This is a genomic window from Aliiglaciecola sp. 2_MG-2023, assembly GCF_030548145.1.
Taxonomy (GTDB): Bacteria; Pseudomonadota; Gammaproteobacteria; order Enterobacterales; family Alteromonadaceae; genus Aliiglaciecola; species Aliiglaciecola lipolytica_A.
Genome location: NZ_JAUORY010000011.1, coordinates 1 through 57,671, shown reverse-complemented (window position 1 = coordinate 57,671; position 57,671 = coordinate 1). Strand labels below are relative to the sequence as shown.

General features: G+C 41.7%; 44 protein-coding genes, 1 tRNA gene and 1 pseudogene (1 of these 46 running past the window's edge). 24 read left to right on the top strand and 22 right to left on the bottom strand.

The features are described 5' to 3' along the window. Positions 1-901, bottom strand: partial view of a helix-turn-helix domain-containing protein gene (locus Q4567_RS12745; RefSeq protein ID WP_303500607.1) — the 5' portion only. Its footprint begins 41 nt before the window's first position; only the first 901 of its 942 coding nucleotides appear in the window; the start codon lies at positions 899-901; the stop codon falls past the left edge of the window. Between the two features lie 299 nt (positions 902-1,200). Between Q4567_RS12745 and Q4567_RS12740 the strand changes: the two genes are divergently transcribed. From Q4567_RS12740 to Q4567_RS12720, 5 genes are all read left to right on the top strand, one after another. Then, a complete protein-coding gene (locus Q4567_RS12740) occupies positions 1,201-3,552 on the top strand; it encodes a TonB-dependent receptor (RefSeq protein WP_303500606.1) in 2,352 nt (783 codons plus the stop codon). 199 nt (positions 3,553-3,751) lie between these two features. Beyond that, complete coding sequence (locus Q4567_RS12735) at positions 3,752-5,413, top strand: class I adenylate-forming enzyme family protein (RefSeq protein WP_303500605.1); 1,662 nt, start codon at positions 3,752-3,754, stop codon at positions 5,411-5,413. A 53-nt stretch (positions 5,414-5,466) separates the two neighbouring features. Beyond that, positions 5,467-6,954 (top strand): carotenoid oxygenase family protein, encoded by a 1,488-nt coding sequence (locus Q4567_RS12730; RefSeq protein ID WP_303500604.1) that lies wholly within the window; start codon positions 5,467-5,469, stop codon positions 6,952-6,954. Positions 6,955-6,981: 27 nt separating this feature from the next. Continuing rightward, the gene (locus tag Q4567_RS12725; protein WP_303500603.1) at positions 6,982-8,223 is read left to right on the top strand and encodes an acetyl-CoA acetyltransferase; all 1,242 of its coding nucleotides are present in this window, start codon (positions 6,982-6,984) and stop codon (positions 8,221-8,223) included. Positions 8,224-8,474: 251 nt separating this feature from the next. Beyond that, positions 8,475-9,470: a helix-turn-helix domain-containing protein gene (locus tag Q4567_RS12720; RefSeq protein WP_303500602.1), complete on the top strand. Its 996-nt coding sequence runs from the start codon at positions 8,475-8,477 to the stop codon at positions 9,468-9,470. A gap of 5 nt (positions 9,471-9,475) precedes the next feature. Here Q4567_RS12720 and Q4567_RS12715 read toward each other — a convergent pair whose 3' ends face one another. The 5 genes from Q4567_RS12715 to Q4567_RS12695 form a co-directional block, all read right to left on the bottom strand. Beyond that, complete coding sequence (locus Q4567_RS12715) at positions 9,476-10,660, bottom strand: CaiB/BaiF CoA-transferase family protein (protein ID WP_303500601.1); 1,185 nt, start codon at positions 10,658-10,660, stop codon at positions 9,476-9,478. Between the two features lie 59 nt (positions 10,661-10,719). Further along, positions 10,720-11,661: a nitronate monooxygenase family protein gene (locus Q4567_RS12710; RefSeq protein ID WP_303500600.1), complete on the bottom strand. Its 942-nt coding sequence runs from the start codon at positions 11,659-11,661 to the stop codon at positions 10,720-10,722. A gap of 112 nt (positions 11,662-11,773) precedes the next feature. Beyond that, the gene (locus Q4567_RS12705; RefSeq protein WP_303500598.1) at positions 11,774-12,994 is read right to left on the bottom strand and encodes a thiolase family protein; all 1,221 of its coding nucleotides are present in this window, start codon (positions 12,992-12,994) and stop codon (positions 11,774-11,776) included. After that, positions 12,991-14,700 (bottom strand): phenylacetic acid degradation protein PaaN, encoded by a 1,710-nt coding sequence (paaN, locus tag Q4567_RS12700; RefSeq protein WP_303500597.1) that lies wholly within the window; start codon positions 14,698-14,700, stop codon positions 12,991-12,993. Before paaN ends, Q4567_RS12705 begins: the two co-directional genes overlap by 4 nt. A gap of 1 nt (position 14,701) precedes the next feature. Then, positions 14,702-15,850, bottom strand: coding sequence for an acetyl-CoA C-acyltransferase (locus Q4567_RS12695; RefSeq protein WP_303500596.1), 1,149 nt, complete (start codon positions 15,848-15,850; stop codon positions 14,702-14,704). Between the two features lie 720 nt (positions 15,851-16,570). On the opposite strand from Q4567_RS12695, the gene Q4567_RS12690 reads away from it, so the two are divergent. Then, positions 16,571-17,473 (top strand): transglutaminase family protein, encoded by a 903-nt coding sequence (locus Q4567_RS12690; RefSeq protein WP_303500595.1) that lies wholly within the window; start codon positions 16,571-16,573, stop codon positions 17,471-17,473. 212 nt (positions 17,474-17,685) lie between these two features. Here the strand turns inward: Q4567_RS12690 and Q4567_RS12685 are convergent, their stop codons facing one another. Next, positions 17,686-19,629 (bottom strand): fibronectin type III domain-containing protein, encoded by a 1,944-nt coding sequence (locus Q4567_RS12685; protein WP_303500594.1) that lies wholly within the window; start codon positions 19,627-19,629, stop codon positions 17,686-17,688. Positions 19,630-20,072: 443 nt separating this feature from the next. Between Q4567_RS12685 and Q4567_RS12680 the strand changes: the two genes are divergently transcribed. After that, the gene (locus Q4567_RS12680; protein ID WP_216048390.1) at positions 20,073-20,564 is read left to right on the top strand and encodes a YqiA/YcfP family alpha/beta fold hydrolase; all 492 of its coding nucleotides are present in this window, start codon (positions 20,073-20,075) and stop codon (positions 20,562-20,564) included. Positions 20,565-20,666: 102 nt separating this feature from the next. On the opposite strand, the gene Q4567_RS12675 is transcribed toward Q4567_RS12680, so the two are convergent. Then, on the bottom strand, positions 20,667-22,136 hold the full coding sequence (locus Q4567_RS12675; RefSeq protein ID WP_303500592.1) for a diguanylate cyclase: 1,470 nt from the start codon (positions 22,134-22,136) through the stop codon (positions 20,667-20,669). 262 nt (positions 22,137-22,398) lie between these two features. Between Q4567_RS12675 and Q4567_RS12670 the strand changes: the two genes are divergently transcribed. The 3 genes from Q4567_RS12670 to Q4567_RS12660 are packed head-to-tail and all read left to right on the top strand — an operon-like array spanning position 22,399 to position 25,529. Further along, a complete protein-coding gene (locus tag Q4567_RS12670) occupies positions 22,399-23,766 on the top strand; it encodes a S9 family peptidase (RefSeq protein ID WP_303500590.1) in 1,368 nt (455 codons plus the stop codon). A 1-nt stretch (position 23,767) separates the two neighbouring features. After that, a complete protein-coding gene (locus Q4567_RS12665; RefSeq protein ID WP_303500589.1) occupies positions 23,768-24,829 on the top strand; it encodes a sensor histidine kinase in 1,062 nt (353 codons plus the stop codon). Then, positions 24,807-25,529 (top strand): LytTR family DNA-binding domain-containing protein, encoded by a 723-nt coding sequence (locus tag Q4567_RS12660; RefSeq protein ID WP_303500587.1) that lies wholly within the window; start codon positions 24,807-24,809, stop codon positions 25,527-25,529. The genes Q4567_RS12665 and Q4567_RS12660 overlap by 23 nt, the downstream gene beginning before the upstream one ends. A 92-nt stretch (positions 25,530-25,621) precedes the next feature. On the opposite strand, the gene Q4567_RS12655 is transcribed toward Q4567_RS12660, so the two are convergent. The 9 genes from Q4567_RS12655 to Q4567_RS12615 all read right to left on the bottom strand — a co-directional run bounded on the left by Q4567_RS12655 (position 25,622) and on the right by Q4567_RS12615 (position 36,298). Next, on the bottom strand, positions 25,622-27,052 hold the full coding sequence (locus Q4567_RS12655) for an adenosine deaminase (protein WP_303500586.1): 1,431 nt from the start codon (positions 27,050-27,052) through the stop codon (positions 25,622-25,624). Between the two features lie 97 nt (positions 27,053-27,149). Next, complete coding sequence (locus Q4567_RS12650; protein ID WP_303500585.1) at positions 27,150-28,265, bottom strand: purine nucleoside permease; 1,116 nt, start codon at positions 28,263-28,265, stop codon at positions 27,150-27,152. A 402-nt stretch (positions 28,266-28,667) separates the two neighbouring features. Next, the gene (locus tag Q4567_RS12645; protein WP_303500584.1) at positions 28,668-30,689 is read right to left on the bottom strand and encodes a serine hydrolase; all 2,022 of its coding nucleotides are present in this window, start codon (positions 30,687-30,689) and stop codon (positions 28,668-28,670) included. 122 nt (positions 30,690-30,811) lie between these two features. After that, positions 30,812-31,525 (bottom strand): NYN domain-containing protein, encoded by a 714-nt coding sequence (locus tag Q4567_RS12640; protein ID WP_216048382.1) that lies wholly within the window; start codon positions 31,523-31,525, stop codon positions 30,812-30,814. A 183-nt stretch (positions 31,526-31,708) separates the two neighbouring features. Then, positions 31,709-33,469 carry a class I SAM-dependent methyltransferase gene (locus tag Q4567_RS12635; protein ID WP_303500583.1) on the bottom strand — a complete coding sequence of 587 codons (1,761 nt, stop codon included), beginning with the start codon at positions 33,467-33,469 and terminating at the stop codon, positions 31,709-31,711. Between the two features lie 403 nt (positions 33,470-33,872). After that, positions 33,873-34,130: a hypothetical protein gene (locus Q4567_RS12630; RefSeq protein ID WP_216048380.1), complete on the bottom strand. Its 258-nt coding sequence runs from the start codon at positions 34,128-34,130 to the stop codon at positions 33,873-33,875. 78 nt (positions 34,131-34,208) lie between these two features. Beyond that, entirely contained in the window at positions 34,209-34,526 is a 318-nt protein-coding gene (locus Q4567_RS12625; protein WP_303500581.1) for a hypothetical protein, read from the bottom strand. 328 nt (positions 34,527-34,854) lie between these two features. Next, positions 34,855-35,655, bottom strand: a complete 801-nt coding sequence (locus Q4567_RS12620) for a DUF3307 domain-containing protein (protein WP_216048378.1) — start codon at positions 35,653-35,655, stop codon at positions 34,855-34,857. Then, complete coding sequence (locus tag Q4567_RS12615; RefSeq protein ID WP_303500579.1) at positions 35,648-36,298, bottom strand: hypothetical protein; 651 nt, start codon at positions 36,296-36,298, stop codon at positions 35,648-35,650. Before Q4567_RS12615 ends, Q4567_RS12620 begins: the two co-directional genes overlap by 8 nt. A 212-nt stretch (positions 36,299-36,510) precedes the next feature. Between Q4567_RS12615 and Q4567_RS12610 the strand changes: the two genes are divergently transcribed. From Q4567_RS12610 to Q4567_RS12565, 10 genes are all read left to right on the top strand, one after another. After that, positions 36,511-37,155, top strand: coding sequence for a peptidylprolyl isomerase (locus Q4567_RS12610; protein ID WP_303500577.1), 645 nt, complete (start codon positions 36,511-36,513; stop codon positions 37,153-37,155). Between the two features lie 393 nt (positions 37,156-37,548). Beyond that, on the top strand, positions 37,549-39,771 hold the full coding sequence (locus Q4567_RS12605; protein ID WP_303500666.1) for a TonB-dependent receptor: 2,223 nt from the start codon (positions 37,549-37,551) through the stop codon (positions 39,769-39,771). A gap of 131 nt (positions 39,772-39,902) precedes the next feature. Then, on the top strand, positions 39,903-40,421 hold the full coding sequence (locus Q4567_RS12600; protein ID WP_303500576.1) for a nuclear transport factor 2 family protein: 519 nt from the start codon (positions 39,903-39,905) through the stop codon (positions 40,419-40,421). A 227-nt stretch (positions 40,422-40,648) separates the two neighbouring features. Beyond that, a complete protein-coding gene (locus Q4567_RS12595) occupies positions 40,649-41,152 on the top strand; it encodes a hypothetical protein (protein ID WP_216048375.1) in 504 nt (167 codons plus the stop codon). A 4-nt stretch (positions 41,153-41,156) separates the two neighbouring features. Then, the gene (locus Q4567_RS12590) at positions 41,157-42,974 is read left to right on the top strand and encodes an ankyrin repeat domain-containing protein (RefSeq protein WP_216048374.1); all 1,818 of its coding nucleotides are present in this window, start codon (positions 41,157-41,159) and stop codon (positions 42,972-42,974) included. A 2-nt stretch (positions 42,975-42,976) separates the two neighbouring features. Beyond that, complete coding sequence (locus tag Q4567_RS12585) at positions 42,977-43,408, top strand: DUF3293 domain-containing protein (protein ID WP_216048373.1); 432 nt, start codon at positions 42,977-42,979, stop codon at positions 43,406-43,408. Between the two features lie 283 nt (positions 43,409-43,691). After that, complete coding sequence (locus Q4567_RS12580; protein ID WP_303500575.1) at positions 43,692-45,827, top strand: TonB-dependent siderophore receptor; 2,136 nt, start codon at positions 43,692-43,694, stop codon at positions 45,825-45,827. A gap of 102 nt (positions 45,828-45,929) precedes the next feature. Further along, positions 45,930-46,214, top strand: coding sequence for a hypothetical protein (locus tag Q4567_RS12575; protein WP_216048371.1), 285 nt, complete (start codon positions 45,930-45,932; stop codon positions 46,212-46,214). A gap of 5 nt (positions 46,215-46,219) precedes the next feature. Then, positions 46,220-47,836 carry a PepSY domain-containing protein gene (locus tag Q4567_RS12570; RefSeq protein ID WP_216048370.1) on the top strand — a complete coding sequence of 539 codons (1,617 nt, stop codon included), beginning with the start codon at positions 46,220-46,222 and terminating at the stop codon, positions 47,834-47,836. After that, positions 47,833-48,120, top strand: a complete 288-nt coding sequence (locus tag Q4567_RS12565) for a hypothetical protein (protein ID WP_216048369.1) — start codon at positions 47,833-47,835, stop codon at positions 48,118-48,120. Before Q4567_RS12570 ends, Q4567_RS12565 begins: the two co-directional genes overlap by 4 nt. Positions 48,121-48,193: 73 nt before the next feature. Here the strand turns inward: Q4567_RS12565 and Q4567_RS12560 are convergent, their stop codons facing one another. Continuing rightward, a complete protein-coding gene (locus tag Q4567_RS12560; RefSeq protein ID WP_303500573.1) occupies positions 48,194-49,342 on the bottom strand; it encodes a sensor domain-containing diguanylate cyclase in 1,149 nt (382 codons plus the stop codon). A gap of 487 nt (positions 49,343-49,829) precedes the next feature. On the opposite strand from Q4567_RS12560, the pseudogene Q4567_RS12555 reads away from it, so the two are divergent. Both Q4567_RS12555 and Q4567_RS12550 read left to right on the top strand, forming a co-directional pair. Then, positions 49,830-50,995 (top strand): annotated as a pseudogene (locus Q4567_RS12555) (hypothetical protein). After that, positions 50,992-51,411 (top strand): hypothetical protein, encoded by a 420-nt coding sequence (locus tag Q4567_RS12550; RefSeq protein WP_303500572.1) that lies wholly within the window; start codon positions 50,992-50,994, stop codon positions 51,409-51,411. The pseudogene Q4567_RS12555 and the gene Q4567_RS12550 overlap by 4 nt, the downstream one beginning before the upstream one ends. Positions 51,412-51,551: 140 nt before the next feature. On the opposite strand, the gene Q4567_RS12545 is transcribed toward Q4567_RS12550, so the two are convergent. Beyond that, on the bottom strand, positions 51,552-51,845 hold the full coding sequence (locus Q4567_RS12545) for a putative quinol monooxygenase (RefSeq protein ID WP_216048365.1): 294 nt from the start codon (positions 51,843-51,845) through the stop codon (positions 51,552-51,554). Positions 51,846-51,894: 49 nt separating this feature from the next. After that, positions 51,895-52,920 carry a zinc-binding alcohol dehydrogenase family protein gene (locus Q4567_RS12540; RefSeq protein WP_303500571.1) on the bottom strand — a complete coding sequence of 342 codons (1,026 nt, stop codon included), beginning with the start codon at positions 52,918-52,920 and terminating at the stop codon, positions 51,895-51,897. A gap of 115 nt (positions 52,921-53,035) precedes the next feature. On the opposite strand from Q4567_RS12540, the gene Q4567_RS12535 reads away from it, so the two are divergent. Together Q4567_RS12535 and Q4567_RS12530 are read left to right on the top strand one after the other, a co-directional pair. Further along, positions 53,036-53,971 carry a LysR family transcriptional regulator gene (locus Q4567_RS12535; RefSeq protein WP_303500569.1) on the top strand — a complete coding sequence of 312 codons (936 nt, stop codon included), beginning with the start codon at positions 53,036-53,038 and terminating at the stop codon, positions 53,969-53,971. A gap of 442 nt (positions 53,972-54,413) precedes the next feature. Further along, positions 54,414-55,367 carry a transposase gene (locus Q4567_RS12530; protein WP_303500568.1) on the top strand — a complete coding sequence of 318 codons (954 nt, stop codon included), beginning with the start codon at positions 54,414-54,416 and terminating at the stop codon, positions 55,365-55,367. A 224-nt stretch (positions 55,368-55,591) separates the two neighbouring features. On the opposite strand, the gene yegD is transcribed toward Q4567_RS12530, so the two are convergent. Together yegD and Q4567_RS12520 are read right to left on the bottom strand one after the other, a co-directional pair. Next, positions 55,592-57,073: a molecular chaperone gene (gene yegD, locus Q4567_RS12525; RefSeq protein WP_368509182.1), complete on the bottom strand. Its 1,482-nt coding sequence runs from the start codon at positions 57,071-57,073 to the stop codon at positions 55,592-55,594. Positions 57,074-57,514: 441 nt separating this feature from the next. Next, positions 57,515-57,604: transfer RNA gene (locus Q4567_RS12520), tRNA-Ser, on the bottom strand. Positions 57,605-57,671 lie beyond the last annotated feature (67 nt).

Here is a 57,671-nt window from a genome sequence, read left to right as displayed (position 1 = left end):
TGCTTAAACAAACTGCACAAATCACATCCACATCAAGATCATGTCCGCAGGCTTTATGAATAAGTTTATAAGGTCGTTCCATAGGTGTAAAATAATCTAAAACCCATTGCCTCAATGCTAGCGTCATACCGTACAAGGACTCTCCTTTTTCGGTGAGTTTATATTCATAACGGGATGGTGACTGTTGGTACAAATTCCTTTTTAGCACCCCTAAGTCGACCATTTGCTTAAGTCTATCTGCCAATATATTTGTAGCAATACCTAGGCTGTGCTGAAAATCGTCATAACGGCTTAACCCCAAAAAGACACTCGCTATAATCAGACTACTCCAGCGATCACCAATAATTTCGATAATATGTCCAAGTCGATGATCCGCATCGGATACAGTGGAACCTCTTGAGCGCCTTTGGGTATTCATACTATCTACAACATTGCCAGTGTGAACTATACCAATACTTTTGTTCTCTACTCTTGTCACATCTTTATAGGTAACCTCTAAGCGGCAATTCCGGCATACACAGATTGGCTTTAACTCATGTTGGCTATCTACATTGTGTTGTAATACCAAGGGCAACTTAGCATTTGGTTGATTCACCCAATGGGTTTCCCACTCCCAAACCATTAACGCCCAAGGATATAATGCAAGACCTTTAGTGGTGAGTTTGTATTCATAACGAGGCGGAGTTTGGCTATAAAGTACTTTTTGTAAAACCTCTTGTTCAAGCAAAAACTCTAAACGATTGGTCAATGTTCCTCTGGCAATTTTACTATATTCTCTGAATTCGCTAAATCTATGCCGTCCTAAAAATGCATCTCGCAAAATCAGTATAGTCCAGCGATCGCCGACGATTTTTAGTGCTCTGGCCACAGGGTTGGTGATTATTTGAGTTTCAATATTCATACATAAACTCTATCCCATTCAATCATTAAAACAAAGCAAGGGGTTAACAATAACAACATTCATTTTCTAATCATAAATCGTTAATACGCTGATATTTAACCACAAGTTGTGGAAATCAAATAAATTATCAAACTTCCGCCCCTCCTATAGTTACATATTATTAAATAAACACACATTTAATTAACAATAAAGCTTGCATTAAGAAACCCACAAGTATATTGTCACATCACTTGCGTTATTAGACCAACAAATTTATTCAATAAACATAATTCACGGTTTGAAGCATTTAGGAGCAAACGATGCAAATTAAATACAGAAAAAAGCCTATAGCTATATACATTTCAGCACTTTTAATGGGCTACAGTGTTAACTCAATAGCGCAAGAGACCAAGGACACAAATTCAGAATTATCGCTAGAAGTGATAGAGGTAACAGCACAAAAAAGATCCCAAGGATTACAGGATGTTCCTATCTCCATCAGCGCAATATCTGGCGACATGTTAAAAAACACCAATATTAATTCATTAACTGATATGTCTAGTTCTGTTCCTAATCTTACGATTACCAAATCAGGCATAACCAATCAAATAGGCATACGCGGTATTTCATCGGGCGGGAATAAAGGTTTCGAACAATCTGTAGCTATGTATGTTGATGAAGTGTATTACGGTCGCGATCAACTCATTCAGTTACCGCTAGTTGATTTAGAACGAGTTGAAATTTTACGTGGACCACAGCCAATCTTATTTGGTAAAAACGCCATTGCTGGGGCTATTAGCCTATCGTCTGCTCGACCTACAGATGAATTTGAAGCGTCCATTTCTACCCTATATGAATTCGAACAGGAAGAATTTAAAACAGTCGGCATTATTTCCGGCCCGCTAACCGAAAATCTAAAAGGGCGTTTTGTTGCCTCATACCGCGAAATGGATGGTTGGATAGAAAATACAACATTAGAGCGCACTGAACCCAATACCAAGCAGCTTTATTTACGCGGTATGCTTGAATGGGATTATGACGACCTTAACATTTTACTGAAAGCCGAAACCGCTAATTTTGATACCGCCGGAAGAGCCATTGAGAACCACTCTCCTATTGGTACTTATTCAAGCATTTTTAGTGGCGCACTCTACGTTGAAACTGATGAAGATTACAAGTCGCAAAATAACGGCCAAGAAAGCGACAACAAAGTAGAAAACGTAATGCTAAAAGTGGAGTACGAGGTAAATGACTTTACGCTCACTTCAACCTCAGCATACTTAAAGTATGACACCGATGAACTCATTGACGTGGATTATACTGGACTAGATCTGTTCAACGGCTCAGTTCAAGGGGAACGTTTCAAACAATGGAGCCAAGAACTCCGAGTTGCCTCGCCAACCGATGGTGATATTGACTACATTGCCGGAATTTATTTACAAGACAATGAGTTAATTACCTACGATAACGTTTTATTTGGCTCTACGTTTGCGGCAAACCCTGCTTTCGTACCTATTGTTAACGGTAGCTGGGACAGAGATTTTTCACAAGACTCCCAAGTATTCTCAGCCTTTGCTCAGTTAAATTGGCGGATAACCGACAAGCTGTCTTTGACAGCTGGCGCAAGGTATAGCAAAGAAGAAAAAGATGCACATCGAGTACTGAACTTACCCGGCGAAAATACCAGTGGTATACCAGCCGATGCATTGTTCCCAGGCTCTCCTGCATTTGGCCCCCAAGCCGGCTTCGAAGTTATGATGGGTGCGATAAAAATATATGCCCATGATTTAGAGGGTACTCGAAAAGAATCTCAACTCGATCCATTACTGAATATTCAATACGAATTGGATGACGATACCATGTTTTACGCCTCTTATACCCAAGGTAGTAAGGGCGGAGGTTTTGATATTCGCTCAAATAGTTATCCTGATAATCCCGTTAATCCAGGCTCTTTCGAATTTGAAGATGAACAGGCTACAAGTTATGAAATAGGCGGTAAATTTGGTTTTGGTTATATTGAAATCAATGCCGCTACCTTCTTCACGCATTACGAAGATCTGCAAGTCACTCAATTTGATGGCACTGTCGGTTTTAACGTACAAAATGCAGCCGAAGCAGAAACCAAAGGTATCGAATTAGACGGTCGCTGGCTGCTTTCCGAGTCTTTGGTACTCAACGCTTCATTGGCTTACTTGAATTTTGAATACCTTGATTTTGATGTGGCGCAATGTGCTCCAGATCTGGTTTTACCTGATCAGGTATTAAGCTCTAGCGTAGATGGATTATGTAACCTTGCTGGTGAAAGCGCGATTTATACACCTGAGCTTACTGGAAGTCTGCGACTGCAATACCAGCAAGATCTCGGCGATTGGGCCTATCTGACTTATGGATTAAATATGGAATATAGCGACAAGTACAACGCGGGTGTCACTATAGATCCGAATACCGAACAAGATGCCTATACTAGATGGGGAGTACGGGTAGCCTTAGCCGATTACGACGACCAATGGAAAGTGGCGCTGATTGCTAACAACATCACCGATGAAAGAGTAATGACGCTATCGAACTCATTACCATTTTCAACCACCCTAACCGGCGGAACAGGTGTTGCCTATTACGGCATATACGATCGCCCTAGAAGTATTGCCTTGGAACTAACCTATAACTTCTAAAATTTAAGGTGTTAATTCACACCGCCTAACTAGGCGGTGATTTAGCGTCACTCTAATAGAGGATTACGATTTATGACCTTTGTAATGCAGTTCAGCCATCACCTTATGCCGACTCCCCGAACTCAATCGTTAGGAAAGTCAAAATTTAGCCATAAGTGTGAAAGCAAACACATTTATCAGGTCAATTAGGGTATTTAGTATGATAATTTCGAAACAAGATAGACTCACCCAGTACCACAACTCTGGAGAATGGGGCACACAAAGACTTCATGACTTATTTGAAGCAACTGCCGCTCGTTTCCCTGAACGTGATGCCTTAGTTGACCCACTAGATAAACAAGATTTAGTCGGCAGCGAGCCTCAACGGTTAACCTATAACCAGCTAAAAGATAAAGTAGATCAGTTAACCAAGGTTTTATTGAACAATGGTTTAGGTAAAGATGACATTATTCTGGTGCAAATGCCGAATGTAGTGGAATTAATATTTACCTACCTTGCTGCCTCACGTTTAGGAATTATTTTAAGCCCAGTGCCTGTGCAATATCAGGAAAGCGAACTATCAACCATCCTTAACGTACTGCAACCCAAAGCAATTGTTTTAAACCCAGAATTTAAACAAACCTCATTATTAGAACGCATGCAGCGCAGTATTCAATTAGCGGAGCTACAAACTCAGCCACCCAAAATACTGAGCTGGGGTGAAGGCGGTACTGTATCTAATTTGTCGTTACAGATGACCCAATCCTTACAAGCATCTTTATACAATGATTACCGCCAGCAGCACACCATTAGTGCCGATGATCTCATTACAATTTGTTGGACATCAGGCACCGAAGGCACCCCGAAAGGCGTTCCTCGTAGTCACAACCAATGGTTGGCGATTGGTAAAGCCACCTACTTAGGAAATCAAATTCAAGATAACGAGACATTGCTTAATCCTTTTCCGTTGATCAACATGGCATCTATCGGTGGAATGTTTTTAAGTTGGTTATACAGCGGTGGCAAACTGGTATTACACCACCCTTTGAATTTACCGGTTTTTTTACAACAAATAGTGACTGAAAAAGTCAATTACACACTTGCACCTCCCGCGTTGCTAAACACGATACTCAAAGATGAAAAGCTAAAAAATGCCGTCGATTTTTCAACTATTAGAGCTATAGGCTCAGGTTCAGCGCCGCTAGATGTGTGGATGGTTGAAGGCTACAAAGAACTTTTCGATATCGAAATAGTTAATCACTTTGGTTCAAACGAAGGAATGAGTTTGTTGTGTGGCCCAAATGAAACTGATCGTCCAGAGAAACGGGCAAGATTGTTTCCCCGCGCAAGTAGCCTACTAGAGACTCGATTAATTGACGTTGAAACTAATCAGCAAGTATCGGCTCACGATAAGTCTGGTGAACTGCAAATTAAAGGTGCTGGTGTATTTGATGGATATTATAAATCTCCTGAAAAAACCGAAAGTTGCTTTACCGATGACGGATTTTTCAAAACTGGTGATTTGTTTCAAATCTCCTCTGAAGATCCAGTGTTTTATACCTTTATTGGTCGATGCAAGGACTTAATTATTCGTGGCGGAATGAATATCGCGCCCGCTGAACTAGATAACCTTTTAAATGCACATGACGATATTCTAGATGTTGCGGTAGCCCCCTACCCTTGTGAAATATTGGGTGAACGTATCGCCGTATTCGCCACCTTAAAACCAGAAAAACACCTCACTTTGGCTGATGTTGTTAACTACTTAAAACAACAAAATATCGCATCATTCAAGCTCCCAGAGAAACTCATTCTAGTGAATGAAATACCTCGTAATCCATTAGGTAAGGTTATGCGTCATAAGCTCTCCATAGCATCGTAAATAACCGATTAAACACGATTTACAGCAGAAATTGAGTACTATAAGGAAACCCCATGAAAAGTAATTTGATTAAAGAGTATGAGCAACAAGATACACCTGAATGGACCGCTTCCGAAGATCACTATCACAATGTTAACCCCTATTTACACGGAGCATTAGGTCCAACAAAGTTCGAGCACAGCGAACAAGAACTGGAGGTTTTAGAAGGTCAAGTACCCGCAGATCTCACTGGCATTTATGTGAGAAACGGTGCTAACCCGCGCTTTGCCAGTAAAGGTCCACATCATTGGTTTGATGGAGACGGCATGTTACACACCCTCTCGTTTAAAGATGGTAAAGCAAGTTATAAAAATCGCTGGATCCGAACCAAACACTTTAATATGGAAAGTGAAGCGCAAAAAATATTGTGGCCAGGATATGCGATGCCTCGCCCTGATCCTAACTCTCCTCCAGGCAGTGGCAGTGACTTTTCCATCAAGGATGCCTCAAATACAGATGTGGTTTGGCATAACGGTGCTCTTCTAACCACCTTTTATCAAACCGGCATTCCTTACAGAGTAAACCCTGTGACACTGGAAACGGAAGGACAGGAAACCTTTAATAGTAAACTGCCAAGACAGATGTCCGCCCATTGTAAAGTTGATGACGCCACAGGTGAATTGATGTTCTTCGATTACAACATGGAAGAACCATATATGACATACGGTGTAGTGGATAAAAACGGACAGCTGACAAACTATGTTGAAATACCTTTACCTGGGGCAAGGCTTCCTCACGACATGGCGATTACTGAAAACTATTCAATCTTGATGGACTTACCATTGCATTGGAATAAAGGTAGCCACGGTTTACACTTTTTCAAAGACCGCCCAAGTCGTTTCGCCGTCATCCCCAGACATGGAGATCAAGCAGACATTAAGTGGTTTGATGCTAGCGCATGTTATATGTACCACACGGTTAACGCCTATGAAGAAGATGGCAAAATCATCATGGATGGATGCCGCCAACCTGAGCCTATTTCACCGCGCAAACCTGGAGATGGGGTAATAGAAAGAATGGAGTCTGCAGGCACCTGGAAAGATGTAAAACTGTATCGTTGGACATTTGATTTAAGCACCGGAGAAACCCAAGAAGAGCAACTTGACGATGCCAATGTTGAGTTTCCCATGATCAATGCCGACTTCTACACAGGTAAAAAGTATCGATATAGTTATTCCACACTCATGCCAACGGATTCGTTAATTAATTTTAGTGGCGTGTTTAAATTTGATCACCAAACTCGAGAAAAGCAAATATATACCTTCCCAGAAGGTTCTTGTGGCTCTGAAACACCTTTTGCACCAGCAGATAATGCGGTAAATGAAGATGATGGATATCTCATTAGTTTTCTCACCTATGCTGACACTGGTGAAAGTGAAGCCATCATTCTAGATGCAAGAAAAGTGGATGCGGGGCCGATTTGTCGACTAAAAATACCCAGTCGCGTGCCTGTTGGATTCCACACATGCTGGGTAAACAGCGAAAAAGCTGTCGGGTTATAAAAGTTTTAGTAATTAAAAGAGAACGCTATGAATGAGCAAAACATTTACATTTTAGGTGGTCATCAGACTGATTTCAGTCGCAATTGGGCTCGAGAAGACAAAGGTATTTACGACTTATTTGAAAGTTGTTTGCAACAAGGTTTAATCGACTCTAAGCTTGACGCAGAAGATGTGGATGTTGCTCATGTAGGCAACTTTGTTTCAGATCTATTCACCGGACAAGCGCAACTAAACGGTTTTTTTGCCCACGCAGCACCGGAGTTTGGTGACATTCCAACGTCAAGACACGAAGCTGCATGTGCTTCTGGCTCAATGGCCTTATTAAGTGCCATGCGCGATTTAGAATCTGGCCATTACCAAGTAGCTTGTGTGATGGGCATAGAACTAATGCGCAATGTCAACTCTGCGCTGGGGGCTGAGTATTTAGGATCGGCCGCTTGGGTGGGGAAAGAAACCGAAGGTTGTCGTTACGTTTGGCCTAAAATGTTTGCTGACTTGCTGGAGCATTATCAGCAAAAGTATGGCCTCGATACCCGTCATTTATCAAAAATAGCGGAACTTAACTTTGCAAATGCCAAACGCAACCCCAATTCTCAAACCCGAAATTGGCAATTTTATGCACAAAGCTTTACCGATGATAATGAATTTAATCCCATTGTCGAAGGCCGATTGCGAAAACAAGATTGCGGACAGATAACCGATGGCGCAGCAGTTGTATTTCTAGCAAATCAAAAATACGCGGCAGAATATGCGGCAAAAAACAACATTTCATTATCCTCAATCCCTAGGATAAAAGGCTGGGGACATCGCAGTGCGCCTTTATTGATGAATCGTAAGTTAGAGTTGAGCGAACATAATGGCTTGATATTTCCCCATGTTAAACGCACCTTTGACGATGCATTATTGCGCGCAGGTTTGGAAAGTGTGCATAGTTTAGATTTATTAGAAGTGCACGATTGTTTCTCAATGACCGAGTACATGCTGATTGACCATCTCGGCTTAACCGCCCCTGGCGAATCTTGGAAAGCCATTGAAAACAACATCATCAACTTTGACGGTGACTTGCCTATCAACCCCAGCGGAGGACTCATTGGTCTTGGCCACCCAGTTGGCGCTACTGGCGTCAGAATGATGTTAGATGCGTATAAGCAAACAACCAATCAATGTGCTGATTATCAAATTGAAAACGCCAATAACGTCGGAATTTTTAACCTTGGAGGCAGTGCAACAACTTGTGCCTCTTTTATTGTTGGCACCGATAATCACTAATTCACAAGAGACTAAAGTATGTAATTAGCATAGATTGGCAAGAATTTAGTGCTCAACTTAACCAATGAGCATATTTATTACTTTCATTAAAAAACCAATTAGCGCTTAAGCTTTTTGTGCATAATTTTAAGGTTACGCTTTCGAAATTGTGGGTTATAGTATAGAGAATCACAAACGATAATCGCTGTCGTTAACTTTCATAATCACACCCTTATAAATATCGAAAATAGTAAAATTGGAAACTGTCAGAAGTGGTAAAAAATAATGAATCGACTAATTTGAAGAGTACTTCGGCAGATGTAAAACTCATTCAAACTTGTTCAATTTGGCGTGCACTTGAGATTATAGGTGATAGCCCTGTTTTGCTAATAATGGAAAGTTATTGGCTTGGAGCCCGTCGCTTCGATGAATTTTGTCAACAAACAAAACTCTTAAAACCGGTAGTAAGCAATAGGCTTAAACGACTAATCGATAAAGGTTGTATGGTTAAAGTTGCTTACAGTGAAAGACCAAAACGATATGAATACAAGGCCACTGAAAAATTTGTCGATCTCTACCCTGTTGCATTAGCAATGCTCCATTGGGAACGTCAATGGGGGCAAAAATCCGGTAAACTCGAGATTGTTCTAACCCATAAATCCTGTGGTAACACCACCGAACCTTTTCCTGCCTGTGCGTCATGCGGTACTGAAATTAGTCCGCTAGATGTGAGCTGGGAAACCGGTCCTGGTGCCGGAGAAATGGAAGCTAAGTACAGCGCTAGACGGCGACAATCATCAAAAGCAGGCAGTAGCACAACTTTACTCGATGACAGTATTCAAATCATCGGCGACCGTTGGGGAATGTTAATATTTCGCTCATTATTCAGTGGCATCAATCAGTTCCAAGAAATTCTTAAAGCCACTTATATCGCCACTAATATATTATCCAATCGTCTTTCCGAGCTATGTGAAGACGGATTCCTCACCACCACAGAAGTGCCGGGCGATTCGCGTCGGATTCAATATAAACTGACCAAAAAAGGAATCGGTATATACCCTATCATACTGACCTTGTTGCAGTGGGGGGACAAATGGCTTCCGTCTCCAGAAGGTCCACCGCTTCTACTCACCCATAAAATATGTGGGAACCCACTGAGGCTTGAAATGGCTTGCTCGTCTTGTCATCAAGAAGTCCTTCCTACTGACACTACTTACACGCTGCAAATAAGCAACAGTCGTGGAAAGCTCAATAAGCAGGATGATTAACCACCTTAAATAACGCCGTTTGCTTTAAATCCTTTAATATCTTCCGCGCTAAAACCAATCTCATTAAGTATATCAGTTGTGTGTTCTCCCAAGGTTGGTGCTCGCTTGAAGTCTTCTACCTTGGTTTTCGAATAACGGATTGGATGATCAGCAATAGGTGCTGTTTTTGCTACTCCAGGATATTCGCAATACTGGAACATATTTGCTGCCACGATATGCTCATTACTAACGACTTCACCAGGACGCAACATTTCTCCACATGGAATACCCGCTTGGGCTAACTCGGTTAGTACTTCGCTGTTTGTTCGTTGCTCACACCACTTCGACATGCGCTGACAAATGATATCTGCGTGATCGCCACGAGATTGATCGGAGCTGAATCTTGGATCATCTAACCATTCTTGCTCTGCCATTAAATTAGCCCAACGTTTGAATATGCCAGCGCCGACCACTTGCACAGTCACATAACCGTCGAGGGTACGAAACGAATCAGTAGGAGCATTGTACTGGCCTCGAGTGGCACTACCTGTTCGTTCTAGGCCAGTAACAGCGGCTTCCATTAACGCTGCATTATTGAAAGTTAACGCGGTGCCTAACAATGTGCCTTCTACAATTTGCCCTTCCCCTGTTTTTGAGCGATGGATAAGCGCCGCCAAAGTACCAAATGCACTCAATGATGCGGTTCCAAAATCGCTATAAGGTGCAAAAGACTTTGCTGGTTCATCTGAACTACCACTTAAATACATACTGCCAGACATAGCCTGAGCAACAGTATCAAAACCACCTCGCGTGGCATAAGGGCCAGTAGAACCAAATGCAGAACCAGTAGTAAGAATAATATCCGGCTTGATACTCACCAGGGTTTCATAATCTAGGCCTAATTTTTTAAGCGCAGGATAAGGCAAGTTCGCGACGACAACATCAGCGGTTTTTACCAAACGACGCACCACTTCACGCCCTTCTTGTGAAGCTGGATTTAAGGTTATACCGCGTTTGTTACGGCCAATCTGCATGTAATATGCGCCTTCTCCTGCGTCATTAATCGGCACAGTGAAACGATCTTCGCCGCCTGCAGGTTTTTCGATGCGAATCACATCTGCACCTAAATCGGCAAGCAGTGTGGCGCAAAAAGGACCCGCAATGTAACGACCAAAATCTAAAACACGCACTCCATCCAATATGTTGTTCATACTACTAGCACCTTGTTTTACTTACTCAAGAAAGATTCACTGTCGTTAACGGCTTAACTTCAAACTGATCTTTTTATTGTTCTCGTGTTAAACCGTTCTATCGCAGCAACATATTCTCGCTCTAGATCAAAAACGATATCGGCAACGGCTTCAATTGCACGACTGCGGCCAACGCCTTGTCCAGCCGCCCATATATCTTTCCAGCGTTTATTGTCTCCGCCGCCAGAATAATCTCTGTTCGCACTATCGGCTAGCGAGTCGAGGTCGACTCCAGCTTTTTGCAAACTCGGTTTCAACCATGATGCTTTTGTGCCTGTAATTGCGGCTGATACAATCAGATCATCAGCGTTCGCTGCCACTACCATATCTTTATATTCCGCTTGCGCCATACTTTCTTTAGCCGGCAAAAAACGCGTTCCCATGTAGACAAAATCAGCCCCGGCGGCTATCGCACCTGCCACACCTGCACCGTCTGAAATACCACCGCCCACCGCGATATAACCGTCAAAAAACTCGCGCACCGCGGATATAAAAGCAAAAGGAGAAAGTTGACCGGTATGTCCACCCGCACCGGCACTAATACAAGCTAAGCCATCAACCCCAGCTTCTGCTGCTTTTTTAGCAAGTTTTAAGTCCACAACGTCGGCGAATACCATTCCGCCGTAGGATTTTACGGTTTCCATAACCGGCTTTGGTGAACCAAGTGCGGTGATCACAACAGCGGGTTTATACTTGGCCACAAGTTCTAATTCTTGCTCTAAGCGCGTGTAGGTTGAATGCGTGATCAGATTCATAATCCAAGGCGCATCATTTGTGGTTAATGCACTGGAAATTTTGTTCATCCATTCATCTAACTCTTCAATCGTGCGGGTGTTGGTCGAGGGAAACGAACCAGAGATACCTGCTTTACAAGCAGCGATCACTAATTCCGGACCAGAAACTAAAAACATCGGTGCACAAAACACCGGCAGTCTTAGGTTTAACGCTTTAGGCTCATTCATCTGTACCACTCTCATTGGCTGTATTATCTAAATTATTCGTCGCCAAGCACGGGCATGGAACAGGCTTGGTAAATAAGGTTGAAGATAGATAGCGAATTAGATTCGTCCTAAATCAGGCTTTTTCCAATACCGCCACTGTGGTTACTCCCTCTTCCACGCCAAGGAATCCACCGCCATTTTCAGCGACCGCTATGCGGGCACCTTGCACCTGTCTAGCGCCAGCTTCACCACGCAATTGTGCAGTTAACTCGTACATTTGTGCGATTCCGGTTGCACCAACAGGATGCCCCTTAGCAAGTAAGCCTCCTGAAGGGTTAACCGGTGCTCTGCCACCAATTTTGAAGTCTCCTTTTTTGAGGCCTGCTCCCACCTCCCCTGGTTGACACAAACCTAAATTTTCAATTTGCACTAACGTAGAAAAAGCCGTTGCATCATGTACTTCAATGACGTCTATATCTTTAGCTTCAATGCCAGCTTCGGCATAGGCAGCTTGTGCTGCGCGACGACTAATGTGACGGGTGTAATCGAACTTGTCGCGGCTAATAGTGCTTAACAAGGCGACAGAACAAAGACGCACCGCTCGTGAGCGACCAATTTTTTTAAGCGCGTTGTCGCTGCAAAGAATTAAAGCTGAAGAGCCATCACTTACAGGTGCGCACATAGCGCGGGTAAATGGATAGACGATGCTTTTATCCGCCAATACCTGCTCAACCGTAAAAGGTGTGCGGTACTGGGCATTAGGGTTATGTTGCCCATGACAATGAGTATTGGCAGCAATACGGGCGAAATCTTCTTGAGTGGTGCCAAAGCTATCCATATGCACGCGAGCTTGAGCGGCATACAAATCCATAAACAAACTGCGATCAGGACCGGGTTTTTCGCCACCAATAGAAACAATATAATCAAGAACACTTTGCTGATCGTGAATATCAGTGCCACCAGCAAATGCAGCGGCAACTTTCTCTGGTCTATCTTTGTAAACCATTTTCTCAGAGCCAACCACCAAAGCAATATCCACCATGCCGGCTCTTATTGCAGTCATCGCCTGATGGACCGCAGTAGAGCCTGATGCGCAGGCATTTTCTACATTGATAATTGGAATACCTTCAATCCCAGCAGCTCGCAACGCAATTTGCCCACGTATGGTATTTTGACCTTCGAGCATTTGTTGACGAGTATTCGAAAACCACGCCCCTTGCACGGCGCGTTTCTCTACCCCTGCATCTTGCAATGCTGCTTCAACTGATTGAGTCGTTAATGACTTGACTGTATCTTCTAATCGTTTGCCAAAGGGCGTCATTGCTGCGCCGACAATATACACATTCAGACTCATGCTACGCCCTTGCTAATAGGTCTACGTCGTTGAGCTATGCGAAAACGAGAAGCCACAAAGGACAGATCGGCTAAACAGGCATTACCTGCGGGGTTCAATCCTGTAACGTGATAATCACTGTATGCCGCAGCAAAATTAATCCACATGGCCCCAGTCAGATTAATTGTAAGGTTTGCCCCTGCTTGAGCGTATTCATCAACCCAGCGATCGATGTAATCTTCATTGGTTGAATACATATAACACGAAATTGTCCCCCGAGTTTTCGCCAATTCTGTGGCTTCAGCAGCCGCCGCATCGGCACTTTGTGTCGCTACAATAAATAGCACCGGACCAAAACGTTCTTCTGAATACATTTGTTTATGTTCAGATTTGGCCGAGATCACAAGTGGTGTGCGTGTTCGTGCATTGGGGAAATCTGGATGTGGGTAAGCTGTGGCTTGTCGTAAAATGGCTAATCCTTTTTGATTAGCCATAGCAGTGGCAGCTTCCACAACATCAAGGCTAACTTGCCCCTGAATCGCCCCCATAATACCCGCCGCGACTTTGGGATCCTCAGCAATGGCGTCAATTTCATTCACGATTGTTTGCGCTACTTGCTCAAAACTAACCTGTCCATTGGCGGTTTTTATCCCATCCTTTGGAACATATACAACTTGCGGGCTGGTACACATCTGCGCCGAAAATAAACTCGTCGCCCGAGCAATGGCGCGCATCGATTCGGCTAGGTTGTCTACCGACTCAACAACAACGCTATTTACCCCTGCAGTTTCGGTATATAGCAACTTACGAGTAACAGTATTTTCCAAATAACTGCCAAAACGAGGGCTACCAGTAAAGTCGATAATCTGCACATCAGGATGATCAATGTATTGCTTAGCAATTGGCTCAGCAATAGTATCGGCAGCCAAGGTCACCAAATTGGGATCGAATCCAAACTCTGCCAAAGTCGCACGACAGGTTTCAACTACAATAGCCATGGGCAGAATAGCGATAGGATGAGGTTTCACCACAACCGGGTTACCTGTGGCTAAGCTTGCAAACATTGCCGGATATGCGTTCCACGTAGGAAATGACGCACAGCAAATTACCAAGCCAACGCCTCTAGGTACAAGTGTGTAAGTTTTCTCAAGGTTTACTTGTTCCCGACCAAATGTGCGCTGGTATTGCGCTTTTGGAACCACATTGTCCATGGCAATAGATGCATAAGCTAATGCTTCAATGCCACGATCTAAGGCATTGGGACCAGAGCCACTAAACGCTTGGGTATAGCTTTGCCCAGCAACATGCATAACTGAGTGGGCCATTTCAAAATTTCTATCGTACAGGCGCTCAGCCATTTCTAGGCAAAGTGCAATCCTTAAATCAGGCGTAGCTTTTGCCCAACCCGGCATGCTTTTTTTCGCAGCAGCTATGTTAATCTCAGGATCACAAAGAGGATACGTTATGCCAAGTGCTGCTTGGGTAAAAGGCGAAACTTCAGCCCCCGCCCAAGCTTTAATGCCCGGTAAATCAAGTTTAAAAGGTTGATTCAAATGCGCTTCAAATGCAGCTTTACCCAAAACTGGCTTTTCAGGGCCGTGTATTTTAGTAGATGGTGAGTCTTTAAAAGGACTCCAGTTTTTCCTACTTTTAACGGCATCTATGGCCTGCTCGAGGGTTATTTTATGCTTAGCGACAATATCGATTGTTTTTTGCTGCTCACTCATTCTATTCCCCTAATCTCTCAACTATCATGGCACTGCCTATACCCGAGGCTCCCGCTGCGACCACAAGACCATAACGTCCGTTGGCAACGTCTAAGGTATCCAATAAGGTTGATAACAATATTGCACCTGATGCGCCTAAAGGATGGCCTTTGGCTAAATGTCCCCCCGCAACGTTAACTTTTTCGGGCGAAACATCAAAATCACGGATAAATTTGACAATACTTACCGCAAACGCTTCCATGTATTCAATCCTGTCCATGTCTGCCAATGACAAACCAGAGCGCTCAAATACCTTTTCCATCGCTGCAATACCGGCAGTTAAAGACTCAGCAGGATCACCACCGACTTCAGCACAGGCCACTATTCGTGCCCGAGGTTTGGCATCAATGGCATCTTTTGCGCCAATTAACGCCAAACCAGCGCCATCTGAAATGGGTGGTGCATGGGCGATAGTGTGGCGATGGTCAATTTCTCGACCAAGGATGTCTTTGTAGTATTTAGCCGCGCCGCCAAACGCAGGCTTGAGCGATGCTAACGACTCTATGCTACCAACATGCAGACACTCTTCACGGTCTAAACCGTTTACAGCAATTCGTGATGCAACTAGGCCCGTCCCTTCACCAGCCTGAGTTAATTGCTGAGAAGATAACGCAGCTTGGTCAAGTTCTTGTCTACTAATACCCTGGTCTTCAGCCAAGCGATCAGCGGCTAGAGCAACCAATAAATAACGACTACGAACGGGTAATGTTCTGTCCGTGTAAAAATCTGCGTTATCTGCCATAAATGGCACACTAGACATCATCTCAACGCCTCCGGCGAGGGCAATTTCTCCTTGTCCAGCCTCAATCATTGCGGCTGCTTGGGAGATAGCAGTAAGTCCAGATACACAAAAATTGTTGAGTGAAAAAGCCGTTGTAGAATCCGGTAATTTCGCTCTAAATTTTGAAACCAAGGCAATATTGCCACCTTGAGAACCAACTTGACCTACAGCGCCTAATATCAAAGCATCTGGTTTCATTTCATAATTGCTACGTTGTTGTAACGCTCCAATGAGCTTAGACACCAACTCGTCAGGCTTCATTGCAGCGAGCGCACCGCCCTCTTTCCCCTTGCCCCGCGGAGTTCGTACCGCATCAAAAATATAAGCCATTTTATTATCTCCTGCTTCTCCGACATAATCGGATACTTAGCTAAACGCGGTGTAACTCGCCTTACTTTTATTATAAGACCATCATCACACACGTAAGTATGATTACGCAAGCTTATATGTTAATAAATTGTATTCCTGATATTCTTAATCTAACAATAACGACAAATAAAATTGATAATTCGGGGCGTTTAAAATACAAAATCGATCTTAATAGATCTTAAATTGCGATTATTGCAGATACCAAACAAGCCCATAAATTGGAGGTTTAAAAAGGTTTTATTTGGCATTATTCAGAAATTATTGGTGCAGTTCTATTGATAACGATTACTGCATCTTTTGATGATGATAATGGTATTTTACGTAACTGGAGAGCAAATCAACCGGAGTAGAAAAAACATTACTGAGTTTTAAGTTGCAAGTTAATGACAAGTAAACAGTCACTTAAATAGCTATCCATTCTACTCAATAATCAGTTTCTCGCTGATGATGATAAGTTACAAAAAATGACGGTGGGGTTGCCTTAAATTAAAGCTCGAATTTGAGTTTAAAGCCATACTAGCGACTATTATTCTTTGGGGTGATATTTACCCATGGAAAGTGTGTTAATCATAATTGAACCAGTAAAAAGTTGCCCAACAAGTAGCTAGGTTGATTGCATAGCCACTATATAGCGTATAACCTCAACTAACTTGAATAGTTAAGCATGGCATTGTTAATTTTATGAAATTACGCATCGAACATTTAACCCGTCATACTTACACTGGGCCTGTTAGTTTTTCAGGACATAGTTTATATCTGCGTCCAATCGAAGGTCACTTAAGACGTGTCCATCGTTTTGATGTTGAGACCATTCCCCCTTCACAACAAAGTTTTGTGCGCGATGTTGAAGGTAACTCATTACTCAAATGTAACTTCGGACTGACAGAGTCAGAAATTTTGGAATTTTTGACGGTAATCGATGTTGAGATTGATGATGACAACCCCTACGACTTTTTACTTGAATCTTACGCCCTTGAATATCCATTTGAATATCGTGGTGCTGACGTAAAAGCGCTCACTCCCTATATTCTAGATCCGCAACAACAGAACCAATCGCAAGTTCTCGATTGGTATCAGCAAGCGGTTCCCTCGCCTTCGAAACATCCGGATATTATTCAATTTTTAATGGATATAAACCAAGCGATTCGTCGAGACATTCGTTATATACGCAGAGATGAAGAAGGCATACAGCTGCCAAATGACACTCTTTCGTTAGGCTCAGGCTCCTGTCGAGATATGGCCGTTTTGTTTATCTCTGTGGTTCGTCAACTTGGTCTAGCCGCTCGATTTGTTAGTGGTTATTTGTATGATCCTCCGGCCGAAAATGGTGCTGAGTATACTTTCAATCGGGCGGTTGGTTCTATGCACGCTTGGGCTGAGGTTTATTTACCGGGGGCTGGCTGGAAGGGATTTGATCCCACTAACGGTATATTGGCTAACAGTTTTTTTATTCCCACCGCGGTGAGCCATAGTCCCGAAGTGATTGATCCTATTCAAGGGCACTACTTTTCTAAAGATGCCACAGATTCGGATATAGAGATTCAATTGCATATACAACAGTTAGATGTTGCCACAGATAAATGAAGTGAATACGCTAGCGGCGTGATTTAAACTAACGCTCACAGCTGAATATTGCGTTTCGCTAAATTTGCACCGCCAGTACAAACCAGGTTAAAGCACCCAAACGGTTAACTTTAGCGAAAGGTAAAACCATTAAAAAATCGGCTAATAGCGCACTATGCGCTATTAACCGCGAATATTAGCCGCAACTATTAGCCAATATAGAATTTCAGCAATTACTCTATTGAAAACTCATCAAATAACTGCACTTCAGAATTAAGATTAGTCGGATCAAACACATAACTTTGTACTGTGCCCGTTCCAGTATCTAAGATAGAAAATACTGACAAGGTATTACTGGTTACAAAAGGTAAGTTTGGATAAGCGTCATTTTCTAAACTCATCGGGCTAAACACCGTTGGAAAACTCATTGCGCGGCCTTGTGGATCGCCATTTGGTGGATAATCTTCAATTGCCCAGCGTGGATTTTCCGAATTCACATCGGCCCAAAAGTCGGCATAACTAGAGCGCACATCATTGGTATACACACCGCTGCTATCAACATAATAAGCACCGTAAGAATTGCCCACATTTGAGCTTTCTAAATAATGGAGGTCTTCCACTTGCGCTCTATTCCACAAATGCGAGTGCCCTATGTGCACCAAATCCACCCCATTTTCCAACAGTAGTGGTTCAATATCGTTGAGCCATACGTCTTGAGCTAACGGATATTGATAACGCACTTCAGTGATATTACTGAGCATTGGTTCAACGTCATTGGTCCAAGTCTCGGTGCTCAACGGAAAGGTGAACTCAGTGATAGTTTCAAGTCCTTGCGCATCCGTTTCAACAAGTTGCATAACAGGTTGTGACAACACCGGCACGGTATTATCACCTAAGCCAAATACCCCTTGGTGAGCCATTACCACTTTATATTTGGCATTTTTGAAAGCATCAGTTTGCATAACCGATTCTAACCATGCGTACTGCTCGGAATCTTTGTCAAAACGTTCAAACAAAAACTCACCAAATCCCCATTGTGAAGGATCTTCTAAGGTGCTTAAGCTTTCCACAAATTTAGACTTGCTAGCACCAGAGACACTCCACGAACGCCAGATTCTCGACACGTTCATTGAAATAATAAACACATCACCAAATACAGTTGCATAATATTCTTCACCACCTTGGCCATCATCAGGGAAAGAGAAAATATCTAAGAAGCTGTTTTGATTATGTGATTGATCAGCAATCCATTGGGCTTTAATCTGAGCATCATCAGTCGGGTTTACGTCGGCTTTTACTTGCTCATAAGCGGCTTCCGCATACCAAGCTGGTTGCGGATCATTAAAGCCACCATTAAGGGAGTAATCATCTTCAGTAGGACGATAACGCCCCATCACTTCATGATTACCAATGGTCCCAAATAGAGGTGAATGTTGCAGTATTTCTCCACCATTGTATGGGAATCCCGGTAGATACTTTTGATAATGTCCTTGTAGTGCAGGGAAAAAACCTGGCGCATTATCTTTTGCCTGATCAAACCATTCAGATGCACGATCCGGTACATTAACAAAGTCACCAGCAAACAATACTGCATCAGGGACACCGACGGTTTCGACTACTTTTTGATAGTTAGCGACAACATTCTTTTTCGACTGTAAATCTGATGTAAGTAATATCTTCAAAGGAGCATCTTTAGCAGGAGCTGGCGCTAAAGTGAAAGTATCGCTGGCAAATACAAACCCATCTTCATCTTTACTGGAAACTGAATATTCTACACGCTCACCTTGCGTTAAGCCCTCTGCCACCGCCTCGTGACGAAACACAGAGCGATAACTCACTGCATCATAGGTTTTACCAAATTGTTGAGATGACGCATCTTCCATCATACGAGTTAATGAGGTTGTAACAACATTAGTGGTGGTTGTTTCACCGTATTGCAAAGTATGCTCAGTACCTTCGAAATTGGTAAACCACACCACACTGACGGAACTCTCAGTAGGTAATTGTAAGAATGGGTCGGTTAACATTGCATGCTCTGCGTTAACCATCACAGGTATTTCAACTGGCACTTCTACAGGCACTTCAATTTCTACAATTTTATCGTCGTCACAGGCAGCAAGTGTGGCAACAAGACACAGCAAACCTAACGAACGAGCGTTCGCAAACTTAGTTTTCATTATAATTTTCCCATCAAATATGAGTTGATTTTTCAATTCCACACAAAGTAAAACGCGCCTAATCGGTACTTTTTTAACTTTGAGAAAGCCAAGACAAACCACTAAAAATCAGCACAAAAAACCCGAGAAATATTGCATTTCACGTGAATATTTTTTGAGGAATAAATAGTGCAGAAAAAAACTAGCAGATAAAAAAGACAGTTCTATTACATAAAAAAAATGTGATAAAAGCTTCATAAAACAACAGGATTAATGACAGATTTATGAAAGATAAAAGATTTATATTTTTTCAATGAGTCTACTTTCACTCATTTTTCGCACATCGTTGTTGCTCCAAGTACTTTATAAATCAGCTAAAAAATCATTTGTATTCAACAGCAAACCACGGGCAATTTGATACACTGCCTTAAACAATAAAATGACAATTTACTAATGGAAAAATTATGCAGGTGATTTTCTCTCACGGAAAAGAAAGTGGTCCTTGGGGCTCTAAAATAACTACCTTGGCAAAGATTGCGCAACACCATGGTCATCAGGTAGATAGCCTCGATTATTCAGCCATTGCCAATCCAGATGCACGGGTAGAAAAGTTAATTGGACGTTTAGCCGAGGTTACTGAGCCCGTATTACTGGTGGGTTCATCAATGGGCGGCTATGTTTCATTGGTAGCCTGCGAGCGTCATCCATGCGCAGGTGTATTCTTATTAGCACCGGCCCTATTCATGCCAGGTTATGACAAACAAAGTTACTCATCAGGCAAGCAACCGATTTGCATCGTGCATGGTAAAGAAGATGAGGTAATACCCTATCAACACTCAGAAAAATACGCTGCCCAATCTGGTTGTGAATTACATTTGATTACTGGAGACCACCGACTTAACTCGTCAATGGATCAAGTTACAAGGTTATTCACTGACTTTTTGAAGCGCTTTTGATAAATACCAACAAAGCGTCATCTAAATTAAGCAGAGGTTTATGTACGACTTAAGTAAAGCAGCGGTGTGCAGTTGAATAAACTGAACTCAACCGGGCTTTGGCTAATGTTGATAAATACAATTTCTTCCAGAACGTTTGGCCTCATACAAAGCACTATCTGCACGTTTGAAGAGGCTTTCAAAATCATCATCAGCTTGCATTTCGGTTATCCCGATGCTGATAGAAAGAGGTTCACCATCATTCAATTGCATACCATTGATATGCGCCAATAAACGATTTCCAACCATCATTGCCGTTTGCTGATTGGTATCAGGCAGCAGAACAATAAATTCATCGCCACCAAAGCGCCCCAATAAGTCATTTGGACGTAATAATTGTTTAACGCTTTCACTGAGTATTTTTAAAGCCTTGTCTCCCGCATTATGGCCGTGGGAGTCGTTTATCTTTTTAAAGTGATCAATATCATAAACCAACAAACATAAATCTTTGTTTTCCCATTGAGCATGACGTAATTCAGAAATAGCGCGCTGTATTAGGTATTCTCTGGATGCCGTTTGGGTCAAATTATCGGTAAAAACTTTGCTTTTAAGTTGGTGATTGTGTGCAGTTAATGCAGGCACAGCAATGGCAAACATCGCATTAGTCGCTACCACGTTAATCGCATATTGATAGACCATAACAAACTCCATCAGCTCTAACGCATCGACTAAAAATACCACCAGCAAACTACTCACGGCCAAACTCAAAATATTGAAAAAGGCATTTTCAGTGCAGGCAATCCACATATGCGGTATGACCAAGAAGAAGATTGCAAACGAGCTATCCATAGATTGAGTGAATTTGGCCAGCAACATAGCTATTACAATTAATGCTATTGAAACCAACAACTTGTACTTATACTGCGGGGTTGAGGTGCTTAACTGGCCTTCAATATGCTCAAGTAACATAAAGAATTTTTTCGGATAAATAACATGCATGATGCTAAAAAATAATGGGCTGAGCACAACAATACCAGCCATATCCCCTATCCAAAACGGTAACCAAGTAGACATAATCTCTTGCAATTGCATCATATCGGAGAAGACCAGCGAATTTAAAACTAAAAAAGTCGCGATTAATGATGCAACCGCAGCAATTAGCAAAAAGCTGATAATAGATAGTGGTAAGGTAAGTTGCTTTGTTTGCGTTAACCAACGCAATAATTGACTAGCGGCATAATATGGAAGGATATGGGCAACGCCAAACAGCACGCCCCCTTCTATGGCTTCGACGCTTTGCAGTTCAATTTGGTAGTCTTTGTTAGTAAACAAAGTGACCAAAATCGCCGCCAACATGACGATTGGGATAGCACGAGCGCCCACCACAAAAAACACAGCAAAGGTCAACCCCGCTGGCGGAAACCAAACACTGGCATGGTGAGAAAATTCAACCAAAGCGCCACTGAACCAAACCAAAACCCAACTAATCAGCAGTAAAGCGGCTCTCGCGCCAGCTGAGTTTTGTAAAAAATGTAGGCCTTTTTGTTTAATACTCAGTTCATCAACTTGCGATGATAAATTACCGGTTTGCATCTACTGCTATCTTCCTTAAAGTCACTCTTAATCCTTGTACTTTGATAAGTCCATATTGAATGCATGAAAAAGATATCAGCATCTTGATAACCTGTATCATAGCAAACCCGTTAGTGGTTAATATACTCTGAAAGCATATTAGATTTGCTAAACATGCTTTTTTACCAGTCATCCTCGCCATTTACCGTTAGTCATATAATCCACAAATGAGCAATCCAGATAGTTAAGCTTTGTGTCACTAACTAACTAGAGGAAATAAAAAATGTTCAAAACAAAACCGTTAATCTCTTTCATCATTATTTTTTGGGGCTTGCTACCCGCGTTTAGCGCTTTGGCAAATGTGATTGGCAGTTGGCAAGGTGAGTTAAAGGTGAATGAAAACACCAGTTTGCCGATGATCGTGCATTTTTCTCAAGAAAGTGACCAAATCACCGCAACCTTAGATAGCCCAGCACAAGGTGCAACTGGCATCCCCATCAACGAAGTGGTAGTAGCGCTGCCAGAAGTCAGCTTTAAAGTAAATGCGATTGGCATGCGCTTTACAGGAAGCTTCAGCAATCCAGACACCATAACCGGCACCTTTACTCAAGGTAGTGCAAAACTGCCACTGGTGCTCAACCGCAGCATTGAAATAGTAAAAGCGCCAGAGCGTCCACAAACCCCAGAGGCTCCCTTTGATTATGTGATTGAGGACGTTGTATTTAAGAATAGCAAAGCAAATATCAACTTGGCCGGTACCTTGACTAAACCTAAAGGTGAAGGCGATTTTGCCGCAGTCATTTTAATTTCAGGATCAGGTCCACAAGACCGTGATGAAACGCTGTTTGGACACAAGCCCTTTGCAGTAATTGCAGACTATTTAACCACTCAAGGCTTGGCAGTTTTACGCTTTGATGACCGAGGAACCGCCCAGTCTGGTGGTGATTTTGCCACCGCCACCAGCGAAGATTTCGTCGAAGATGTGCAAGCCGCATTTGAATTTTTAGCTGCGCGCTCTGATATAAAACAACATAAAATCGGCCTTATTGGTCACAGTGAAGGTGGAATGATTGCGCCCATGCTTGCCAGTAAAAACCAAGACATTGCCTTTGTGGTGATGATGGCTGGCTTAGGGGTTGATGGCGTGAGTTTAGTCACCCAACAATCGTTTGATATCCAAAAGTTAATGGGCGTGGAAGAAGCTGCCCTAAAAGCACAACGTCAACAAGATACACAGCTTTATAAACGCATTGTTAACGGCATGAGCAGCGAGGAGATTCATGACTATTTCATTCAAAAAGGTGCAACTGAAGCCGCTGCAACGGGCAAAGCTCAGCAACTTGGTTCACCGTGGATGCGCTTTTTTCTAGGCTACCAACCTAAACAATATTTAGATAAGGTTAGCTGCCCTATTCTAGCCATCAACGGCGCTAAAGATTTGCAAGTAGCAGCTCAGACCAATTTAGCAGCGCTAAACACCCTATTAACAGCGAACAATCATGCAGATTTCACGATTAAATCGCTGCCCAATCTAAATCACTTATTTCAAAATGCAGACACAGGATTACCTAACGAGTATGCTAGTATCGAACAAACTATGGATACCCATGTGCTTGTTTTAATGGCTGAATGGATTAACGCTAGAATTTAATATGATGTCACGTTCGTTTATATTACTTCAATTAATAGGTTGGTTGCTGTTTGGCGCAATCAACTTTTTTAGCCGAGCCTTGTTGCAAGGCGGTTCTTGGGCAGAGTTCATCTCCACTAGCGTATTAGTGCTTGTTGGTTTGTTCGTTTCATCGGTCTTACGACGTTTTTATCACTTGTCTAAAGTACTATCGTTGCCACCACCGATGTTAACCTTAACTGCGTTTGGCGCTAGTATCATCGCGGGCATATGCATTACCTTACTCGTGTTTATCATTTTTGAACCCTTTGCTGAGGCATTGTATAACACCCCTACGCTGTTCACCTTGATGCAATTTGTCTCAAATATCATTAACTTGAGTTTAGTGATGTTGATTTGGTCAGCACTTTACTTTGCCATTAAGCGCTATCATAGATTTGAACAAATCAAGGCAGAGAAACAACAACTCGATGATACCCTCAAACAAGTCAGTTTAGAGGCGTTAATTAACCAACTAAACCCCCACTTCATGTTCAACACCATTAACAATATTCGCGCCCTGATTTTGGAAGATGCCAACAGAGCCAGAGACATGCTAAGTCACTTAGCTGATATGTATCGCTACACACTCAATTCCAATAACAATCACTTGGTTACCTTGGCCGACGAATTAACCATGATTGAAGACTATTTAGCCTTAATGGACATTCAACTTGAAGGCCGTTTGCAAACCGAGTTCGATATTCAAAGGGATACCCGAGAGGTATTTATTCCTCGCATGATGCTGCAATTGTTAGTTGAAAATGCGATTAAGTACGGCATTGCTAACAAAAAACAAGGTGGCCAATTATGTCTAGTGGCAAAACGCCAAGAACACAGTTTATTTTTGCAAGTACGCAACAGCGGTAAGATCCAAAAAAGTGCGCAAGACAGCACGGGTATGGGTTTAAACAATATCCAACAGCGTTTGGCTCTGCTTTATGCCGACAACGCGACTATTACCATGACCGAACAAGATGAACAGGTTGTGGTCAATATACTACTTCCATGGAGTACCAGCGATGATACGCGCAGTAATAGTTGATGATTCGCGACTAGCACGATTAGAGCTAATTAACTTGTTAGAACAGGTTAATGATGTAGAGGTGGTGGGCGAAGCCCAAGATGTTGACGAGGCTCTTGATCTAATTGATGAGACCAATCCAGATTTGATATTGCTGGATATTAATATGCCAGAAAAAGACGGCTTTGATCTGCTCACTGAACTAGACTCTGTTCCCCAAGTAATCTTCACCACGGCTTATGATCAATATGCCATTAAGTCATTTGACTTTAACGCCTTAGACTATATTTTGAAGCCGGTCACTGCACAACGTCTCAACCAAGCGTTGGAAAAAGTAAGGGATAAACTCCGCCCCCATAGCCCGTCCTCCGATAAAGCAGACTTGCTTACAGCTGATAGCCAGTTTTTTGTAAAAGATGGCGAACAATGCTGGTTAGTGAAAATAGCGGATGTGCATCTAATTGAATCTGTGGGCAACTATAGCCGTCTTTACTTTGACCGCAATAGACCGATGATTTACAAAGCCCTGAGTAAAATTCAAGCGCGCTTGCAACCTGGTTTATTCTTCAGAGCAAATCGGCAGCAGTTGGTAAATCTAAACGAAATTGATCAGGTTTCACCACTGCTGAATGAGAGTTTAGAATTAACCTTAAAAAACGGTACTAAGGTCACGGTATCGCGCCGCCAGAGTGTCGAGTTCAGAGGATTGTTTAGGTTATAAGATACCAGCCCCAGCCGCGGGAAATCTAAGAATGAAAACTGCGGCTCGATTAAGCTTAGGCTAAGCTGCGCGTATAAGATGTAGCCGTGCTTTTAAGATGAAGAACTACAGACTTTAAATACCTTACACGCGTAGGAATAACTAACCGGTTTTACCTGACTAAGCGCGGCCATCTTTTTGGCTATAAAGACTTTTTCAAATTCAGTGATACGTTGGTAGTAATCGTCTAAAAGTTGTTGTTTCGTTTGCTCGTCGACAAACGAAAATGCCAGAGAGTTTGCGCCTGTTTTAACTAATTCCGACCACGACATATTAAAGTTTGTCACTGCAGTATAATACTCATCGGTCATGTTTGAGTCCCACATGCCTCGGTCATCCGTGGATAATGCTACCGGCACTCCTAAGCGTAAATATTCAGGAAACGGATGCTGTGAATAATCATCTACATATTCCAATAAAAGATTACTGATGAGGTTAATTTCAATCAGGTATTGGTTGTAGCGCATCAACAATAAGGTATCGGCATCGTCGATTAAATTAAATCCATGACCGATGCGAGTGGCACCTAGTAACAGGGTATCGCGAATATGCTGATTAGGCTCATCAGTTTCACCAGCATGAATGGATAAGTTAACGCCGTGATACTGATGTCTGAGTTTCCGTAACGTGGGTAAAAAGCGCAACGGATGGCCTTTGTCGTTGTCTTCACGGCCAACCATATCAACGGCGACATAAAGCTCTGGATGTTCAGACACAAACTTATACATCCACTCTAGTCCGTCTAAGGCCTGCGAAGAAAACCGCAATAACGCGTATTGAAGTCGAACCGTGACACCAGTGTCGATGGCATCTTTTTGCGCAAAGCGCTTTAGGTATATTTGATACACTTCTTCATGCCCAAAACTGCTGCCATCTGGATGCACAAAACCACGCACTCCAGCATCGGTTTCTAAATAAGATAAACCTTCAGCGCCAAAGGCTTGCATGTTTTTGACAATTAAATTAGCTTGCATATAGGGGTTGAACATCAACGAATTAAGTCGCGCCCAATGGGTTTCAAAAAACTCATCACGTCCCTCAGTGGGTTTATCTAAACGAATGCTATTCATCCAAGCTTGTTTTTGTTCTGGGCTGAGATCTTGCAAACGTATATATTCAGACTGCTCACAGCTATCGAGTTTTTGGTATTCAAACTGCTGAATATTAACAAACAGCATTAAGTAAGGTGAGCCTTTGAATTGATCTGAACCATAAGCTTTGCAATTGTTAATTGTAACTTTTGTATAGTAGATATAACCATTTTCTTGTTGCTTTATGGCTTCATCAAACCACCACTGTGAACGATTCGAACCTGTGGAATGATTATGTAAATCGCCCCCTTTGGGCATCGCATATAAAAACCGATAAAGCTCATCAGCCGAGGCCGTTTTTTTAAAAGCTTCAAACTCTTTATCAAAGGTTGCAGCAAAGGTGTTGCACACAACACTCATATAAAAGATTGAGACTAAACACACCAATTTCATGTTAATGGCTCCAAAAAGGGGATGGTTTAATTAAAAGTTGATTGCTTGTCAGCAGGCTAAATTAACCTGCTAGTTGAACAAAACAAAATGAATCTGATTAGTTAACATCGTAAGGTAATGCACTCTCATAGGTACTCCAGTTTTTCACAATTTCCTGAATAACTGTATTACCTACTATATATGCTGCATTTTTAGCAGGATAACCACCATCGGGATACGGAGCCGTAACACTCCAACTGGTTAACTTGTCGGCAGGTGCCATGGTGTAATTACTCACGGTTCTTAACACCATGACTCTTTGTGGATCAACTTTACCAATCCGAGCCAGACGCATAAGTGACGTCAACGTCCCTGAGTCTTCCATATTACTGGTCATAAAGTTTGCATCATCACCGCCGTATAACTTCAACCAATCGTTGGCCCACTCGTTTAGGTGCTTACCATGCCAATATTTACTCGCACTTAATGTGTCACCTATGGTCACAAAAGGCGGTTTTTGGGCGTTTGGCATCGTTTTATATAATTCTCTAAACGCTTTTATACCTTCACTGTCAGCGAGTTGAATATCTTTTGTTTGACTAAAAGCCCAATCGGCTAATTGACTGTTTAGATCGAAGGAAACCGTATCTAGCGTCCAACCGGTAGAGATGTCTGCCGGTTCTTCAGCAGGTTCAGTGGCTCCTAATGGGATAATTCCGTATGGCCAAGAATCCGGTATTTCTCTGGCATCAATTTGATAAATAAGATCGCCATCAACAACATGCTTAGCCCATGCAGCTGAACCCAATGACAAGTCTTCTGGATCACCACCGGCGATACCTGCAACTACCCAATAGGCTTTACTCAGGTCAAAGCGAGGATCTAAACCCAGTGCCATAATCGACGCCGTCGCATTAGGAATGCCACCACCAACACAAATAACCAACACTCCATCTTTATTGAGGTATAAATCGTACTCGCCTAATGGGAAGTCTAATTTTTGAGAAAAGTCACCCCGCTCCAACCAAAGTTGAAGCTCCCCCGCGTCATCTCCCATTGCATCGCCAGACTCATACATGGTCACCACTACTGCTTTAATTGCATGGGTTTGTACCACTGCTTCTGCCACACTGACAGGCTTAATTTTGGTCGTGGTTTCATTATTACCGCAAGCAACAGTATTAGCCGCTAGTAACACTAACATTGCAGGCTTAGCGTATTTCAAAAATGACATGTTTATACTTCTCCGGATAGATTACGCTCAAAAACTTGACCGATTGGTCAGCAAATATTATACCGATTAGCTAAAAATGGCGAATGAACATGTTTCTGCTAAATGGTGTTGTTAGGTATACCCATTGATGGGAAAGGGCTAAGGAAAATAATCGACAGTTAAAAATACAGATTGAGAATACGACCCAGTTTTCCTTTGCACTTACTTATTTGAACAATAAGCGGTAATCATGGTGCATAAGCATTCAATTAGTGCATGGAGTTGCAATCAATAGATATCTAAAAAACCCAAAAAGAATCGTAGTTTAAAGAAAAGCAGAAAAATAAAAAATTAACAATTCAGACGTTCGCTAGGCAGACTGACCACCTAGCAAACAATCGATAAACTAAATCAGAAAATAGCTTACTTAGCACTCACTTCGGTAAACACATAAGAATGCTGACTATCGATCAATTTTAATGTTCGTTTACCGGATTCGCTTTGTCCAATAACCAACTCCATTCCAAACATGATTGGATTAAGCATCACTATAGAATTTGAGCCATCTGAACTGGTTTTAGTGGTTAACGCGCTTTTCCAAACACCAGGATCGAAGATGGTTTCTCCTGCTACCGTTGAAATTGATACTTCGCCTAAAATATCATTTTCGTAGTGAGTGGCTAAGCTAGCTAAAATCGCAGCATCGCCAGGCAAATCAATTTCGTCTAATCGCGATGCATTGATCTTTTGTTGTTCAAGGGCAAATACATCCACTTCGTCAGCCGCTTTAGGCTCGGCATTATAGAGCAACTCAATTAATTTGCGCTGAAATGCAGAAGCTAAATAATAGCCTTCATCGGAGTTAGTCAAAATAACTGCGGCGACATTGGCACTGGGTATCACAATGAATTGCGATTTATAGCCAGCCATACTGCCGCCATGTTCAATAATCTCTACCCCTGCGATTTTCTTGGTCGAAAGCCCCATCCCGTAATATTCATCTTTACCAGAAGACACGCCCGGTAAACGTCTTTCCAATAAGGGCGTTTGTGCAAAGAGTCTCTTACCTTGCGGGCTGACACCGAGCGTCAACTCGTTGGCTAGATACTTGAGCATATCCGAAGAGGAAGAAAACGCCCCGCCAGAGGGACGATAAGGCAATATCGTCAGATTAAATCCATGCTCACTAGTCTGTTCAACTTCCTCAATCTCAAATTCAAAATTGATTGCATAAGGTGTAGCAACATTGCCCGCTAAGGCCGTTTCAAAAGAAAAAGTGGTGCTATTCATTTGCAAGGGATCAAAGATAAATTCTTGCATAGCTTTGTCATAAGCGGCGCCTATTTCCATCTCAGGATAGAGAATATGACCTGCTACTAGTCCGGCCACTGCCGGCATTTGATTATTGTATTGATATAACTCGCCAAAATCACTGGTAGGCTCTACATTGGCTAAATCTTCTACAGCCATTAACGCTGGCGCATCTGGACCACTATTAAATACCCATGTCATATCTTTACGAGGTAAACCTGTACACGCACAAACGAGGTGACGAATAAGCACTTTATCTGTGGTTTCTTGGCTACCTAGTTTAAATTCAGGATAGTGATCGGTGACTTTATCATCCCAATCAAGCTTGCCCATCTCAACAAGTTTAGCCAACAATAAAGTGGTCATTCCTTTGGTATTCGAAGCCACCATAAACAAAGTATCTTTATCTACAGGCTCGCCACTGGCGATATTTTTCACCCCTACTCCACCTTCATATACCACGTTACCATCTTGCATCACCGCAATCCCAGCACCGGGTATTTTCAACTTCTTGGCAGACTCATTTACAAAACTCAGCAACGCCTCTACTTTTTGTGGATCAAGTTTGTGGGCAGACGCACTAGCGAAGTTCTCACCGTCATAGCCAAGCACGGTATAACTTTGTAGTAAGGTGTTTAACTGAGAGCCGCGTTTACCCAACACGGCAAAGCTAGAATCAACCAGCACCACATGCCAGTCGTTAGCGTTACGCAAAACAACGGCATAAAACCCCCGCTCTTCAGATATGGCACTTTCATACTCAATAAAGGTTTGCTGTTGCCAGCCATTGTTAGCTACTTCATCGTTAATGAAACGCACTTCACGGGCAAAGCCAGGAGAAAATTTTTGCCAAGCTTGCATGGCCGCCTTAGCAGCATCATCGGCACCTTTCACCACAGTGATAACTATCACCCCATCCCCTTCAGGCGCGGTGTATTTAATTAGCTCAGGCCCCTTATCCTCAACCCAACTTTCTGGAGCATCATAGGTTGCCCCCAACCAATCATCAGCTCCTAAAGCCTGATCAACTGATTCAGAAAGTTCGGAAGTTTTAACACTTTGAGTATCAGCAACACAGGCAGATAAACTAAAGGCAAAAAAGAAAATAATGGGGTAGAAAGATACATTTCGCATAGTAACAGTCCCTTGATTTGATTAAATATTAGTCTATACGAGCAATAAGATTTAATAAAGTGAACTGCGATAATTTTGATTTTTTGTATTTGCTACTAAACTTTTTTAGTAGCAAACATCAATCAGTGTGTTTTCATTTTGCGTAAATCACGTACATAAGTACCTGAACCGTTTTTTTGTATCACCTCAAATAAGTCAATGGCAGCAAATAAATCACTGAGTTTTTTAAACCCAAAATTTCGCTGATCAAAAGATGCGTGGTTCGCAATATGTTTACCGATCGCGCCTAAGTTCGCCCAGCCATCATCATCTTCGGAGGCTTCAATTGCTTGGCGCAACATATTCATTAATTTCGTATCGCTTTTGATACTAGGCTTTCGATGGGGTATTGGTTTTTCGTCTACAGGTTCTTCATCGAGGTAAAGAAATTTCGAACAACTATTCACAAATGCAGTAGGTGCTTTCCGCTCTCCGAAACCAATCACAAATTTACCATCAGCCAAAGCTCGGGTAACTAAAGGTGTAAAATCGCAATCAGATGAGACTAGACATATTGTATCAACATCTTTGGTGTAAAGAATATCCATTGCATCGATTACCAATGCTATATCAGTGGCATTTTTGCCTTTGGTTAAATCAAATTGCTGGATAGGTTGGATAGCGAATTCATGCAGCACATCTTCCCATGGCTTAATATTAGGGCTTTTCCAATTGCCGTAAGCTTTGCGAATATTGACTACACCATAACGCGCCAATTCTGACAGAATTATGCCAATTTTTGCAGCAGGCGCATTGTCTGCATCAATAAATAAAGCGATTTTGTCCTGTTCTTTCATCCTTTAAAATTCCTTTTTCAGCCCCTTTTAATGTAAGAAACATAATGGAACGCAAACAGCAATGAATCAATTATTTTTAAGATGTGAAAGTATGAGTGGGGATACGTTATTAGCTAAATAACGGTGACTTTTTTCTAACTCACTAAAGATGTGAAAATTAATGCAACAAGCGAATACCTGAAATTACCATTCATTGAGTTGCTGCATATCCTTTAATCTACATCGTTGGAGCAGCAGAGCTTCAAATAAGTCATCTATCGAGTCATTTTGTGGCGTTAACCCTGGCAATGCTATATTCGCTTCAGCAAAAAAGCGTTGTTTCTGATTGATAAGATCATCTTCTAACCAAGCAGATAACCACCAGTCTTGCATACGTTCTTTTGCTTCCTTTAATTTATGCTCAGAGGGCAATCGATCTCGTTTGATATTATTCACTTTGCAATCACTTGGAACTAAATTCCAAAGATCATTATTAGGCCAACGAGCAAAAGGCATGCTGTGATCAATGTCATATTTTTGGTTTAAACGCTTTGAAGACCAAACACATTGTATTGATTGCGACTTAGCTAATGTCTCAAAACGGCTGCGAACTTCAGACGTCGTTCGCTGTGGATCCAACCATTTGAGTGCTTGATAAAGGTAAACTTGTTTTTCAGGCTTGGCATAATCCGAATTGCCTTTATACGCCGCCATCGTTTTCACCCACTCATTAACTAAAACGGGTTCAATCCAACAAGCATAGCGACACAGCGCCAGCCACGTGGTTTCAGGTAATGAAAATTCGCCCCATTTTTGTAATGTGGGTAAATCTAGGAAAATACTATCTTTAGCCCTAATAGATTTAGTTGTCGCTTCAAAAACCTGTGTTTTTTGATTAGGCAGAGTAATGTACTGACAAGGCATTTCTTTGATATTCGAGGCACTGGCGCTTAGGGTTTTATGCAGTGCAATGGCATCTTCACCGGTAAACATGTTTCCAATGCGGTAATCAGACGCTGTTCTATGTCGCAATTTATGCCAACCGTCAGGTTTCATAAATCCCATGTTCGGTTTCGCGTTTGGTACTTGGAATAGTTGATGATGGTCAATTAAGTCTTTGTATTGATGTATCCAATACAACGCAACTAACCCCAAGGGTAAAATAACTCTGTCACCGCTAGCTAAAGACTCTCTTCGTATGACCGCACCAGGGTGACCATCAGCTATTCGCAATAACACTCTGAGTAAAGCAAGTTTATGAGTTGCTGATTTGCCATCATTGATAGCAACATGGCGAATAAAAGGAAATGCGCCCGTTCCATCGTCTGGCAACTGCAAAATTAAGGTCTGCCAATAAACCCCTTCTCGTCCGAGTTTATCGGTTTCATTTTGCGCTTCGAATTTGGAAAACAAACCATAGTTATGTGCTAAATGTTCGACTTCTTCAACACTTACATCGAACATTTGACGACTTTGCTGTTCTTCTTTGGTCATTCCAAGCTTAAGTGAAATAACGATTTTTCCACCAGGTTTAAGTAAATTAGCCAGTTTACGAATGGCTCTCGCCCGTTGACTTGGAGGAACATGCATCCATACCGCACTTAACAAAATCAAATCGAAGTTAACTTCTAATTTTGTCGTTTTATCAAGAGCAGGCAAAGCGTCTTGAATCCAGTGAACCTTTTTATTTCCCGTGGTTACCTTACCTACTTTCAACATTTCCAAGGCAGGTTCAACAGCATAAATCTGATAACTTTGGTCACTTTTCAATTTTTGTTCAGCTAAATCCGCGATGTAACTAACATCCCTCCCAACCCCTGCCCCCACATCTAAAATGGAAACGTTAGATTGCTCAAACAATGAAGTTAAATGATGCGCCCAATTGTTATGCACATCGAGGAAAGACAGCGACAAATACTGAGGGGCTATTTCTTCTATTTTGTTGTTGTAATAATCAGAAGACACATTAATCCTTAATGGGATATTTATTCATTATTCAACATTAAAAACATGTAGATTTTTATCATAACTTCATATTAATAATAGGGCTACAGATATCAAATTGAGATTCACTGAGAGAACCTTACACTGCCAGAGTTGACACAAAATTCCGACCATTTAGCTTTTATCGTTTAAATTAAACTTAAATTTTTATTCTTAAGCTGCGTGTGCGGCAGCTAACTTCAGGCACTCCCAAACACAAGCGCTGCATCCATGAGACGAACGGTGATTGTACGTACCGAACTAAGTGTGATGGGCTAAATAGCAATTTTAGATGTTGTTTTTTCATACTACGTCTCTACTACTATAATGCGCTTTTACCGAAAGTGTATTTGTGCACGGCTGTATGCGTTTGCGTGCTTTTTATTTATCGCATATTTTGATTGCATTGATAGTCCTTGCACAAGTCACCTGTGATTTCACAACGGTTTAACTTTGCTTGTAATTTTTCGAGGTTATGCAAGTTGTCCGCAAAAATGCTTGTGGAGTTTAATTCTTCACTTAACACAATATGGGCTTTGACTAATTTAATTAGTTTTGTAAAGTCCGCTGATTTTCCGGCTTTTTCAATAATTGAATTTTCGCGACTTATTTGCATCGTTATGTACAGAAGATTTGGGTCCATGATTACTTCTCAATTTTTGTGCTCAATTATTAGAAAATGTTTTGTTTTGGGGCTGCTAACTGCCCCAAGTATTTTCAACTAACTTTTCTTATCTAAGAGAAATATTCGAAGAACATGCCTTTGCGTTTCAGTAGAAAATGCATTGGTCGCATTGCCCTTGAGAAGCCACTGAAAAATCGTCGCCGTGACCTGCTTTAATTTAGTAAACAGCTGCGTATTTTTAGTATTTACTTTACGTTCAGCTAAACAGGTAATTGGCGGTTGTGCGTGGTTTCTAAGGGGTTGGCTTTGAGGCTGATTCACACACAAGTTTTGCATCCATGAGGCGAATGGTGATGGTACGTATGAAACTATATGTGATGGACTAACTAGCAATTCTTGATGTTGCTTTTTCATATTGAGTCTCTACTACTAAAATACGACTGCATTTGCGCCTTTGTGGCACCGATTTCCATTAAGCTGGTGATGTGCTGTTTACACCAACTTTTTGCTGGTTCGACAATTTGACTAAAAGCTTTATTGTCTAATCTTTTGTATAAGTGTAACGAGTTTCTAAAATCTCCCACCTGTCGATAAATATCTGCACATAATAGGATCATTTCATCTGAAGCGTTGCCGAGAATCTGCGAAATCTGCGAAGGCAAATCAGCGAGGTCAGAGCCTTTGATTTTCTTACTTTGAGTTAAAACCAGTTGGATCTGACACCTTTGATTTGTTTGATTTTTCAGTTAATTTTCACTCCCAGGCTTAACGAGACGATGGCACCTACTAAGGTTGTGATCACTACGGAGAGTAAAGAGCCAATTAGTACATATTCGGTCATACTTCTACCATTCGCTTTATTCAATTCTCCAAATCTAAATATGGATTTAGCGGCTAATACAAACCCAACGGCGGCGTAACTCCCCACAAGGGTGAAGGTCAATATTAATACTCGCTCTAAGTAACCAATTAACTCACCACCAGCAACAAGGCCTGTGATCTCAGGTTTACTTTGCTTGCTCAATGGTTGGTCTTGTGGTGTTGATTCGTCTGGATTAAAGCCCGATGGAGTATATTTTTGCAGGACCTGACTAATCACAATGGAAGTTGGTTTGAGAATCAACAAATACGCAAAAATCACTTGAACGCATGCTGAGAGCTTTTCATGTTTTAACACTGCATTAATAGTGATGCCGTCAACAAGGTAGAAAGCACTTACCGCGAGTACAGTGACATGTAATGTTTGATCGATTATAAAGTGAGACAGCTTATCACCATTCGCGCTAGTCACTTTCCACAGGTCGATAGCAAAGTGAGTCACTGTTACCCACACCACTAGGTATGCGGTCAAATGCCAATGAATGTCTAACACCAATGCTGGCAAGATCAATACGACTCCATGCAGCAGTGCATGACAGTACAACTCTACACTACGATAGGTGCGCTGCTTTTTGGCTTCTACCCAGCGGGCTGGCTGCAGGTAAAAGTCACAAATAATGTGAACCAATAAGAATGAAATCAGCAGACTAAAAAATTCAGACATCTTCAATTACCTTTAATTGTTGTTCAAATCGATAATTTAACGCTTCAATTAATGGCCACCCAGAGGCTTTGAGTGACTTGCTAACGGTAGCAATAGCAACATTTAATTTACCTGCTAGGTCGCTAACAGATAACTCTTGATTGGTTTGAAGCATAGGAAGCATCACTTCACATTGGCGTGGTGTCAGGTCGGTAAGTTGTCGATCAAGGTATTTAAATAATAAATCAAAGTGATCCGTGAGTTCAGGACGATCAGAACTAAACAGCAACCTATCACTTTTTAACGCTTTTAAACCGCGACCAGAAAGCACAAATGCTTCCCCCATGGATTCAGAGACTGATTCACGCAATTGTGCATTTGAAGCAATGGCAAAACTAATCCTGCTATCAAAATCTTTACCAAGGGCTTTTATGCCAACTCTGTAGACAATGGTATATCTCAATACGTTTGAGATATCATGGATCAAGGTCTGAAATTCATCACCACGTTTAATACTATGTGTGTTTAAATTGTTTACCTCACTGATCCATTGTTGGATGTCTTTAATGCGTTGCAGTAGTTGGTCAAACTGTTTTGCAGTTAATTGGGTCGAGTTAACCACATCCCCACTAATCACGGCGATGGGTTTTTGATTGTATTCCACACTAATTCCTTCTTTTGAGCCTCACCGCTAATTTAGCCCAAATAGGCTAAAAACGCAAATTTAGCCTTAATTGGCTAAATTAACATTTTTAGCGAGCTATGACTAAAGAACTGCGAAACTGCGGGGTCAGAACAAACCTACGGGTTTCCTCAGGTTTTCAGGTTTAGTGATATTTGCTAAGCTAGGGCAAATAACGAAACTGACATGTATCAATGACATACCAAATTAAAACGTTTTCTTCGTATTTTCTAACCTTCAGCATTTGCATCTTGTTACTCGGCGCTTGTGCGACGTCCAAAAAAGCTCAGCTTCCGGTTGCTGTGTTGACCACTGAATATGGCAATATTGAAATTGAGTTAGACACAAATAACGCGCCAATAAGCGCGAACAATTTCATTGCTTACATAAAAGGCGGGCATTTTAAAACCTTGACCTTCTATCGTACTGTTGATCACAGCAATGATAACCACCCTCTGAAAATCGCGGTTCTACAAGGTGGCTTAAACGCGGCACTTGATGAGCCTTTCGATGCTCCGCTACCAGCAATCACTCACGAATCAACGGCACAAACCACTCTCACTCACACAAGAGGCGCGGTTTCTTTTGCCCGTGGTGATTTAGGAACAGCGCAATCAGAATTTTTTATCTCTACCTTAGATAACCCGCATTTGGATGCAGGCGGATTACGCCACCCTGATAAACTAGGTTTTGCAGTATTTGGCAAAGTGATTGGGGGAATGGACGTGGTAGATAAAATTGCGGCAATGCCTGCGAATCGAGTTCACGACAATCCCTATGTGGAAGGACAATTATTAACTGAGCAGGTGGTTGTCAGTAAAATCACTCTCATTGATTAATAAATCAGCTCAATCAAAGCGAAAAACCGTTTTAAGACTAAGATGATAAGGCACATCTAGGGAAATATATTTTCCAATTTGAGTTTTTAAAAAAACTTAAAGCATTCAGGCACTTGGAGAGGTTTGCTTAGCACATTTTTACTGATAAACTTTTCCAGTGCAGTTTTATCTTTTGCTTTAAATAAGTGGCATCACTTAGCTTTTAGTTATTAGCTCGTCGTTAGTAACGCTTAGTTATAGATTAACAACACTTAAATAAACACACCAATCATCCATAACAGAGATAATGATAAATACGTCAATGCACATGCATTTCCCAAAGACTAATTATATGAACCTAAACACAAGGGATTCACAACAGTGACACATCAAAAAACAACTACACCTTTTTCTATTGCTCCTTCTTTAAAGAGCAAAACCCTAGTGGCTATAGCCGTCGCTACCTGTTTATCACCAATGAGTCTGTACGCGCAATCTAACGCAACTGGAGCAAATGATGCTGAGGTCGAGCGTGTGCTAGTGACCTCTCGTAAACGTTCAGAAGATATGAACGATGTGCCAATTAGCATTAACGTGGTAACTGACGAACTAATTGATAATTTAGGCGCTGCCGACTTTACCGATTTATTAGGCGTAGTGCCAAGCTTAACCTCTTACCAAAACGGTCCGGGAAGAACCCGTTTATCTATCCGTGGCGTGGCTAATGGTGGCGGTAATGACAACGATACGCAAAACCAAGAAACTGTCGGCATTTATATGGATGAAATTCCAATTTCCATGGGCGGCATGAACCCAGAGTTTGCATTGTTTGATTTGAAACGTGTAGAAGTATTGCGCGGCCCTCAAGGGACTCTATTTGGCGCAGGTTCAATGACAGGTACGGTTCGACTCGTTTCAAACGAGCCTGATCTTAACGAATTTGGTGGTCGCTATGAAGCCACTGCATCTTCTATCAGCCATGGTTCACAAAACTATTCGGTGAAAGGTCTGATCAATGCCCCGGTCATCGAAAACCAGTTGGCCATTCGTGCAAGTGGCTATTACATGGACAACGGTGGTTACATCGATAATGAAGTCACTGGCGAAAAAGATCTTAACGATGGCATATCGAAAGGCGCTAAAATCTCGACTTTGTACTTCCCTACCGACAATTTGCGTGCGGAATTAACCCTACTTCACCATAACTATTCAGATAATGGCTATCCACAAGACATCGACTCTACTCCGTTTTTAACCAGAAACTATACGTCTTTCGATGGCTTTGATGATGAAGTAAATATTGCCAATCTAACCTTGAAATATGACCTAGAGTGGGCTGAATTGGTCAGTTCTACTTCGTATTTTGATCGCTCGATCATTAACAGACGTTCGTTAGATTTATTATTTGAGTCGGCGCTTCCTCCCGAGGTCACGCCACACGAACTCATCGATTTCACTGACTCTGAAGTATGGGTGCAAGAACTACGCTTAGCCTCAACCACCGATGATAAGTTGCAGTGGACTGTGGGTGCTTATGCCGATAAAAAAGATGTGTTTTATGAAAACACCTTTCCTGTTCCAGGAGCGGACGCAATATTAGGCGTGCCTTCTTCGGCCTTTGGCGCACCAGAGGACCACTTGTACTACGGTTTTGACGATCTAACCGTAGAGACCTATGCGTTATTCGGTGAAGCATATTACGACATTGGTGATCTTTCTATCACAGCCGGTTTACGTTATTTCAACTGGAAACAAAATATCGAGTTCTACCAGTCTGGTTTGTTCAACGGTGAATCAAACGGTGATATTCGACCTGAAAGTACCACTGATGGCGTCAATCCGAAACTGAACGTGTCATATCGTTTAAATGACGAAGTTTTGGTTTATGCTCAAGCTGCGAAAGGCTTCCGTTACGGTGGCATCAACGGCGCTATTCCTGAATCAGTTTGTTCTGAAGAATTGGCTCAAGTTGAACGTGAAGGCGGCGATACACGCTTCTTTAAACCAGATGAAATTTGGAATTACGAGGCGGGTATAAAAGGCGTGTCCAGTGATGGTATGTTCAGTTATAACGCAACTGTTTTCCACATTGATTGGAGCGATATGCAAACCAGCCGCTCCTTTGAGTGTGGTTTTGGTTTCCGTGAAAATGTCGGCGAAGCCACCAGCCAAGGGATAGAATTTGAACTTAGTATGAAACCCGTTAACGCCTTGACGTTGTCTTTAGGTGGTGCATACATCAACAGTACTTTGGATGCAGATGTGCCTAATTTATCTGCGTTAAAAGGTGATTCAGCTCCGTTCGTACCAGAAACGACCTTTAATGCTAGTGCAGATTATGAGCGCGCGTTAAGCCAAAACTACATGGGCTTCGCGTATTTTAATGTGCAGTACACAGGAGACCGTGCTACTGAGTTTAACGAAGAGGCTGCCAACTATCGTAAAATGGATGCTTATACTGTGGCTAATTTACGCTTAGGTGTGCGCTTTGATGAATTTGAAGTGTCGTTGTTTGCAAATAACTTGTTCGACGATGATGGTGTGGTGCGGGCGATAGGCAGACCGCCTTTTGATCAGCCTGCTACTATTCGTGTAACACCTCGCACGGTTGGGTTAACCTTCCGCGGTAACTATTAACAGGTTAACGCAATTAAAAATCGCTTATTTGGCCTGCTTGATCAAAGCAGGCTGATAAGCGAATAATCGGACAATTGCACTTAGCATTAAAAACTAGCTCGTGCAGTTGTCCGCCATTTAACAGGATAATAATGATGAAACGATTTGCCGCTATTGTGATGATAGCTTTTTGGTCTTTCAGCAGTGTCAGTTTTGCTGGACCGCAACCATCAGCAATAACAGACAACACTGAGTCGATTAACAAACTGATGGACAGTCTTCATTACTCAGCAAGCCAAGCGGATCTGAATGCCTACCTTGGTGCTTTCACTCAAAATGGCGTCTTTATGGGAACTGATGATTGGGAACGATGGAGTCGCCCCACCACTTTGGATGCCTACGTTAAAGAACGTTTTAAGGGCGGCACAGGATGGACGTATAAGTCAGTTGAACGTCATATAAATTTTGCAGACAGTGGCAACACCGCATGGTTCGACGAAATAATAGTCTCACCAAAGTGGGGTAGATTCCGCGGCACTGGTGTGGTGATTAAACAAGCTGACACTTGGAAAATTGCACATTACTCCATGAGCGTGTTGGTAGCCAATGAAGCATTTTTTGAGATTGCTGAGATCAACAAAAAAGCATTTGCACAACGCAAAAACAAATAAGTCAGAGGGCATCCCTGTGAGATGCCCATTCGCATAACCCATCACGGCGAAAAATAAGATCACCTTGACGAAAGCGATAAACCTCCCTCAATAGCCTAGCTATTTCTTGCCGATTATTTCTTGTCTAAGATAAAAATTAAGCAGTCTAGGCTACCTTAGACTTCAAAAATGGAATAGTATAAAAATTAAGCGCTCGATACTAAATCAAAAAGGATATAAATTTAGCCATGACGCAACATTCTATCAAAGAGACATTATTCAATTCATCCATTGTTGGCGACAAGACATGTCAGGAAAGCATCCTTGAACAATATAAAATGTGTGTTTCCGCAACGGAGAATATTAGTAATCGTCGACAAACAACAAATAGTTTTTTTATTAGCATTAACACCATCATTGTTTCGTTTGTAAGCTACTTCAACTTTCAAGGTGACGATAAAGTCATTTCCTTAGTCATACTGTCAATTGCTGGCATAATCGCAAGTTTCATGTGGCGTCAGTTGATCCTCTTATATAAAGCACTTAATTCTGCAAAATTTTTAGTGATACTGGAAATAGAAAAGCAACTGCCTTTAGCACCATATACAGCCGAGTGGCAAGCCTTAGAAGAGGGGCAAAATAAACAGAAATACAAACCTTTCACGTCCATTGAGTCTCAAGTACCTATTATTTTTATGGTGCTACATTTATTGGTTGCTTTTTTTAACTTAAATACGTTTCTAAACAGCTAACAATATGTTTAATCTTCTGTTTAAAACAAAAAAAGGTGAAGAACAGACGGATCAAAATCACGCCCCCATATTCTGTGCAATAACACAAAATAACCTCGTTGAACTTAAAGATTTAATCTCAGACCCAACAGCAATATCAGTAAAAAATGCGACAGGTCAAAGCCCCTTGATATTTGCGTGTGAACGGGGCAATCAACAAGCGCTGGATATTCTATTAACAATTGAACACGATATTGAAGAACAAGACTTTTTCGGGTTTACACCACTAATGACCGCTTGCAAACACAAACAGATAGATATCGTAAAAAAATTATTGGCAGCAGGAGCTAAACCGAACACAGCTAACTTGTTGGGCAGAACAGCGCTCATGTTATCTTGTGCTAAAGGTGAAATCGAGACTGTAAAACTGCTCCTTGAAAATGGTGCGAACGCTAATCAAACTGACAGCAACGGTCGTAGGGTAATAGATTACGTTGGTAGCCAAAAAATAGGTAAATTAAAGTCCTATAAAATAATCAAGATTATTAGCAACGCGCCTGGGTTTTATCAAAAAACCAAGACCAAAAAGACCAAACCAGCGCTATCCTTCGCTGAATTAATCGGCAAACATGCTAAAAATAATATAGGACTCGATATTGGCGTTTTCATCATGATTCATAGTTTTGTTATGTTCAGCATGAATTTCGACAGTAAAAGTATTGTGTTTTTAAGCGAAGAAAACACAAAATACCCCAGTTCAATTTTTGTAATCTTGCCTTTTTTACATCTTATTTTTATGCTCTATTATTTTTTTCCTGCCTACAAAATAATTAAATTTAAACCTTCAGATGCATCAAATAACAGACTGAACAATCCCCTACCGTCCGCTCATCAATATGCAAGTAATACAGAATATATTCAAACGCTATTGGATTTTGGTTTTCACAGCCTGACTAACAAATTTATCCATATTACTGATCCAACCGTTATCCGTGCAGGGAAATTAAACATGCTGTTTCCCAGTGCTGTACTGCTGCTGGCAATACTCAATGGCGTAATGATGGCGTTTGACTATTATGACTTTCTAGTTGATTGCGCTTTAGCCGCTCTGTTTATATGTTTATTGGGTATTTATTTTGAATACAAAAGAAGAAAAAAAGCGCTTGTGTGCATCCATAAAAAGTTAGACAAAGCGGCAGGTGATATGTTGTCGACTCAGCAAAAAAGAGATGGCGTCCCACCAAAAGAATTTATTTTGTACTTAAGAGCGTTTGAAACCACTGGTGCATTAAAGGTAGGTGACACAGATTTCGAAACCGCTATTACGCATTTTTTGTCCCCGCATATTTTGCTCATTACCTTTGGCGTACCTGGTGAATTTGCAGGGGCAGCTAGAGTGCAAAGTACAGAAGAAAAATGGCAGTCTAACGTCTTAGATTTAATGCACAGGGCTACACACATTTTAATGCTTCCCTCTGACCGACCGGGTACTTTATGGGAAGCTGCAGAACTTAAAAAGCATCAACTACTGTTTAAAACCACCTTTGTGATGCTGCCAGAAATTCAATTACAATCCGCAAAGTACTCTGAATTGTGGCAACGAGCCTATGCTGCTTTTCAACCTATTGGCCTTAATATTCCACAACATATGTTTAAAGGTTTAGTATTTAATCTAAATCCAGCAGGCCACGTACAACATTATTCCATTTTACAAGAGGCGGATTTATTCATTAAACAATTTTCCGCTTCAGCAGGTGGAGACGGCAATGGAGAGGGCGATGGCGAAGGGGGAAGCGAAGGTGATGGCGGCGGAGATGGGGGCGGAGGCGACGGAGGTGGTTGAACATGGATAAAGATTTATTAGCCGCTTACAAAAATGCTGAATATGTTGTTTTTGCTGATGGATTAGCAGATAACCAGTTTGTTATGTTGGTCGATAAATACTGTGACGCCTTACAACGATTAATGTATCAAAAGGACTGCAAACAAGCGGCCTTTATCAGCGCATACAATCCTCGTAGCCATCTACTCCCAGAGTCCCAAAACCGCAATGCACACACCCAATTAAAAAACCAAATACAGCAATTAGGTTTCAAATTCATCAACGGCGAAGGGCGAGATCCAAAAGGACATTGGCCCGCAGAAAAGAGCCTGCTAGTACTCAATATTGATAAACAAGAGGCCATAAATATAGCTAAACAATGGGGTCAGAATGCGCTGATCTGGATTGAAGACGACGCCATTCCAAATTTACTTTTGATAGAGCACTTTTGCTAGATCACTTTTACTAGATTACCTGAGCCGTTAAGTTTTTCATCGGTACCTCCCCTGTCGATTTTTTCGATGAGCGAGCGGTTTATCTATCCTAGTTGGCCGCCATTTTTTACTTAGGGAATTAATCTAACCGCACAGCAAACATCACTTCCAACTCAGTACCTTCATTACTGTGAGCACAACACCAACATCACATACAAATAACAATGATTATCATTTGCAATACGTTTATCAATGATTATAATGACCCCGCTTTATTAATCACACTTCACATTCAGAGAGCACTATGAATAAAAGGCACACTTTTGCATTATCACCGTTGATGTTGGCGTTAGGCATGCATGCGCAAGCAGCAGATTTAAACAATGAAGACACGAATAACACAGCCGAAAACGATATTGAGGTTATTCGTATTGTTGAAAGCCGCATTCAACGAATTAGTTCTGGGGCAACAGGTTTAGGTCTAGATAGTTTTGACACCCCTCAATCTCTGTCAATCATCGAAAATGACACCATTTCGAAATACAACTTGAGTGATATCAATAGCTTGTTTAGGCAGGTTACGGGTATCAACATTGACCAAACAGAAACAGACCGCACCTATTTTAACGCCCGCGGTTTTGACATAACCAGTATGCATGTAGACGGCTCGGGCATCCCCTTTGGTGATATTTTCGTGGGCGATCTTGATACCGCTATTTATGAAAAGGTGGAGTTTATTCGCGGCTCTAACGGGCTGATAACCGGCTTAGGCAACCCGTCAGGTACGGTAAACTACGTTAGAAAACGCCCAAGTAATGATCCCCAAGCAAGTGTTGCCGTTACCTTAGGCCGTTGGTCAAATATGCGCGCAGTTGTGGATGTATCAACGCCATTAACTGAATCAGGAAGCTGGGCCGCCCGCGCGGTTGTCGTTCATCAAGACAAACAAAGCTGGTTGGATCGCTACGAGAATAACCGCACAGTTGTATACGGTGTTGTTGATGGTCAAATTAACGATGATGTCACTCTTACTTTTGGTTACACCTATCAAGATAACAACAGTGATGGCGTGACTTGGGGTGCGGTTCCAATGATTTATTCAGATGGTACCCAAACTGATTTTGCGGTTTCTGAGTCCACCAGCATGAACTGGACGTATTGGGATACCTTGAATGAAACTGCGTTTGCAGAATTAAGTTGGTACATCACTGATGATCTCAATTTCACCAGTAAGTTGAACTACACCAAATACGAAGATAATTCTGAGCTATTTTATGCTTATTCCAATACTGGCTTAGATCACGAAACAGGTTTAGGCATGTTGGGTTACCCCGGCAAGTTTTACGCAGAAGACGATATCTTAATTTGGGACAATACCTTACAAGGCACGTTTCAAGCGTGGGGGATGGAACATTCGTTCAATCTAGGAGTTAGCCTCGCCGACTCTGAAACTCTCGATTTAGAATTCGGCGCACTGAGCGGTTTCGACGTTATGCCTGCCCTACCCGGCTGGACGGGAACCGAAGTGGCAAGACCTGACTGGGCAGAACCTTATCAAGCTGGCTATACAGACGTCACCTTAAATCGTTTTTACGGCTCAATTCAACTAGCCGTTACAGAGAATTTCGATTTTGTGTTAGGCGCAAGTTTTGTTGATTATGAAAACGAAGGGGAATCTTGGGGCGCATCCACTTCTACCACTGAAGATGGCACCAGCCCATATATTGGTTTTACTTGGGAAGCGATGGAAGGTCTAAATGTTTATAGCAGTTACAGCGACATTTATCAACCTCAGTATTATCTAAACGAAGATCTTGAGCCCCTAGGCTCTGCTGAAGGTCGTAGTTATGAAATGGGCATTAAAAAACGTTTTGAACACAACTTATTAGTCAGTTTAGCCGTTTTTCGCACCGAACAGGAAAACCTGTATGAATTTATCGAATATGGCGACGGTGACGGCGTTGACGATGATGATTATTCAGATGACTTTGATTATTCACTGTATCGCGGTGTAAACGTCGACTCTAATGGTTTTGAGTTAGAAGTGTCAGGTCAGGTTTCAGAGGAGTGGACACTCCAAGGTGGCTTTACCGCGTTAACCATGGACGATGAAAACGGTGATGAAGCTCGCACATTTATTCCGCGCAGAACCTTGAAGTTAATGGCTGACTACTCACCGACTTGGCAAGAAAAACTCAATGCCGGTATTTCTGTTCGTTGGCAAAGCGAAATGTATTACCAAACAGGTTTCGGACGCATTACTCAAGACGCCTATGCGCTTATTGGTGGCTATGTGCAGTACCGATTCAGCGAGCAAGTGTCACTTAGTCTGAACCTAGACAACATTACAGATGAAAAATACCTTAGCTCTGTTCGAACCGACCAAGCGTTTTATGGTTCACCAACTGACTATAGCCTAACCTTGCGTTGGGGCTTTTAATAAAGCTACAAAAAGAAGCTTATGTAACCAATAGGCTTCTTTTTTCGTTCCTAATTGGGCACAAAAAGCGTGTTTCATATTAGCTAAAATTGGAAACAAATCATGAGTACATCATCTTTGAAATTTCTTAAAAACAGACGTTTTTGGCTAAGCGGGCCCGCTACTCTTGTGGTCTCTTTGCTATTTATGCTCGCCATGGCTGTCTGGTTTCCACCTGGAGCAGGCCATGTGAATAACATCATGATGCCGATGTTTATGTTTCCGCTCATTTGGGCGATTTTGTTTTTTTACACTTACCTGACAACAAACCTGCAAAAAGCCCAATGGCTGCTTGCCACATTATTTGTTGCCAACAGTGCCATTCTTGCATTTCAATTTTTAGGTTAACCTTTATGACTGACAATACTCCACCCTTGCGTTCTAAAGCTAAGGCTTTACTTAGCCTTCATTCTTGGTCTGGCATTGTATTAGGAATGTTACTTTATGCGGTTATATTTACTGGTACAGTAGCGGTGGTTGCCGATGAAATTGGCGAATGGTCAAACAGTAATTATCATAAAAATCTGTTAGTTGCCTCTGATGTCCATGCAACCGTTTCTCGTTTAGCTGACCAAACCCCTGTAGAGTATTTAGATGAAATTTCTGCTTATGAAAACGATAGGCAACAATTGGTGTATTTCTTCCACACCCACAAGCAAAATCCATCGGGTGATATGGACGAGTATGGCGTTCAGTATTTAGTTAATTCTCAGGGTCAAACCATCTCAAAAGAAACCGGTTTTGGTAGCGAGATATTCGCCCAAGACGATACCTATGCCTTAAGTCGATTTTTAGTTTCCATACATACTGAATTGCATATTCCGGCTCCGTGGGGGCTAATACTCACCGGGATTTTAGGGCTGGCAATGTTAATTGCTTCTGTGTCTGGATTTATGATGCACCGTCATTTGTTTACCGATATGTTTTCGATTCGCAAGCAACGTGACGGCCAGCCCCTCAAACGTGACTCTCATACAGTGGCAGGCACCTGGAGTATTCCGTTCGCTATTTTATTGGCGTTCACCGGCAGCTTTTTCAGTTTTTCCACTGCGTTTGGTTTGCCTGCCATGGGAATGGTGGCATTTGGCGGTGATCAAGAAGCACTTATGTATGCTTTGGTAGGCGAGCAACAGCACAAAAGCGAAGCACCAATGACTTCTGCTAATTTTACAACTATGGTCAGAGATGCAGCAGCACGACAATCATCAGTCCCCTCTTATTTGTCCATCTCTCATATGGGCACAGAGTCGGCTAGTTTACTGGCTTTCTTTATGCCAAATGAAGGCAAGGTTGGATACGAACAATTAGTTTATGATGGCACTAATGGTGATTTCATTGAGCACAAACCCTTAGTCGGCACTGTACCCTCAGTATCAAGTGATATTTTGTCATTAATTTATCCCATTCACTTTGGTACCTTTGCCGGGCTAATGTCGAAAATTGTGTGGATAAGTCTAGGCGTAGCCGCTTGTTACGTGACTATCACAGGTCTACAACTTTATGCTCATAGAAATGAAAAAAGCCAAACCAGTTGGCGCTGGTTTAGCCGAATGTGCGTGTGGGGTTTTTATGGCCTTCCCCTGTGTTCACTAGTCAGTGCCTTTGGCTTTTTTGTTAGTGGCAATATGGGGGCGAGTCAAAGCTTATGGACCCAATATTCGTTCGTGATTGCCGCCGCATTAATTAGTTTAGTTAGCTTGTCTATGAAGAACCTCAAACAACTCAAAATTTTATTGCTGGCAGGAAATGGGATCTTCTGTTTAATATTACCGGTATTACGCTTTAGCAGCTCACATGTAGGTTGGTTAGAGGCCTTGAAATTCAACATGATGGACATGTTGTTTATCGACTTTGCACTGCTTACCTGCGCTCTTTGGTGCTTTTTCGCTCTGCATAAAAAATGTCAACAGGAAAGCCAAGAAAGTGATGTTTGGACTCCAACCATATCTGATGTAGAGGTGAGAAAATGAACCATTTAATTATGACGCTTCCTTTTATCGCGTTCAGCTTACTGGTTATTTTTTTGCTTGCCCTCACCGACCCAAGGCGCAAGCAACTGTCCAACAAAACCAACAACAAAACGTCCCGCAGCTTAACCTTATCGCCTATGCACAGAAAGTTACTGGCATGGAGTTTAGCTCTGCCATTTATTCCGCTAATAATCATGAGCAATTATGCCGGCATATTGATGTATTCAGGGGCGGTAACAACAATAGGTTGGATGGTATCTGAACTGCCCGCCTCTGTGGTTTAAATGAATGATGAAATATAAGCAAGCTCGCAAAACTAAAACATCTAAGAGGCGAGTTTTAAACTTATTATGAAAATTAACGTTTAACCTGGAGTTCTGATATTACTAAATTTCGGCCTCGTTCTTTTGCCACAAAAAGCGCGGTATCGGCTCTAGCTATGACTGATTTCAATGAGTCGTCTTGCTCACTAAATTGTGCAACGCCTGTTGAAATAGTGAATTGAATTTCGCCCTTAGAAGTGTTCATAGTATTTTGCTGGGTAAGTACCCGCAAGCGTTCAGCAAATTGAATAGCCCCAGCGATTTCTGTATCAGCTAATATCATTGCAAACTCTTCACCGCCAATACGGCCAATGATGTCGGAGGAGCGTGATATTGAGGTTAACACCTCACCCATCTCTTTTAGCGCGATATCGCCTAGTTCATGGCCGTAGTTGTCATTGATGTCTTTAAACTTATCGATATCAAAGGTGACCACACAAAACGAGCTAGCATGTCGTTTGGCTTGTAAATAAAGTTGTTCACCGGCTGAGAAAAAAGCGCGTCTATTAGGTAATTGGGTCAACTCGTCAGTCATGGCAAGTTGCTCTGCTGTTTGTTTGGCGTATTGTAGTTCTTTGGTTTGTTCTCTAACTTCTATTTCCAAGCGCTTATTATAATCTTCTAATTGAATAGCCATATCTTCTTTGTGCTTAAGGTAGTCAGCTTGTTTAATTGCTATTTCCATAAACTCAGCTATTTCGGACACCATTTTAATCTCTTCGACAGTCCACTCATGCTTTTCGCTTGAGTCCAAACAAAACAAGCCTACTACCCCTTTGTTATGACTAACCGGAACGTCTAAAACTGCGCGAGTATTGCCCTTTGTCATTGGCTCCTGTAATGGTAAAAAACGGTGGTCAGTTAATACGTCGGAAACGGCTAATAGTTTGAACTGGTTTAGTTCTTTCAAATAATCTGGCGCTATATTAAGGTCACTTTCTAGCCCCTCGAGGTTAGGCATATGTTTTGGAGTAGAACAACGCCAAATTTTGAGAATACCTTGCTCAGAAACAGTTGAATAGGACACGCGATACAACGGGTATCTTTTGGCTAATTCTTCTAACGCAATTTGAATAATTTTCTCTGAAGACATGCCGGCATTAATACTTTTAACAATTTGACCAATAGTTTTGTATCTGTCTCGATTGTGTCTTAATTGAATAACTTCACTGCGATATTTCATCAGTTGTAGGCCAACGAAAAGGACCGAGATTAACAGAATGATAAAAATTATATAAACAACCAAGAGATCGCGTCCTCAAGTTAATGGCACTTCACGAAAGATTGTAGGAAAAGTTGTGTGCCCAGAATGCAATTTATAATAATCTCAAAAATATGAGCAGACTCAATACATATTAACTTTTTTTTTAGACCGCCCGACTAAAAATTAACGTAATTGCTGCTAAATATTTGTATCGCAAAACCCAAGCATAGCTCAAATTTAATCGTTTAAAAAAATCGTTTCAATAATCCATGCAGTTTCAAATTTGTTGCAGTATAGGTAAAACTCACAGTACATTTTGCCAACTAGGATTAGTTACAATGCTAAAACGTTTGACACCACAACTGGCTCAAGTATTTTGAACTATAGTTATTTTACCTAGCCAAAAAGATTGTAAACTTAAAATATGAAGCGCCGACTATCTATTGCATTTTCCTCATGCTGTTTAATGCTGCTTTACTGGGCGCCGACACTTTACGCCGAAGAAGCTGATGAAAAATTGCAGTTTTCCGGATTTGCTCGTGTGGTTATGGGTCATTTCGATGATGAAAATGCTGAGTACGTGGGCTATGACAACAGCATAAGTTTCGACCAACAATCCCTTCTTGGGCTGCAAGCAGATTACACTTTTAGTGATCAGCTTTATTTAACCGGCCAGTTGATAGGTCACACAAGTGAGCTACGTTCTTCAGGATTGGAATGGCTTTATTTAACCTATACCCCGTCCAATACCGCACTTCAGTTTAAACTTGGCAAGCAGCGCATACCATTTTTCAATTACAGTGACAGCATCGATGTCGGCTTTGCTTACCCATGGTTAACGCTACCCCAGCAATTTTATGACACGGCATTCTTTTCAACCTTTGAAGGGGTGATGGCTAATTACCAATATATTTATCACGATTGGGTGATGAACTTTGAAGGATATTGGGGTTATTACGACGATAAAATTTATTTAGCTAGCGGCGAAATCGATACCAAGGTAACAGGGCTTTCGGAGTTAATACCAGTGCATCCTATAATGGGTTAACGTTTCGGGCAGCCTACAACCAAGGAAACGCCAAACTGCAACTTCCTGCTGCAACACAGTTTGCTGAATTGCTCAATCAGTATGGATTTAGTCAAAATGCAGCATCACTTAATCCGGATGGTCTCATTCATTTTTATCAACTAAGTGCTAATTATGAGAACCTAGATTATTTTGTACGTAGCGAAGTCGCGAGAATGGTGGGTGAAAGTGGTCCAGTTCCCGACATAGATAGCTTCTACATTTCCGCAGGTTACAACTTTCATCCATACACTTTATATATTTCCTACGGCGCTCGAGATGTGCATTACGATCACGGACCTAATGAAATCCCCTACGGTATTTCAGGTGAACTTGACTTTCTAGCGGCAACCTACGAATCCGTACTCAGCGGTTTTCCTGACGATAAGAGCAAAGGCACTAAAATTGGCCTTAGGTGGGACTGGCGATATAACGTGGCGTTTAAAGCAGAAGTCACCTACGTTGACGCTGAAAAAGTAAGTAACGATTTTGCGATCAAAGATTTAGGAGGATTCGATGGCCATGGGGTCTTGTATCAACTAGGAATTGAATGGATATTTCTATGAAAAAATGGGGCATTTTGCTGCTGCTCGCATCACTTTGTTTTTTTCAAGTTGCTAGGGCAAATGAAACTATAGTGGTGGTTGCCAACATTTCAGATAAATCAATTCAGCTTAACCGGCAACAAATACGTAATTTATATATGGGCGGTATGATGCCTTATGATCTGAACGTTATCGCATTATCGCCAGATAACGTAACCCGCGTGATATTCAATACAAAAGTGGTGGGATTAACAGAGTCGCGAATCCAATCATATTGGGCGCAAATGCGCTTTACTGGGCGTAAAAAAGCACCGAAAGAATTCGCCAATGAGCGTACTTTGCTTGAGTATCTAATCGACAATGAAGGAACTCTGGGGTATTTGCGAGGCAGTATCTCGATTCCCGATGATTTATTAGTTGTTTATACCATTGATTAGCCGTTTATCTTCGCAGTTACAATTAACAACTATTACCCTGCAATAGATAGAACAAAACGTAACCACCGTTTTAGCTCGATGTGCACATCGCTAACCAGCTAGTTGGTGAAAGACGTTTTGTTCATGCCATTAACATTAATCTATGCGCTAATTACCGTCATTTCATTTAAAATAAATTCTTCAACGCAACCTTCAGTGGCAGCCATATAATCCGCTAAGTGCTGGTTGCCCATGTGGGTTTGCCAAAGTTCACGTGTCTGCCAGTTTTCATAAAACATAAAATGCGCTGGATTTTCGTTATCTTGATGTAAGTCGTAGTTGATGCATCCAGCTTCATTGCGGGTAGTATCGATAAGCTTTAACAGCTCCGCTTTGACTAAATCTACTTTGCCTGGAGCGGCTTTAATATTGGCCACTATGGTTAATTGAGTCATGCTAATTTCCTAATTAATATTGTTCAGTTTGATCTGCTAAGTTGGTTGCTTAAAAGCCTTCCAACACGATTTTTCCGATCGATTTGCCTGATTCAAGTTCTTCATGAGCGGCTCTTAGATTCGCCGCATTAATTGTCCCAAGGTGTTTACCTACAGTGGTTTGGATATAACCTTGGTCAATCAAATCACTTACTTTATTCAGTATGTGATGCTGCTCAATCATATCATCGGCCGTAAACATTGAGCGAGTAAACATAAACTCCCAGTGCAGCGATAAACTTTTAGCTTTCAGCTTGCTGATATCAAGGGATTCAGGATCATCAATTAAGGCAATTTTTCCCATTGGTGCTAACAATTCTACATAGCTATCAAGGTATGAATCTGTATGGGTTAAACTCGCAACATGGGTCACTTGCCCGATGTTTAATTGTTCAATTTGCGCAACCAGAGGCTTCGAATGATCAATAACATAATCCGCTCCCAATTTTTTTACCCAGTTTGCTGAGCTTTCACGAGAAGCGGTCGCGATAACAGTTGCACCTGTTAAAGCACTGGCTAATTGAACTAATATCGAGCCAACGCCGCCTGCAGCGCCAATAATCAAAATGATATCCTTTGACTGCTCTTTTGTATCTGGGAGCTGTTGTTTAATGGCTAAACGTTCGAACAACAGTTCCCACGCGGTGATTGCTGTCAACGGTAAAGCCGCTGCTTCACTGTCAGACAAGCTCTTTGGTTTGTGACCAACAATACGTTCATCCACTAACTGAAATTCCGCGTTACCGCCCTGACGATTCAAATCACCAGCATAAAACACCTTTTCACCAGGTTTAAATTGGGTAACTGAATCGCCGATAGCCACAACTTCACCAACCGCATCCCAACCTAGCACTTTGTATGCATCAGCCTCAGGGGTAACATTTTGGCGAATTTTGTAATCAACAGGGTTAACCGCAATCGACTTGACGCTAACTAATAAGTCATGTCCTGATGCAGTTGGTTGTGGCAGTTCGATATCAATAAGAGATTCAGGGTTATTAATAGGTAACGCTTGTTTGTAGCCAATTGCTTTCATAATTATATTCCTGTGTTTTGACAATGTTAATCAACTTGGGAGAAATTATAGAGCTTGCTTAACGAAACAAAAACAGCATAATAATTGAATCTTTATCAAATAATTTTTGACAATCATGTTACTAGAAGACCTTAACGTAATTTTAAAAGTGGCTGAATTTCGCAATATTACAGCGGCGGCAGAAAGTTTAGATATGCGCACAGCAACAGCAAGCGCTGCTATAAAGCGAGTTGAACGTGCGTTAGGGGTTGAGTTATTTATCCGAACCACCCGACATTTGAGGCTCTCCGTTGCCGGTGAAAAATACATTCCCAACTGTGAACAAGCATTACAATTACTCAATTTCGCTAAGCAAAATGTGAAAGAGGATTTAGATGTCATTGATGGTGAATTAAGAATTTCGGTACCTTCAGATTTAGGTCGCAATTTAATTCTACCTTGGCTTGATGAGTTTATGCATGAGCACGCAGGCGTTAGCGTCAAGCTGCATATTAGTGACAGTAATATTGACTTCTATCGAGATCCTGTTGATATCGCTTTACGCTATGGCACACCGAATGATGCAAACTTATATGGTTTTAAAATTTGCAAGGTTCCCCGTGTAATTTGTGCAACAACCGAATATTTGAAAAACAACGGGTTTCCACAACATCCCAATGATTTAACCACCCATAACGGCCTTTTATATCAACTTCATGACATTATTCACGACGTTTGGGAATTCGATCACAATGAAAAATCGATAAAAGTAAAAGTACAAAGTAATCGAGCTTCAAACGACGCCGAGTTGGTTAGGCGTTGGTGTGTAAATGGAAAAGGCATAGCGACAAAGTCTAGCTTAGATATGTCGAACGACCTACTTAACGACAAAGTTGTGCCGATATTAAAGGAATTTGCCCCCAAACCGACGGAACTATGGCTGATCTGCCCAAGCAGACAAACAATTACTCCAGCCGTGCGATTGCTAAGAGAACATTTCAGAATAAAGTGCGCAGAGGTTTTTGCGCAACTGATTAATAAAGGGGTGTTAACGCAGGAAAATATTAAGTAGTTCCTACCGCCAATTACAAAAAACCCGCGAACCTTTCGATTCGCAGGTTTTAGTATTTGGCGAAGAGAGTTCCCCCCCATCTGCAGCGCCACTAAACTCAACTGATTGAGTTCTCTTGTGTATACGCTTAAAATTTTTAACATTATTAAATAGCTTGTTTACTTCTGGGCTATACTATCCCTTCATCTCTTCCAAGGTTTTACAAACATGGACAGCCATTGCATACAAAGAGTACAAACATGGACAGCCATTGAGTACAAACATGGACAGCCATTGCATACAAACATGTACAAACATGGACAGCCACAAACTAGACTAGAACTAGACTCTTAGGAAAATAGAATCAACTACAAACATGGACAGCCACAAACTAGACTAGAACTAGACTCTTAGGAAAATAGAATCAACTATGCTTTAGTATGATTAATTCAGGGAGTGAATTATGCCACTGGCAAGGAAGCGACAAATCAATCTTTCAGATACCCCTTATTATCATTGTGTATCCCGATGTGTCCGGCGTGCCTTTTTGTGTGGTGAAGATGAACTGACAGGGAAAAGCTATGAACATCGTCGCCAGTGGGTAGAAGACAGGTTATTGTTTTTGACCACCGTCTTTGCCATCGAAGTTTGTGCCTATGCAGTGATGAGTAATCACACCCATGTGGTGTTACATGTGAATGCTGACAAAGCTAAACATTGGACGGATACAGAGATTGCTCAGCGTTGGCATAAACTTCACAAAGGAACCTTGCTCTCACAAAGGTTAACCTCAAAAGAAACTCCCGTGTTCACAGACGCTGAACAAATCACACTCCAATCTACCTTGTCAGTTTATCGTAATCGCTTAACCGACATTAGCTGGTTTATGCGAGAATTGAATGAGCCGATTGCTCGACAAGCGAATCAGGAAGACGACTGTACCGGTCACTTTTGGGAAGGGCGATTCAAGTCACAAGCACTGTTAGATGAACATGCCTTAGCAGCCTGTATGGTGTATGTGGATTTAAACCCTATACGAGCAAAAATGGCAACAACCCCAGAGTCTTCTAACCACACCAGTATTAAACGCCGTATTCATGATTTTAAGAAAGGTTATCAGCCATCTACGTTAATGCCCTTTGTTGGCAACCCAAAACAGCCACAACCGCAGGGACTAATGTTCGATTTAGTCGAATATCTTAAGTTGGTTGACCTATCTGGTCGCAGTCTTAATCCCAATAAAAGAGGGGCAATTGATATGAGTGAATCACCCATATTGCAACGTTTAGGGTTGGATGAACACACCTGGCAAGATATGTTTTTGACCTTTGAAACCAATTTTAGCGTGGCTGCAGGGCAATCAGACACCTTGAAACGCTATAAGCGAAAACGTCGGCAAAAAAATTCTGTAGGCTAACGATTCCACTAAAGCCGCTTTTCATTTCAATTGTTTCTTTGCACAAGAGACAGGCCTCAACCTACACTAAATTCAGCTCAATAGCGCCCATTTCCCAGAAACCGATGATTCCATAGGTATTTATCTAAATTACGAACGCATTAATACTTTTCATCAGACTCCAGTAAAAGTTATAGGCCTCTTTTTTCACTACCTTTAAAAATGCCTGTCCATGATTTACTGATTTAGTTCCCAAATATGCGTTGGGCATGGGTAATTAGGCCAGTTGTAACGCTACCAAAATGGTTCCCAATGACAATCTCAGTATCGGGGAACATAGCGCTTATCCATTGTTTGATGACGGGTGAAATTGCAGTACCGCCGGTTACAAAAATGGTGTCGGGTTTAGCGCCTGACTGCAGTAAAGACTCATTCACGATAGACTCAATTTGCTTTAATTCGCCACTGATGGCATCACCTAGTTGATCTCGGCTAACCGAGATTTGTAAATTTGATTCAATATAATCGAGATTAACCTCGGTCAAATTGTTGGTTGAAAGTGCTATTTTGGTTAATTCAGAACTCTTATTTAATTTGAGCCCTAGTTTGTCGTCACGCAACTTTTTTAATCGCTCGATTCTATTATCCAAAGACATAAAACAATATCGTTGCAATTCCACACCGGTTCTATTTGAATTAAACTCACGCTGCGCAGCGACATCATTAACACACACAGCCTGCCTGAATAATGTGGGAGGAATCGGCAGGTCGTTAGTTAATATAATATCTTTACCAAAGTGCGGCATTATCCCCATTAGCGCTAGTTTGTTGTCAATATCAATGCCCCCTATCCGTTTTCCTGAGCAACCAAGAATATTACTCTCTCGAATATCGCTGCTTATATAACTGGGTCCTAGTTTAACCACCGAACAGTCTGTTGTACCGCCACCTAAATCAATAATAAGCACCACTTTATCTTGACTTAACTGTCTTTCATAATCGTATGCTGCTGCAAGTGGTTCCATTAAAAATTCAATATCTTTAAAACCCACTTTTTTGGCCGCTGAGGTAAGAATACTAAGGGCTTGACTATTTCCGTCTTTTTCTTGTAAACCATGAAAATTAACGGGCCTGCCAATAACAACACTCTCCAGCTCAATGCCCTTTATATATTCAGATTCTTCTTTTATAAACGCCAGCATTTTCTCAATAACAGATGCAAATATGGCTTGTTGAGCTTTGGTGATTTTTGCACCTAAAAAAGATTTGGGCGACTTAATGTAAAAGCCATTTTCAGGATTTGTAATGTGCGCTAATTCCGCTTCTCGACCAATAATAATATCGTCGCTCAACTCCAGCGCTTCCATTACGGTTTTCATACGTTGATCAGTTTTAGCATCTTCGCGATTTTCAGCTCTGATTATTTTGCGAAAAATATTAATTAGTTCAGCATCGGTGAAAACCCGCGCGTCTGTTTCACTTTTAGCTCTTTTGGTTTGTACCGCTTTTTCTGCTTCCACACGAGCTAATAAATCTGTCTCCGATACTTTTTCTGGTTTAATAACTCCATGCTCTAAAAATACACAAGAAGGAATCGTGGTTTCGCCATCTTCAAGAGGAATAAGAGCAGGTTCACTTTGTTCTATTATACCAATGGAACAATTAGACGTACCAAAATCTAAACCTGCGAACATTTTATTCTCTTTATTTTTACTGTTTAATTTCACTCGATACTCATTAAAGTCAACCCCCAAAATTAGCCGACTAATCACACTAAAGTAAAAAGCATTATTTTTGCTAACCGGGTCATTGTTTGTTACTGAAAAGTTGGATTTTATAAAATACGTGGGCTTAGACACTGGCAAAAGACCCCTGCGCCTACGAAATCAGCGGGGCCAGATCCCACAGGTTTTGAGAAAGATGGAAATCATTTACTCTGAAATCAAAGGGAGCTGACCCCGAAGGTTTTGATTTCAACAATTCCTACTATCTTAAAATATGCCTGTCCATGAGTTTATGCCTGTCCATGACTTTAAAAATATGCCTGTCCATGACTTTATTGCATAGTGAAAACAATGGAACAAACATATCTGAACTTAGTGGAACTGATCCCAAATTGATCCCAAACAAAAAAACCAGCAACTAAGTTGCTGGTTTTTTGATAAATTTGGCGGAGAGAGAGGGATTCGAACCCTCGTTAGGTTTAACCCTAAACACACTTTCCAGGCGTGCGCCTTCAGCCACTCAGCCACCTCTCCAAATTGTTTCACTTGCTCTTCGAAATTATCTCAGAGCTAACACATCCATGATGATCGGCACCCAGTC

Coding starts and splice junctions, on each gene's coding strand:
- Q4567_RS12740 (WP_303500606.1), top strand. CDS start 1,201: ATGCAAATTAAATACAGAAAAAAGCCTATAGCTATATACATTTCAGCA.
- Q4567_RS12735 (WP_303500605.1), top strand. CDS start 3,752: ATGATAATTTCGAAACAAGATAGACTCACCCAGTACCACAACTCTGGA.
- Q4567_RS12730 (WP_303500604.1), top strand. CDS start 5,467: ATGAAAAGTAATTTGATTAAAGAGTATGAGCAACAAGATACACCTGAA.
- Q4567_RS12725 (WP_303500603.1), top strand. CDS start 6,982: ATGAATGAGCAAAACATTTACATTTTAGGTGGTCATCAGACTGATTTC.
- Q4567_RS12715 (WP_303500601.1), bottom strand. CDS start 10,660: ATGAACAACATATTGGATGGAGTGCGTGTTTTAGATTTTGGTCGTTAC.
- Q4567_RS12710 (WP_303500600.1), bottom strand. CDS start 11,661: ATGAATGAGCCTAAAGCGTTAAACCTAAGACTGCCGGTGTTTTGTGCA.
- Q4567_RS12705 (WP_303500598.1), bottom strand. CDS start 12,994: ATGAGTCTGAATGTGTATATTGTCGGCGCAGCAATGACGCCCTTTGGC.
- paaN (WP_303500597.1), bottom strand. CDS start 14,700: ATGAGTGAGCAGCAAAAAACAATCGATATTGTCGCTAAGCATAAAATA.
- Q4567_RS12695 (WP_303500596.1), bottom strand. CDS start 15,850: ATGGCTTATATTTTTGATGCGGTACGAACTCCGCGGGGCAAGGGGAAA.
- Q4567_RS12690 (WP_303500595.1), top strand. CDS start 16,571: ATGAAATTACGCATCGAACATTTAACCCGTCATACTTACACTGGGCCT.
- Q4567_RS12685 (WP_303500594.1), bottom strand. CDS start 19,629: ATGAAAACTAAGTTTGCGAACGCTCGTTCGTTAGGTTTGCTGTGTCTT.
- Q4567_RS12680 (WP_216048390.1), top strand. CDS start 20,073: ATGCAGGTGATTTTCTCTCACGGAAAAGAAAGTGGTCCTTGGGGCTCT.
- Q4567_RS12675 (WP_303500592.1), bottom strand. CDS start 22,136: ATGCAAACCGGTAATTTATCATCGCAAGTTGATGAACTGAGTATTAAA.
- Q4567_RS12670 (WP_303500590.1), top strand. CDS start 22,399: ATGTTCAAAACAAAACCGTTAATCTCTTTCATCATTATTTTTTGGGGC.
- Q4567_RS12665 (WP_303500589.1), top strand. CDS start 23,768: ATGATGTCACGTTCGTTTATATTACTTCAATTAATAGGTTGGTTGCTG.
- Q4567_RS12660 (WP_303500587.1), top strand. CDS start 24,807: ATGATACGCGCAGTAATAGTTGATGATTCGCGACTAGCACGATTAGAG.
- Q4567_RS12655 (WP_303500586.1), bottom strand. CDS start 27,052: ATGAAATTGGTGTGTTTAGTCTCAATCTTTTATATGAGTGTTGTGTGC.
- Q4567_RS12650 (WP_303500585.1), bottom strand. CDS start 28,265: ATGTCATTTTTGAAATACGCTAAGCCTGCAATGTTAGTGTTACTAGCG.
- Q4567_RS12645 (WP_303500584.1), bottom strand. CDS start 30,689: ATGCGAAATGTATCTTTCTACCCCATTATTTTCTTTTTTGCCTTTAGT.
- Q4567_RS12640 (WP_216048382.1), bottom strand. CDS start 31,525: ATGAAAGAACAGGACAAAATCGCTTTATTTATTGATGCAGACAATGCG.
- Q4567_RS12630 (WP_216048380.1), bottom strand. CDS start 34,130: ATGGACCCAAATCTTCTGTACATAACGATGCAAATAAGTCGCGAAAAT.
- Q4567_RS12625 (WP_303500581.1), bottom strand. CDS start 34,526: ATGAAAAAGCAACATCAAGAATTGCTAGTTAGTCCATCACATATAGTT.
- Q4567_RS12620 (WP_216048378.1), bottom strand. CDS start 35,655: ATGTCTGAATTTTTTAGTCTGCTGATTTCATTCTTATTGGTTCACATT.
- Q4567_RS12610 (WP_303500577.1), top strand. CDS start 36,511: ATGACATACCAAATTAAAACGTTTTCTTCGTATTTTCTAACCTTCAGC.
- Q4567_RS12600 (WP_303500576.1), top strand. CDS start 39,903: ATGATGAAACGATTTGCCGCTATTGTGATGATAGCTTTTTGGTCTTTC.
- Q4567_RS12595 (WP_216048375.1), top strand. CDS start 40,649: ATGACGCAACATTCTATCAAAGAGACATTATTCAATTCATCCATTGTT.
- Q4567_RS12590 (WP_216048374.1), top strand. CDS start 41,157: ATGTTTAATCTTCTGTTTAAAACAAAAAAAGGTGAAGAACAGACGGAT.
- Q4567_RS12585 (WP_216048373.1), top strand. CDS start 42,977: ATGGATAAAGATTTATTAGCCGCTTACAAAAATGCTGAATATGTTGTT.
- Q4567_RS12580 (WP_303500575.1), top strand. CDS start 43,692: ATGAATAAAAGGCACACTTTTGCATTATCACCGTTGATGTTGGCGTTA.
- Q4567_RS12575 (WP_216048371.1), top strand. CDS start 45,930: ATGAGTACATCATCTTTGAAATTTCTTAAAAACAGACGTTTTTGGCTA.
- Q4567_RS12570 (WP_216048370.1), top strand. CDS start 46,220: ATGACTGACAATACTCCACCCTTGCGTTCTAAAGCTAAGGCTTTACTT.
- Q4567_RS12565 (WP_216048369.1), top strand. CDS start 47,833: ATGAACCATTTAATTATGACGCTTCCTTTTATCGCGTTCAGCTTACTG.
- Q4567_RS12560 (WP_303500573.1), bottom strand. CDS start 49,342: ATGAAATATCGCAGTGAAGTTATTCAATTAAGACACAATCGAGACAGA.
- Q4567_RS12550 (WP_303500572.1), top strand. CDS start 50,992: ATGAAAAAATGGGGCATTTTGCTGCTGCTCGCATCACTTTGTTTTTTT.
- Q4567_RS12545 (WP_216048365.1), bottom strand. CDS start 51,845: ATGACTCAATTAACCATAGTGGCCAATATTAAAGCCGCTCCAGGCAAA.
- Q4567_RS12540 (WP_303500571.1), bottom strand. CDS start 52,920: ATGAAAGCAATTGGCTACAAACAAGCGTTACCTATTAATAACCCTGAA.
- Q4567_RS12535 (WP_303500569.1), top strand. CDS start 53,036: ATGTTACTAGAAGACCTTAACGTAATTTTAAAAGTGGCTGAATTTCGC.
- Q4567_RS12530 (WP_303500568.1), top strand. CDS start 54,414: ATGCCACTGGCAAGGAAGCGACAAATCAATCTTTCAGATACCCCTTAT.